The 56,768-nt window shown below is 63.8% G+C and carries 51 protein-coding genes, 1 other RNA gene and 4 pseudogenes (1 of these 56 running past the window's edge); 31 read left to right on the top strand and 25 right to left on the bottom strand.

What is annotated here, in order from left to right:
* From metX to ccmA, 10 genes are all read right to left on the bottom strand, one after another.
* Positions 1-106 carry the 5' end (the start) of a homoserine O-acetyltransferase MetX gene (gene metX / locus XBLMG947_RS14990; protein ID WP_065469443.1) on the bottom strand. 1,091 nt of this gene lie to the left of the window's left edge, so only the first 106 of its 1,197 coding nucleotides appear in the window; the start codon lies at positions 104-106; the stop codon falls past the left edge of the window.
* A gap of 194 nt (positions 107-300) precedes the next feature.
* Complete coding sequence (locus XBLMG947_RS14985; RefSeq protein WP_065469442.1) at positions 301-1,314, bottom strand: tetratricopeptide repeat protein; 1,014 nt, start codon at positions 1,312-1,314, stop codon at positions 301-303.
* Positions 1,314-1,748, bottom strand: a complete 435-nt coding sequence (locus tag XBLMG947_RS14980) for a cytochrome c-type biogenesis protein (RefSeq protein ID WP_065469441.1) — start codon at positions 1,746-1,748, stop codon at positions 1,314-1,316. The genes XBLMG947_RS14985 and XBLMG947_RS14980 overlap by 1 nt, the downstream gene beginning before the upstream one ends.
* A complete protein-coding gene (locus tag XBLMG947_RS14975) occupies positions 1,745-2,347 on the bottom strand; it encodes a DsbE family thiol:disulfide interchange protein (protein WP_065469440.1) in 603 nt (200 codons plus the stop codon). The genes XBLMG947_RS14980 and XBLMG947_RS14975 overlap by 4 nt, the downstream gene beginning before the upstream one ends.
* Complete coding sequence (locus tag XBLMG947_RS14970) at positions 2,340-4,277, bottom strand: heme lyase CcmF/NrfE family subunit (protein WP_065469469.1); 1,938 nt, start codon at positions 4,275-4,277, stop codon at positions 2,340-2,342. The genes XBLMG947_RS14975 and XBLMG947_RS14970 overlap by 8 nt, the downstream gene beginning before the upstream one ends.
* Before the next feature lie 171 nt (positions 4,278-4,448).
* The gene (gene ccmE, locus XBLMG947_RS14965) at positions 4,449-4,919 is read right to left on the bottom strand and encodes a cytochrome c maturation protein CcmE (RefSeq protein ID WP_065469439.1); all 471 of its coding nucleotides are present in this window, start codon (positions 4,917-4,919) and stop codon (positions 4,449-4,451) included.
* Positions 4,916-5,086 (bottom strand): heme exporter protein CcmD, encoded by a 171-nt coding sequence (locus tag XBLMG947_RS14960; RefSeq protein ID WP_008573809.1) that lies wholly within the window; start codon positions 5,084-5,086, stop codon positions 4,916-4,918. Before XBLMG947_RS14960 ends, ccmE begins: the two co-directional genes overlap by 4 nt.
* Positions 5,083-5,835 carry a heme ABC transporter permease CcmC gene (gene ccmC / locus XBLMG947_RS14955; RefSeq protein ID WP_065469438.1) on the bottom strand — a complete coding sequence of 251 codons (753 nt, stop codon included), beginning with the start codon at positions 5,833-5,835 and terminating at the stop codon, positions 5,083-5,085. Before ccmC ends, XBLMG947_RS14960 begins: the two co-directional genes overlap by 4 nt.
* Positions 5,836-5,929: 94 nt before the next feature.
* Entirely contained in the window at positions 5,930-6,625 is a 696-nt protein-coding gene (ccmB, locus tag XBLMG947_RS14950; protein ID WP_065469437.1) for a heme exporter protein CcmB, read from the bottom strand.
* The gene (ccmA, locus tag XBLMG947_RS14945) at positions 6,622-7,266 is read right to left on the bottom strand and encodes a heme ABC exporter ATP-binding protein CcmA (RefSeq protein WP_065469436.1); all 645 of its coding nucleotides are present in this window, start codon (positions 7,264-7,266) and stop codon (positions 6,622-6,624) included. The genes ccmB and ccmA overlap by 4 nt, the downstream gene beginning before the upstream one ends.
* Positions 7,267-7,492: 226 nt before the next feature.
* Here ccmA and XBLMG947_RS14940 point away from each other — a divergent pair, with 226 nt between their 5' ends.
* Both XBLMG947_RS14940 and XBLMG947_RS14935 read left to right on the top strand, forming a co-directional pair.
* Positions 7,493-8,641, top strand: coding sequence for a pyridoxal phosphate-dependent aminotransferase (locus XBLMG947_RS14940; RefSeq protein WP_065469435.1), 1,149 nt, complete (start codon positions 7,493-7,495; stop codon positions 8,639-8,641).
* Between the two features lie 133 nt (positions 8,642-8,774).
* A complete protein-coding gene (locus tag XBLMG947_RS14935) occupies positions 8,775-9,575 on the top strand; it encodes an amidohydrolase (RefSeq protein ID WP_065469434.1) in 801 nt (266 codons plus the stop codon).
* A gap of 182 nt (positions 9,576-9,757) precedes the next feature.
* Here the strand turns inward: XBLMG947_RS14935 and XBLMG947_RS14930 are convergent, their stop codons facing one another.
* Complete coding sequence (locus tag XBLMG947_RS14930; RefSeq protein ID WP_280643406.1) at positions 9,758-10,528, bottom strand: glutaminyl-peptide cyclotransferase; 771 nt, start codon at positions 10,526-10,528, stop codon at positions 9,758-9,760.
* A gap of 163 nt (positions 10,529-10,691) precedes the next feature.
* Here XBLMG947_RS14930 and XBLMG947_RS14925 point away from each other — a divergent pair, with 163 nt between their 5' ends.
* Entirely contained in the window at positions 10,692-11,129 is a 438-nt protein-coding gene (locus XBLMG947_RS14925; protein ID WP_065469432.1) for a hypothetical protein, read from the top strand.
* A 208-nt stretch (positions 11,130-11,337) separates the two neighbouring features.
* Here XBLMG947_RS14925 and XBLMG947_RS14920 read toward each other — a convergent pair whose 3' ends face one another.
* From XBLMG947_RS14920 to XBLMG947_RS14910, 3 genes are read right to left on the bottom strand one after another with little or no spacing between them, the layout of a single operon-like run.
* Positions 11,338-12,972, bottom strand: coding sequence for a pseudouridine synthase (locus XBLMG947_RS14920; RefSeq protein WP_065469431.1), 1,635 nt, complete (start codon positions 12,970-12,972; stop codon positions 11,338-11,340).
* Entirely contained in the window at positions 12,965-14,188 is a 1,224-nt protein-coding gene (scpB, locus tag XBLMG947_RS14915; protein WP_083993140.1) for an SMC-Scp complex subunit ScpB, read from the bottom strand. Before scpB ends, XBLMG947_RS14920 begins: the two co-directional genes overlap by 8 nt.
* Positions 14,166-15,071, bottom strand: a complete 906-nt coding sequence (locus XBLMG947_RS14910) for a segregation and condensation protein A (RefSeq protein WP_065469429.1) — start codon at positions 15,069-15,071, stop codon at positions 14,166-14,168. Before XBLMG947_RS14910 ends, scpB begins: the two co-directional genes overlap by 23 nt.
* A 351-nt stretch (positions 15,072-15,422) precedes the next feature.
* Here XBLMG947_RS14910 and XBLMG947_RS14905 point away from each other — a divergent pair, with 351 nt between their 5' ends.
* Positions 15,423-15,722 (top strand): YciI family protein, encoded by a 300-nt coding sequence (locus tag XBLMG947_RS14905; RefSeq protein WP_029217272.1) that lies wholly within the window; start codon positions 15,423-15,425, stop codon positions 15,720-15,722.
* A complete protein-coding gene (locus tag XBLMG947_RS14900; protein WP_065469428.1) occupies positions 15,719-15,988 on the top strand; it encodes a BolA family protein in 270 nt (89 codons plus the stop codon). The genes XBLMG947_RS14905 and XBLMG947_RS14900 overlap by 4 nt, the downstream gene beginning before the upstream one ends.
* A gap of 401 nt (positions 15,989-16,389) precedes the next feature.
* Here the strand turns inward: XBLMG947_RS14900 and XBLMG947_RS23965 are convergent, their stop codons facing one another.
* Entirely contained in the window at positions 16,390-17,319 is a 930-nt protein-coding gene (locus tag XBLMG947_RS23965; RefSeq protein WP_258077771.1) for a YopT-type cysteine protease domain-containing protein, read from the bottom strand.
* Between the two features lie 647 nt (positions 17,320-17,966).
* Here XBLMG947_RS23965 and XBLMG947_RS14890 point away from each other — a divergent pair.
* The 8 genes and pseudogenes from XBLMG947_RS14890 to XBLMG947_RS23230 form a co-directional block, all read left to right on the top strand.
* Complete coding sequence (locus tag XBLMG947_RS14890) at positions 17,967-18,989, top strand: LacI family DNA-binding transcriptional regulator (protein WP_065469426.1); 1,023 nt, start codon at positions 17,967-17,969, stop codon at positions 18,987-18,989.
* Between the two features lie 136 nt (positions 18,990-19,125).
* A complete protein-coding gene (locus XBLMG947_RS14885) occupies positions 19,126-22,104 on the top strand; it encodes a TonB-dependent receptor (protein ID WP_065469425.1) in 2,979 nt (992 codons plus the stop codon).
* Between the two features lie 103 nt (positions 22,105-22,207).
* Positions 22,208-23,845 (top strand): glucoamylase family protein, encoded by a 1,638-nt coding sequence (locus XBLMG947_RS14880; RefSeq protein WP_065469424.1) that lies wholly within the window; start codon positions 22,208-22,210, stop codon positions 23,843-23,845.
* Positions 23,846-23,848: 3 nt separating this feature from the next.
* Positions 23,849-25,219, top strand: coding sequence for a sugar ABC transporter substrate-binding protein (locus XBLMG947_RS14875; RefSeq protein ID WP_065469423.1), 1,371 nt, complete (start codon positions 23,849-23,851; stop codon positions 25,217-25,219).
* On the top strand, positions 25,216-26,100 hold the full coding sequence (locus tag XBLMG947_RS14870) for a carbohydrate ABC transporter permease (protein ID WP_083993138.1): 885 nt from the start codon (positions 25,216-25,218) through the stop codon (positions 26,098-26,100). Before XBLMG947_RS14875 ends, XBLMG947_RS14870 begins: the two co-directional genes overlap by 4 nt.
* Positions 26,097-26,933, top strand: coding sequence for a carbohydrate ABC transporter permease (locus XBLMG947_RS14865; protein ID WP_039412596.1), 837 nt, complete (start codon positions 26,097-26,099; stop codon positions 26,931-26,933). Before XBLMG947_RS14870 ends, XBLMG947_RS14865 begins: the two co-directional genes overlap by 4 nt.
* Positions 26,934-26,959: 26 nt before the next feature.
* Positions 26,960-30,097: a discoidin domain-containing protein gene (locus tag XBLMG947_RS14860; RefSeq protein ID WP_065469421.1), complete on the top strand. Its 3,138-nt coding sequence runs from the start codon at positions 26,960-26,962 to the stop codon at positions 30,095-30,097.
* A gap of 236 nt (positions 30,098-30,333) precedes the next feature.
* Positions 30,334-30,432: pseudogene (locus XBLMG947_RS23230) on the top strand (endonuclease/exonuclease/phosphatase family protein); the annotation flags it as partial.
* Positions 30,433-30,734: 302 nt separating this feature from the next.
* Here the strand turns inward: XBLMG947_RS23230 and XBLMG947_RS14855 are convergent.
* From XBLMG947_RS14855 to ykgO, 7 genes are all read right to left on the bottom strand, one after another.
* Complete coding sequence (locus tag XBLMG947_RS14855; protein ID WP_065469420.1) at positions 30,735-31,967, bottom strand: TraB/GumN family protein; 1,233 nt, start codon at positions 31,965-31,967, stop codon at positions 30,735-30,737.
* Positions 31,948-32,487 (bottom strand): GNAT family N-acetyltransferase, encoded by a 540-nt coding sequence (locus tag XBLMG947_RS14850; RefSeq protein ID WP_065469419.1) that lies wholly within the window; start codon positions 32,485-32,487, stop codon positions 31,948-31,950. Before XBLMG947_RS14850 ends, XBLMG947_RS14855 begins: the two co-directional genes overlap by 20 nt.
* A 4-nt stretch (positions 32,488-32,491) precedes the next feature.
* Positions 32,492-33,376 carry a carbon-nitrogen hydrolase gene (locus XBLMG947_RS14845; RefSeq protein WP_065469418.1) on the bottom strand — a complete coding sequence of 295 codons (885 nt, stop codon included), beginning with the start codon at positions 33,374-33,376 and terminating at the stop codon, positions 32,492-32,494.
* A gap of 131 nt (positions 33,377-33,507) precedes the next feature.
* Positions 33,508-33,583, bottom strand: a non-coding RNA gene (locus tag XBLMG947_RS14840) — sX9 sRNA.
* A 52-nt stretch (positions 33,584-33,635) separates the two neighbouring features.
* The gene (locus XBLMG947_RS14835) at positions 33,636-34,679 is read right to left on the bottom strand and encodes an agmatine deiminase family protein (protein WP_065469417.1); all 1,044 of its coding nucleotides are present in this window, start codon (positions 34,677-34,679) and stop codon (positions 33,636-33,638) included.
* A 235-nt stretch (positions 34,680-34,914) separates the two neighbouring features.
* On the bottom strand, positions 34,915-35,256 hold the full coding sequence (locus XBLMG947_RS14830; RefSeq protein ID WP_065469416.1) for a hypothetical protein: 342 nt from the start codon (positions 35,254-35,256) through the stop codon (positions 34,915-34,917).
* A 238-nt stretch (positions 35,257-35,494) separates the two neighbouring features.
* Entirely contained in the window at positions 35,495-35,620 is a 126-nt protein-coding gene (gene ykgO / locus XBLMG947_RS14825) for a type B 50S ribosomal protein L36 (RefSeq protein WP_005913193.1), read from the bottom strand.
* Positions 35,621-35,792: 172 nt separating this feature from the next.
* Here ykgO and cmk point away from each other — a divergent pair, with 172 nt between their 5' ends.
* The 9 genes and pseudogenes from cmk (at position 35,793) to XBLMG947_RS14780 (ending at position 45,167) form a co-directional block, all read left to right on the top strand.
* On the top strand, positions 35,793-36,476 hold the full coding sequence (gene cmk / locus XBLMG947_RS14820) for a (d)CMP kinase (RefSeq protein ID WP_065469415.1): 684 nt from the start codon (positions 35,793-35,795) through the stop codon (positions 36,474-36,476).
* 183 nt (positions 36,477-36,659) lie between these two features.
* Positions 36,660-38,348, top strand: coding sequence for a 30S ribosomal protein S1 (gene rpsA, locus XBLMG947_RS14815; protein WP_065469414.1), 1,689 nt, complete (start codon positions 36,660-36,662; stop codon positions 38,346-38,348).
* An 88-nt stretch (positions 38,349-38,436) separates the two neighbouring features.
* A complete protein-coding gene (locus tag XBLMG947_RS14810; protein WP_065469413.1) occupies positions 38,437-38,748 on the top strand; it encodes an integration host factor subunit beta in 312 nt (103 codons plus the stop codon).
* A gap of 67 nt (positions 38,749-38,815) precedes the next feature.
* On the top strand, positions 38,816-39,121 hold the full coding sequence (locus tag XBLMG947_RS14805) for a lipopolysaccharide assembly protein LapA domain-containing protein (RefSeq protein ID WP_065469412.1): 306 nt from the start codon (positions 38,816-38,818) through the stop codon (positions 39,119-39,121).
* Between the two features lie 6 nt (positions 39,122-39,127).
* On the top strand, positions 39,128-40,306 hold the full coding sequence (gene lapB / locus XBLMG947_RS14800) for a lipopolysaccharide assembly protein LapB (protein WP_003489647.1): 1,179 nt from the start codon (positions 39,128-39,130) through the stop codon (positions 40,304-40,306).
* Positions 40,306-41,274: an MraY family glycosyltransferase gene (locus XBLMG947_RS14795; protein ID WP_065469411.1), complete on the top strand. Its 969-nt coding sequence runs from the start codon at positions 40,306-40,308 to the stop codon at positions 41,272-41,274. Before lapB ends, XBLMG947_RS14795 begins: the two co-directional genes overlap by 1 nt.
* Positions 41,275-41,286: 12 nt before the next feature.
* Entirely contained in the window at positions 41,287-43,194 is a 1,908-nt protein-coding gene (locus XBLMG947_RS14790; RefSeq protein WP_065469410.1) for a polysaccharide biosynthesis protein, read from the top strand.
* Entirely contained in the window at positions 43,194-44,087 is an 894-nt protein-coding gene (galU, locus tag XBLMG947_RS14785; protein ID WP_065469409.1) for a UTP--glucose-1-phosphate uridylyltransferase GalU, read from the top strand. Before XBLMG947_RS14790 ends, galU begins: the two co-directional genes overlap by 1 nt.
* A pseudogene (locus XBLMG947_RS14780) lies at positions 44,088-45,167 on the top strand (NAD-binding protein).
* Positions 45,168-45,320: 153 nt separating this feature from the next.
* Here XBLMG947_RS14780 and XBLMG947_RS14770 read toward each other — a convergent pair.
* Positions 45,321-45,641, bottom strand: a complete 321-nt coding sequence (locus XBLMG947_RS14770) for a DUF1244 domain-containing protein (protein WP_065469407.1) — start codon at positions 45,639-45,641, stop codon at positions 45,321-45,323.
* A 49-nt stretch (positions 45,642-45,690) separates the two neighbouring features.
* Here XBLMG947_RS14770 and folD point away from each other — a divergent pair, with 49 nt between their 5' ends.
* From folD to XBLMG947_RS14750, 4 genes are all read left to right on the top strand, one after another.
* On the top strand, positions 45,691-46,602 hold the full coding sequence (gene folD / locus XBLMG947_RS14765; RefSeq protein ID WP_065469406.1) for a bifunctional methylenetetrahydrofolate dehydrogenase/methenyltetrahydrofolate cyclohydrolase FolD: 912 nt from the start codon (positions 45,691-45,693) through the stop codon (positions 46,600-46,602).
* A gap of 182 nt (positions 46,603-46,784) precedes the next feature.
* Complete coding sequence (gene guaB, locus XBLMG947_RS14760) at positions 46,785-48,242, top strand: IMP dehydrogenase (RefSeq protein WP_065469467.1); 1,458 nt, start codon at positions 46,785-46,787, stop codon at positions 48,240-48,242.
* 114 nt (positions 48,243-48,356) lie between these two features.
* Positions 48,357-49,922 carry a glutamine-hydrolyzing GMP synthase gene (guaA, locus tag XBLMG947_RS14755; RefSeq protein ID WP_065469405.1) on the top strand — a complete coding sequence of 522 codons (1,566 nt, stop codon included), beginning with the start codon at positions 48,357-48,359 and terminating at the stop codon, positions 49,920-49,922.
* 308 nt (positions 49,923-50,230) lie between these two features.
* On the top strand, positions 50,231-51,433 hold the full coding sequence (locus tag XBLMG947_RS14750) for a tyrosine-type recombinase/integrase (RefSeq protein ID WP_065469403.1): 1,203 nt from the start codon (positions 50,231-50,233) through the stop codon (positions 51,431-51,433).
* 91 nt (positions 51,434-51,524) lie between these two features.
* Here XBLMG947_RS14750 and XBLMG947_RS14745 read toward each other — a convergent pair whose 3' ends face one another.
* Positions 51,525-51,770 (bottom strand): helix-turn-helix transcriptional regulator, encoded by a 246-nt coding sequence (locus tag XBLMG947_RS14745; RefSeq protein ID WP_065469466.1) that lies wholly within the window; start codon positions 51,768-51,770, stop codon positions 51,525-51,527.
* 79 nt (positions 51,771-51,849) lie between these two features.
* Entirely contained in the window at positions 51,850-52,839 is a 990-nt protein-coding gene (locus tag XBLMG947_RS14740; protein ID WP_065469402.1) for a LuxR family transcriptional regulator, read from the bottom strand.
* 82 nt (positions 52,840-52,921) lie between these two features.
* On the opposite strand from XBLMG947_RS14740, the gene XBLMG947_RS14735 reads away from it, so the two are divergent.
* The 5 genes and pseudogenes from XBLMG947_RS14735 to traJ all read left to right on the top strand — a co-directional run bounded on the left by XBLMG947_RS14735 (position 52,922) and on the right by traJ (position 56,472).
* Positions 52,922-53,128 (top strand): plasmid-related protein, encoded by a 207-nt coding sequence (locus tag XBLMG947_RS14735; protein ID WP_065469465.1) that lies wholly within the window; start codon positions 52,922-52,924, stop codon positions 53,126-53,128.
* Positions 53,129-53,131: 3 nt separating this feature from the next.
* Positions 53,132-53,930, top strand: a pseudogene (locus XBLMG947_RS14730) (helicase RepA family protein).
* A pseudogene (gene repC / locus XBLMG947_RS14725) lies at positions 53,869-54,789 on the top strand (replication protein C, IncQ-type). The pseudogenes XBLMG947_RS14730 and repC overlap by 62 nt, the downstream one beginning before the upstream one ends.
* Positions 54,790-55,502: 713 nt before the next feature.
* Positions 55,503-55,781, top strand: a complete 279-nt coding sequence (locus XBLMG947_RS14720; RefSeq protein ID WP_011805735.1) for a TraK family protein — start codon at positions 55,503-55,505, stop codon at positions 55,779-55,781.
* Positions 55,782-56,100: 319 nt separating this feature from the next.
* Entirely contained in the window at positions 56,101-56,472 is a 372-nt protein-coding gene (gene traJ, locus XBLMG947_RS14715; protein ID WP_065469401.1) for a conjugal transfer transcriptional regulator TraJ, read from the top strand.
* Positions 56,473-56,768 lie beyond the last annotated feature (296 nt).

The raw sequence follows: 56,768 nt of genomic DNA, 5'->3' as shown, positions 1-56,768 counted from the left end.
AGGTCTCGTACGCCACACGTGCCTGATGCAACACGCCGCCGCGCTTCATGGGAAAAGGCGAGGGCAGTGCGTGGTACAGCGTGCCGGCGGGGATGAATTCGGTCATGTCGCAATTCTATCTGCCACGGCCTGCGCCCGGCGTGCAGGATCGAACGGGAGAGCCGGTTTGAGTGCTTGCGCTGTGTGATGCCATCCGCCGCATTCTCCGCGCCGTGCAGATCGTGTTGCATTGCACGTGACTTACTGCTAGCTGCTCTTTGTCTGTTGACCACACGCGTAGCAACAAAACGTAACGGGCAATCAGCGGCCGATCACCAGCTCCACCTGCGCGGCGGTAGGCAGTTCGACCATCACCCGAGCGCTCTCGACGTCATCGGCCTGGCGCATTGCGTTGCCGTTGCGTGACAGCCGTGCCAGCACCTGCACCTTGTCCAGCGACGACAGCCTGCGCGTCGGCATCGGGCTGTCGCCGTCGTCCAGCGTGATGGTCAACGGCAGCTCGCTGAGCGCGTGTTTTTCCACTGCGACCGGCATTGGCGTGTCGGCGGCGCGCGCGATCACGAAGACGCTGGTATCGCCAGGCATCCCGGCGCGTTTGGCGAATTCGGCGTCCAGCGTCACGCGCACCTGGATGCGTTTGCCAGTGGCCGCAGCGGCGGCAGGTGCGGCCGATGCCGGGAGTGGCGGCAGCTTGGCTTCCTCTCGCGCGGCATTGATCTGTTCGAGCAGGCCGGGGCGCGTCGTGGCATCGACCACGCGCAGCAGCGGCTCCCAGGTTGCGCTGGCCTTGGCCGCCTCACCGGCTTGGCGCTGCACCACGCCCAGGAACCAGCGCGCGCGTTGATGGTCCGGTTGCACCGCAAGCGCGTGTTCGAGCAGGCGCCCGGCTTCCGCATCGGGGCGGCCGCTGTCGTCGGCAAGCATGCGCGATTGCGCAGCGGCGACCAGCACGTCCGGCTCGTCGGGACGTAGCGCCACGGCACGTGCGAAGGCGTCGCGCGCTTCGGCGAATTTCTGCTGGCTGGACAGGGAGCGCCCCAGCAACACCCAGCCTTCGGCCTGTTCGGGATTGCTCGCCAGCGCCGCGCGCAGTTGCACGATGGCTTCATCCAGCGAGCGTGGCGCGGCCGGGCGATTGGTCGGCTGCTCGATCACGCCTGGCGTGCCGACCAGCCAGTACAACGCCGCACTCGCGGCCAGCAGCAATCCCGCCACACTCGCGGCCAAACCGCGCGCCTCGCGCCACAACGGACGCAGCACCGCGCCGAAGGCCAGCAGCGCAATCACGATCACCGCGATGACGAAGCCGGCCATCACCACTCCTGCTCGTCGGCGGGCAGGGCAGGCGCAGCCACGCTGCGTTTGCGTACCACCAGTACCACCGCACCGGCGCCCAGCAGCAACACCAGCAGCGGGCCGAACCACAACAGCCAGGTGCGCGATTCCACGCGCGGGCGATAGAGCACGAACTCGCCATAGCGTGCGACCAGAAACTGGCGGATTTGCGCATCGCTGCGGCCTTCGTGCATCAGGACCAGCACCTCGCGGCGCAGATCCTGCGCAATCTGCGCGTTGGAGTCGGCCAGCGACTGGTTCTGGCACTGCACGCAACGCAGTTCGGCGGTGAGCGCGTGGAAGCGCGCTTCTTCTTCGGCCGATGCATAGCGCAGCGGCGCCGGGTCGCCGACCGATTGGGCCAGTGCCGGCCAGGGCAACAACAGCAGCAGGAGCAGCCAGGCGCGCGTCATTGTTTGGCGTGCAGGTCCGGTGCGGCAGTGGGCGAACGTTCGATCTTGCTCAGCGCCGGAATCAGCTGGGTGTCGATGATGGATTGGGTGAGCATGCCGCTGTACTTCCAGCGCACCACACCACGTCCGTCGATCAAAAAGGTTTCCGGCGCGGCGGCGATGCCGAAATCGATGGCGGTGCGGCCATCTTTATCGGCGACCACCAGCAGATACGGATTGCCGAGTTGTTCGAGCCAGCGCAGCGCATCATTGCGCTCGTCTTTCCAGTTGTAGCCGATCACGCGCACGCGCTTGGTCAGCGCGAAGCGGCTCAGTACCGGGTGTTCTTCGCGGCAGGCCGGGCACCAACTGCCCCACACGTTGATGATGTACGGCGCGCCGCGCAGTTCGCGCGCATGCACCACGATGCTGGGGTCGTGCAGCAGCGGCAGCGCGAACTCCGGCGCGGGTTTGCCGATCAGTGCGGAGGGCAGGGCATCGCGATCGTCCTGACCGGAGCGCACCACCGCATACACCAGCAGCGCTGCCAGGGCGAGTAGCAGCACGATGGCGCCCACGAGGACGGCAGTGGGCAGGCGGGGCGAACGTGACTCAACCATCTTGGATCTCCGGAGAACGACGAAAACGCCGGTCGGCCGCGGTGACCAGGCCGCCGAGCGCCATCAGCAGCGCTCCCAGCCAGATCCAACGGACGAACGGTTTGAGGTGCACGCGCACCGCCCAGGCCTGATTGCCCAGCGGTTCGCCGAGGGCGACATACAGGTCGCCGAACGGGCCGGGGCGGATCGCCGCCTCGGTCAGCGTCTGGCCGCCACTGGCGTAGCGGCGCTTTTCCGCGTGCAGCACACCGACCGGCGCATCGTCCTTGAACACCTGCAGATTGGCACGGTCGGACACGTAATTGGGCCCGCGCAGCTCTTCCAGCCCATCGAAGTGCAGCGCGTAGCGGCCGATCTGCACCTGCTGTCCGGGCGCCAACGCCACTTCGCGCTGCAGGCTCAATCCCTCCACCAACAAGGCACCTGACAGGAACACCGCAACGCCCAGATGCGCCAGCACCATGCCCAGCATTTCGGGGGTGAATTTGCGTCCCTTGGCCGCGCGCCGCGTCCACAGGAACCGCACGGTGCCCAGCAACACCCAGGCGGCGCCGGCCACACCGAAGGCGGCTTTCAACTGCCCCTGCGGCGCCGCGAACCAAGCCAGCACGCCGGCCGCAAACGCCAGACCTGCCCACGGTGCCAGCATCGCCAACGGCCGTGAGGCCTGTTCGCGCTGCCAGCGGGTGAGCGGGCCGAACGGCAGCAGCGCCACCAGCGGCGCCATCAACACCAGGAACAAGGTGCCGAAATAGGGCGGGCCGACCGACAACTTCCCCAGCCCCAACGCATCGGCCAGCAGCGGATACAAGGTGCCCAGCAACACCATTGCGCAGGCGCAGGTGAGCAGCAGGTTGTTCAACAGCAACAAGGTTTCGCGCGAGCTACCGGCAAATGCGCGGCGCGGATCGTCCGCCAGCGACAGCCGCGGCGCGCGTAGCGCATACAGCAGCAGCGAACCACCGACCACGAGCAGCAAGAACACCAGGATGAACAGCCCGCGCGACGGGTCGGCGGCGAACGAATGCACGCTGGTCAACACGCCCGAGCGCACCAGGAAGGTGCCCAGCAGGGATAGCGCGAAGGCGGCAATCGCCAGCAACAAGGTCCAGCTGGCGAAGCTGCCGCGCTTTTCGGTCACCGCCTGCGAATGCAGCAATGCCGTGCCCACCAGCCACGGCATGAAACTGGCGTTTTCCACCGGGTCCCAGAACCACCAGCCACCCCAGCCCAGCTCGTAATACGCCCACCAGCTACCGAGCGCGATGCCGACGGTGAGCATCGACCAGGCGACGTTGGTCCACGGCCGGGTCCAGCGCAGCCAGCGCGCATCGATGCGGCCTTCCAGTAGCGCAGCGATGGCGAACGCGAACGGCACCGCAAAGCCGACGTAGCCGCAATACAGCATCGGCGGATGCACGATCAGCCCGGGGTCCTGCAGCAGCGGGTTGAGGTCGCCACCTTCCAGCGGCACCGGAAACAGCCGCGCAAACGGGTTGGAGGTGAACAGTAAGAACGCCAGAAAACCGATGCTCACCAGCGCCATGACGCCGAGCACGCGCGCGATGACATGCGCGGGCAGCTGCCGCGACCAGATCGCCACCGCGCCGGTCCACAACGCCAGCACCAGCGTCCACAGCAGCAGCGAGCCTTCGTGCGCGCCCCACACCGCCGAATAACGATACATCACCGGCAGCAGGCTGTTGGAATTTTCGGCGACGTAGCGCACCGAAAAATCCTGCACCAGGAAGGCGTGCGTCAACACCGCAAAGGCCGATGCGATCAACGCCAGCTGCACCAAGGCCGCCGGTCGCGCCACGGCCATCCAGCTGCCGCGCCCGCGCTGTGCACCGGCCAGTGGCACCACGGCCTGCACCAGCGCAACCAGCAGGGCCAGCACCAGCAGGAATGTCCCCAGTTCAGGAAGCATCGGGTCGGCGCGTTGACGAGCATGCAGTGGCGCCAGCATGGCGGGGGTATTGCACAGGCCCGATCCCTGCAGCGTTTGCAGGGGCCTGCCCAGGCACAGCGACGTCGTCAGCCGCATACACAACGCGCAAGCCAACGCCCTGCAGCAATGCCGATGTCCTGATGCACGTCATCAATGCAACTCTCCCGCCTGGTCCGCTGCGGCCGGCACATCGTGCTTGCGATGCGCGCTGCCCATCTTGTCGGCGACTTCCATCGGCATATAGGTTTCGTCGTGCTTGGCCAGCACATCTTCGGCGACGAACACGCCGTGCTGCATGCGGCCGGTGGCGACCACCGCCTGACCTTCGCGGAACAGGTCCGGCAGGATGCGGTCGTAACGCACCGGCAATTGCGCATCGCCGTCGGTGACGCGGAATTGCGCTTCCAGCGAACCGGACGCGCGTTTGAACGAGCCTTTTTCGACCATGCCGCCAAGCCGAAAACGCGAATGCTCGCCGGCATCGCCACGCAGCACTTCGGAGGGCGTGTACAGGTAGGCCACATTGCGCTGCAAGGCCATCGCCACCAGCGTGGTTGCCAGCCCGCCGGCCAGCACCAACACCAGCACCAGCCACAAGCGGCGGCGACGTTGCGGGTTCACCGGATCAGCTCCGCATCGCTGGGCACCGCACGCTTGCGCTCACGCAGGCGGCGCGCCTGGGCAGTTTTCAACGCGCGACGCACCTGCCAGCGGCCGGCGATCAGGTCCCAGAGCAGCACCAGCACGAACACCGCATAGGCGGCAATGACATAGGGCAGGTAGCTCATGCTGCACCCTCCGGCGCATCGCGCACGATCCAGGCCTTGCCGGCCTCGCGGCGAAGATTGTCGGCACGCGCGCGGGTCAGCAGCGAACCGGCAAACCAGAACTTGGTGCCGATCACCATCAACCACAGCGGCAGCAGCATGCTCGCATCGATCGTGGAGGGGCCGAGCAGGCGGATGCTCTGGCCTTGATGCAGCGAATTCCACCACACCACCGAATACCGGATCACCGGCAGCAGCGCCACCCCGACGATCGCCAACAACGCCGCCGCACGGGCAGCCTGACGACGATCGTCGATGGCGTGATACAAGCCGATCACGCCCAGATACAGGAACAACAGAATCAATTCGGTGGTCAGGCGCGGGTCCCAATCCCACCAGGCGCCCCACATCGGCTTGCCCCAGATGCTGCCGGTCAGCAGCGTGATCACGGTGAATGCCGCGCCGATCGGCGCACACGCCATTGCCAGGATCTCGCAGACCTTGATGCGCCAGATCAGCGCGATGGCTGCATACAGCGCCATCAGCCCGAACACGAACAGGCTCATCCACGCGCTGGGCACGTGGATATACAGAATGCGAAAGCTGTCGCCTTGTTGGTAATCCGCCGGTACCGCAAACAAGGCCTGCCAGATGCCCACACCCAGCAGCAACGCGGCCAGCGCGTAGCACCACGGCGCCCAGCGCGCAGTAAAACGGTCGAAGATCGGGGGCGAGGCGAGTTGGTGGAACCAGCGGACGACGACGTTCATGCGATGGCAGTAGCCTTTGGAAGGGCATGGGCTCTCGAAACAGCAACAACGCGTTGTGCAGGGTGTGCTATCGACAATGCATCGACTGCAACGCTCAACTCAACGAAATGCGGATCGCGGCCGCCGCAGCCAGCGGTGCCAGGACCACGCCGATCACCAATCCGGCGCCCAACAACAACAACGCACCCACCGCATCCTGTCCTTGTCCGCTGGCCGCGACGCTGCCGGCACCGAACACCAGCACTGGCACGTACAGCGGCAACGCCAGCAACGCCACGAGAATACCAGAGCGTTTCATCGTTACCGTCAGCGCTGCAACCACGGCGCCGAGCAGACTCAGGAGCGGTGTGCCCAGTGCCAACGATGCCAGCAGCACCGGCAATTGGTCATGCGGCAGGTGCAGCAACTCGCCCAGCAGCGGTGTGACTGCAATCAGTGGCAATGCACTGGTCGCCCAATGCAGTAGTACGCGCACCGCGATCAGCCAGGCCAGTGGGACTGGCGCCAGCAGCCATTGTTCCATCGAACCGTCTTCGACATCGCTGCGGAACAAGGTGTCCAGCGACAGCAGCCCGGCCAGCAACACCGACAACCACAGCACTGCCGGTGCGGCCTGTGCCAGCAGGTCCGGGCGTTCGCCCAAACCCAGCGCGAACAACACCACGATCAACAACGCGAACAGGGCGGGCTGCAAGGCATCGCTGCGACGGCGCCACAGCAGTTGCAGGTCGCGCCCCAGCAACGCGCGGGCCGCTTGCCAAAGCGAGGCTTGCGGCGAATGGGCGCTCATGCCGCGGACTCCAGGGTGAGCATGCGGGTGCGCACCGGTGGCGCGGCATAGGCGCCGTGGGTGGTCACCAGGGCCGCGCCACCGCCGCGCAAATGCGCGGAGATCATCCGATTGACCAGGGTGATGCCGTCCAGGTCCAGATTGGCGTAGGGCTCATCCAGCAACCACAGCGGCGCTGGCGACAGCCATAGCCGGGCCAGCCCCAGCCGCTTGCGTTGGCCAGCCGACAACTGCCGCACCAGCGCATCTTCGTAACCGGCCAGGCCGACGATCGCCAGCGCGCTGCCGGGCATCTGCTTGGCGCGGCGGCCATGCAGCCCGCACAGAAAATGCAGGTTCTCCAGCGTGCTGAGGTCGGCTTTCAGACCGGGCAGGTGGCCGAGATAGGCCATGAAGCGGCTGCGGTCGCCACGCCTGGCGGTCTTGCCATCGATCTGGATCTGCCCGCGCTCCACATGCAACAGGCCGGCCAGTACGCGCAGCAGCGTGGTCTTGCCGGCGCCATTGTCGCCTTGCACCAGCAACGCCTCGCCGGCATCGACGTGGAAATCCAGCGGGCCGAATACCGGCTCCTCGTTGCGGCTGAAGGCCAGGGCGTGCGCCGCCAGCAGCGGCGGTGCGGTGTGCAGCGGTTCGATCATCGGTGCAGCAGGCTCCCGTCGCAGGACGGCATGGGGAAGGGCCGGGCCAGGGCGCAAGCCGGACCGGGCGCGCATTGTAGCGACGATGGTGGCACGCCGGGGACGTGTGCGGCAGCGTTGCGGGCGTCGCGATGGGTCGGGGAACGCCGTTTTGCAGCGTCCGGGCGCAACCGCCTGGCGGCTTTGCGTACACTCGCGGTCCCCGTTTCTTGTCCGGACAGGCACCATGCCCCTCACGACCAAGCTGCCCAAGGTGGGCACCACCATCTTCACCGTCATGTCGCAGCTGGCGGCCGAGCACGGCGCGGTCAATCTGGGCCAGGGCTTTCCCGATTTCGCGGTACCGCAGCGGCTGGTCGATGAACTGACCAAGGCCATGGCGGCCGGCCACAACCAGTACCCGCCAATGACCGGCGTGGCGGCGTTGCGCCAGGCCATCGCGGGCAAGGCGCAGCGTTGCTACAGCGCGCAGGTCGATGCCGACACCGAAATCACCGTCACCAGCGGTGCCACCGAGGCCATCTTCAACGCCATCCACGCGGTCGTGCGGGCCGGCGAAGAGGTCATCGTGCTGGACCCGGCTTACGACTGCTACGAGCCGGCGATCGATCTGGCCGGTGCGCGTGCCGTGCACGTGGCGCTGGACCCGCAGACCTTCGCGGTCGACTGGGCTGCGCTGCGCGCCGCAATCACGCCCAAGACGCGCCTGTTGATGATCAATTCGCCGCACAACCCCTCCGGCGCGATGCTCTCGGCCGCCGACATGCAGACGCTGACCGAGCTGCTGCGCGGCACCGAGATCTTTTTGCTCTCCGACGAGGTCTACGAACACATCGTCTTCGACGGCCACCGGCATGAATCGGTGCTGCGCTGGCCGGAGCTGCGCGAACGCGCGTTCGTGATTTCCAGCTTCGGCAAGACCTATCACTGCACCGGCTGGAAGATCGGCTACGCCATCGCACCGCCGGCGCTCACCGCCGAATTCCGCAAGATGCACCAGTACAACACCTTCACCAGCTTCGGCCCGGCTCAGCACGCCTTTGCCGCGATGATCCGTGACGAGCCCGAGCACGACGAGCAACTGGGCGCGTTCTACCAAGCCAAGCGCGACCGCTTCCGCGAACAGCTGCTGACCACGCGCCTGACATCGCTACCGGTGCCCGGCGGTTATTTTCAGCTGGTGGACTATTCGGCGATCAGCGATCTTCCCGACACAGAATTCGTGAAGTGGCTGACGATCGAGAAGGGCGTGGCCGCGATCCCGTTGTCGCCGTTCTACGAACATGCGCCAGCTGGTCAGCGCCTGGCGCGGCTGTGCTTCGCCAAGAACGATGCGACATTGGATGCGGCGATCGAGCGCTTGCAGAAGCTCTGACCAGCCGGGATTCGGGAGTCGGGATTGGCACCGGCGGCGAGCCGCTTGTCGCTTTGAATGCACACGAAACCCATAGCACCAGGCCACCCGAAACCCGCTGTTTCGAATCCCAAATCCCAAATCCCCGCCTACTATGAACGACCTGCGCATCTCCCTGATCCAAGGCGACACCCGCTGGCATGACCCGGCCGGTAACCGCGACTACTACGGCGCGCTGCTGGAGCCATTGGCCGGGCAGACCGATCTGGTGATCCTGCCGGAGACCTTCACCAGCGGGTTTTCCAACGATGCCATCGACAAGGCCGAAGGCATGGACGGGCCGACCGTGGAGTGGGTGCGTGCACAAGCCGCACGTCTGGGCGCGGCGGTCACCGGCAGCGTGCAGGTGCGCACTGATGCCGGGGTGTTCAACCGCCTGCTGTGGGCCACGCCGGACGGGACACTGCAGTCTTACGACAAGCGCCACCTGTTCCGCTTCGGCAATGAGCACCTGCGCTATGCGGCGGGGCGCGAGCGGCTGACGGTGGAATGGAAGGGCTGGCGGATCAATCCGCAGGTTTGCTACGACCTGCGCTTTCCGGTGTTCTGCCGCAACCGCTTCGATGTCGAGCGGCCCGGCCAGCTGGATTTCGATCTGCAATTGTTCGTGGCCAACTGGCCGTCCGCCCGCGCCTATGCGTGGAAGACGCTGCTGCGCGCCCGCGCGATCGAAAACCTGTGTTTTGTGGCGGCGGTCAACCGCATTGGCGTGGACGGCAATCAACTGCATTACGCCGGCGACAGCGCGGTGATCGATTTCCTCGGCCAACCGCAGGTGGAAATCCGCGAACGCGAGCAGGTGGTCACCACCACGATCAGCGCAAGCGCACTGGCCGAACACCGCGCGCGTTTCCCCGCGATGCTGGATGCCGATCAGTTCGAGATCAGGGATTAGCGATTCGGGATTGGTGCAAGCCACTGCCGCTCGGCTATTAGTGCGCCCGCTATTGCCAATCCCCAATCCCGGCTGCTGGTTGAGATCACGGATGCGTGATTCGACATTGGTGCAAACCCCTGCAACTCAGATGCCAACGCGCCCGCTGTTACCAATCCTCAATGCCGAATCCCCAATCCCGGCTACTCGGCCAGCTTGATCTCGTAAATCTTCGGCCAGCGCTTGCCGGTGACGAACAAGCGATCGTGCTCGGCGTCGTAGGCGATGCCGTTGAGGACATCGTTGCTGGGATCGGTCAGCGTGTCGGCATCGGGAACCAGCGCCTTCAAGTCGATCCAGGCGATCACCTTTCCGCTGGCCGGGTCGATCCGTGCGATGCGTGTGGTCAGCCAGACGTTCGCCAGCAACGCGCCCTTGACCCATTCCAGTTCGTTGAGGCTGTCCAGCGGCTTGCCGCGGGCGGTGACGGTGATGCTGCCGATCTGCTTCAGGCTCTGCGGATCCAGTCGGCGGATGCTGGCGGTGCCGTTGCTCATGTAGAGCTGGTGGTCGTCGCTGGTCAGTGCCCAGCCCTCGCCGGAGTAGGTGAACTGCGTGCGCGGCGCCAGCGTGGCCAGGTCGTAGACGAAGCCGCGCTGGTTGCGCCAGGTCAGCTGGATCAGGCGGTCCTTCCAGGCCACGATGCCTTCGCCATAGAACGGCGGCGGCATGTTGGTCTGCTGCAGGACCTTGCCGGTGTCCAGATCGACCTTGCGCACACTGGACTGGCCCAGCTCGCCGGTGCTCTCGTACAGGTGCCCGTTGAGATAGAACAGGCCTTCGGTAAAGGCCGCGGTGTCGTGCGGATACGTCCTGACGACGGTGTAGCCCTGGCTGGGAATCGTCTCGCCGCAGTGGGCGAGGGAGGGAAGCAGCAGGGCGCTGACGAGCAGGCTGTAGACGGTGCGTGGCATGCCGCGATCATCCCACGTCGCGGCTCCAGGTGGCAGCGCTGCTGCCATGTCGAAGCCAGGTAAGACTTCGCTGAACAGACGCATGCGCCGCGCTGACGCCTTGTCGCGGCTGCCACATCGGCGCTGCTAGTCTCCCGCCACGTCCACCACTGGCACTGCTCACATGATCAAGTCACTTTCGTTGTTCGCGCTGCTGGGCGCCGCCACGCTGGCTCCGCAAGCGCAGGCCGCCGGCAACATCGATTGCAAGCTCTCGTTCAACCTGTCCGGCTGGTCGGTATTCTACAAGACCGCCAGCGGCACCGGCACCATCAAGTGCGACAACGGTGCGGTCATCCCGGTCAAGATCTCCAGCAAAGGCGGCGGCCTGACGGTCGGCAAGTCCAAGATCGTCGGCGGTCGCGGTACCTTCTCAGGCGCCTATAGCCTCAACGATCTGTTCGGCACCTACGCCGCGGCCGAAGCGCATGCCGGCGTGGTGAAGTCCAGCACCGCCCAGGTGGTCACCAAGGGCGATATCTCGCTCGCCCTGGCAGGCACGGGCGAAGGCGTGGATCTGGGCGTTGCGTTCGGCAACTTCGTGATCGAACGGCGTAAGTAAGCGTGTGATCGGGCAGCAGCGCTCAGTTATCGAGCGCTGCTGCCGGCAATCAGCTGGTCACGGCGGAAGTGTCCAGGGTCCGCGCGTAACGGCTTGTCGCACGTTGCCAGCACCGGCACTTTTCAGAGTTCGAAGCTCTGCTGCTCGCACGGAGTCACAACAAAAAACGGCCCTTCGCAGGGCCGTTTTTTAATGCGCGTGTCGCAACTCAGCGACCGCGGTTGCCGCCACCTGGGGGGCGACGATTGCCGCCGCCTGGCGGACGACCGCCCGGGCCGCGCGGTGCGCCACCTAGCCCACCCGGACCACGTGCGCCGCCACCGGGGCCCCCGGGGCCACGGTTGGCAGACGCCGGGCCGCGATTACCGCCCGGACCCGGACGCCCACCACTCGGACGTGCGGCGCCGTAGGGGCTGAACCCCGGGTTGGCGTGGTCGGACGGGAAGCTCGGTGCGTTACCCGGATGACCGTAGGGGTGCTTGCGCTGTCCCTGGCCTTGGCCCTGCGCTTGGCCCTGACCACCTGCGCCGCCGCGTCCCTGGCCTTGTCCCTGGCCGCCAGCACCCGGACGCGCGCCGCCCGGGCCCTTCTTCGCATACGGACGCGCCTGGCCGGTACCTGGACCGCTCGGGCCGGCATTGCGGTGGCCGCTGGGGCCGGTGCTCACGCCATCGGGCACATACCAGCTACGGAACGCGGCCGGGTTGCCGTCCGGCAACGAACGGTCGCCCTTGGCCGGACCACGCTGCTTGAACGGGCGCTGCTGCGACTGCTTCGCCGCCGCTTCGCCGCTGACGGTCAGGCCGCCCTTGAAACCGCCGGGCTTGCCGCGACCGCCGCGGCCGCGATCTTCGCGCAGGTTGTCGAAACGACGCAGCTCGCGGCCTTCATCGGCGCCGGAGGTCTGCCCATTGACGTAGGCATTGCTGCGGTTGCCATCGCGCGAGACGTGCACGGTGGACTTGGCGGCGCGGCGCTGGCCGATCACCGGCTGCAGCGTCAGTGCCGACGGCGCGCCTTCTTCCAGCTTGAGTTCGGCGCGCAGGGCGTCGACCTTGTCCTGCGCCACTTCCACCGACTGCCCGCGCAGCAGTTCGCGCGGCAGCGAGATCTTGCCGTAGCGGCTGCGCTTGAGGCGGCTGACCTGGCAGCCCTGCGATTCCCACAGGCGGCGCACTTCGCGGTTGCGGCCTTCCTTGACCACCACGCGGAACCAGTCGTGCGAATCGGTGCCGCCGATACGTTCGATCTCATCGAACTTGGCGCCGCCGTCTTCCAGCAGCACACCGCGCGACAGGCGCTCGATGATGACGTCGGAGACCTTTTCTTCGCCCTCCGGGGCGCGCACGCGCACCACGTATTCGCGTTCGACCTCGTAGGAGGGGTGCATCATCGCGTTGGCCAGCTCGCCGTCGGTGGTGAGCAGCAACAGGCCGGTGGTGTTGATGTCCAGCCGGCCGATCGCGATCCAGCGCGAGCCCTTCAATGCCGGCAGCGACTCGAATACGGTCGGGCGACCTTCGGGATCTTCGCGCGTGGTCACTTCGCCTTCGGGCTTGTTGTAGATCAGCACGCGCGAAGGTTCGGTCAGCGCGCTGGCCACGAAGCTACGGCCATCCAGCTCGATCTTGTCGCCGCTGCGCACCGACATGCCGGTCTGCGCGACGGCGCCATTGACCTTGATCAGGCCATCGGCAATGCGCTGTTCCAGCGCGCGGCGCGAACCCAGGCCGGCCTGGGCCAGCACCTTGTGCAGGCGCTCTTCCAGCTTCGGCGCTTCGGGCGCGCTGTCGCGCTTGAGGGAAAGCTTGTTCAACGACAGCTTGCGGGGGGTGTCACTCATATGTCTGGCTCCGGCCGACGCGTTGCGGGTCGGCCTCTGGGTCGGAATCGGCTTCGTCAACAGCCACGGTCGTCGTCGCGACGGCGTTGTCTTCGTCTTCGTTCACTGCATCCGCGCGCGTGCCCGGCGCGGTGTCGGGGTCGCCCTCGCGGGCGCTGTCTGGGTCCTGCATCTGTTGCGTGTGCTGCGCCGAGGAAGCCTCGGGGTGGTGCGGTGCGTCGTCGCTTAGCGTATGGGCGGTGTCTTCTGCCGCGCCGGCGTCGGGTGCTGCGGTATCGGTGTCTGCATCGTGGTGCGATGCGTGGTCGTCGTCGCTGCTGCTGTCGATGCCGACATCGCCATCGACATCTGGATCGGGAGCGAGGTCTTCATCTGTTTCGATCGAAACATGCGCATCGGCGGCAACGTCTGCGTCGTCTTCGTTGTTGTCCGGCGCATCAATACGTCCGTCAGCGCCGGTCCCAACATCTGCGTCGCACGCAGCGTCAGTCGTATCCGATGCATCGGCAGCGACACCGGCATCGGTGCTGCCGTCAGCCGCTTCGGAGGCGTCCGCACCGTCCTGGCCCTGCGCCGCATCCAGCGCCGCCGAGGCCGGCACTGCGCCATCGAGCTGACCATCGCGGTCCAGCGGCAGCTGCGGTTCCAGCTCGGCGATGTCCTTCAACTCAGACAATGGCGGCAGCTCGTCCAATCGCTTGAGCCCGAAATAATCCAGGAAGCCCTTGGTGGTGCCGAACAGGGCCGGCTTGCCGGGCACGTCGCGGTGACCCACCACGCGGATCCACTCGCGTTCTTCCAGGGCCTGGATGATGTTGCTGCTGACCGCCACCCCGCGCACCTGTTCGATCTCGCCACGGGTGATCGGCTGGCGGTAGGCGATCAGCGCCAGGGTCTCCAGCGTGGCGCGGGTGTACTTGGTGCGGCGTTCGGTCCACAGCCGGGCGACCCAGCCATGCACATCGGTCTTGACCTGGAAGCGGAAGCCGGAGGCCACCTCGACCAGCTCCACGCCGCGCTCGGCGCAGGCCTCGCGCAGCAGTTCCAGTGCGCGCTCCACGCTGCCGGGCGGTGCCGGCTCTTCTTCCGGAAACAGCCCCTGCAGCTGCGCCAGCGTCAGCGGCTGGCTGCTGGCCAACAGGGCGGCTTCGATGATGCGGGTGATCAGCGCTTGATCCATTCGGTGATCGGCTTCAGATAGGTTCGTTGGCAGCATCGCTGTCATCGAATTCGCTGGAGAATTGCAGCGGCGCATTGGTGTTGCCCAACGCCAGCGACTTCACGTAGATCGGCGCCAGCGGCGCTTCCTGCACGATATCCAGCAACTGCTCCTTGGCCAATTCGAGCAGCGCCAGGAAGGTGACCAACACGCCGAGCTTGCCTTCTTCGGCCGTGAACAGCGATTCGAAACGGTAGAACTTGCCGTCGTCCAGGCGGCTGAGCACATCGCCCATGCGCTGGCGCACGCTCAGCGCTTCGCGCTTGATCGCATGGCCGGTGAACAGCTCGGCGCGCTTGAGCACGTCGTACAGCGCCATCAGCATTTCTTTCAATTCCACCGGCGGCGGTAGCTTGACCGCGGCGCGCTCGGGCAGATGCGCCTGCACCGGCGCGCTGTCGCGGCCCATGCGGGGCAGGGTGTCCAGGTCTTCGGCGGCCTGCTTGAAGCGCTCGTATTCCTGCAGACGGCGTACCAGTTCGGCGCGCGGGTCGTCCTCTTCGCCTTCCTGGCTCGCCGGGCGCGGCAACAGCATGCGCGATTTGATCTCGGCCAGAATCGCGGCCATCACCAGATATTCGGCCGCCAGTTCGAAGCGCAGCTCCTGCATCACATTGATGTAGTCCACGTACTGCCGGGTGATCTCGGCGACGGGGATATCCAGGATGTCCAGGTTCTGACGGCGGATCAGATACAGCAATAAGTCCAGCGGACCTTCGAACGCATCCAGAATCACTTCCAGCGCATCTGGGGGGATATACAGATCCTGCGGGATCTGCAGTACCGGTTGCCCATGCACCACCGCCAGCGGCATTTCCTGCTGCTGTGGCGTCGCGCTTGTGGCTGGCGGAGTCGCGACGTGCGCGAGTTCGGAATTCATCAGGTCGACATCGGGTCTTACGGTCGCCGGCCGCGGTCTGAGCCGCGCCTGCAGGGCTTTGCCTTGAGTTATTGCGATCAATGTCGTGCCTGCGCCGGCACGATCCCACAAATTCACATGAAACGTGCGCCGCGTGGCATGCGGCGACGGAACAGCGAGGAGGTCGTCTACGCGGGCCGGGGGTGGGCAGCGAATCGGTCGTCGAGAAGAGCGTTGAGCCTGGGCCGACGGGCCGCTGCGTCCGGTTGCGTGTGCAGTGGTGCCAAGGGTAATGCGTACGCGGGGGCGGTGTCCAGCGCCGGGCCGGCTAGAATCCCTGCGGTGATCTTCAAGTCCTGGGTGAGGTGGCGTGTGTGGTACGTAATCGAAGGGTATGACGGCGCCGACGCATTGGCCGCGCGGCAGCAGGCGCGACCGGCGCATCTTGCGCGCCTGCAGGCGCTGGCGGCGGCCGGTCGGCTGCTGGTGGCGGGGCCATGCCCGGCCATCGATGCCGAAGATCCGGGTCCGGCCGGTTTCAGTGGCAGCGTGGTGATTGCCGAATTCGACGCACTCGAAGACGCGCGGGCCTGGGCCGATGCCGATCCGTACGTGGACGCGGGCGTGTATGTGCGCACCGAGGTCCGGCCGTTCCGGCGGGTGCTGCCATGAACCGGGTCGAGCGGATCCGCATGGCGCTGCAGGCGGCGCTGGCGCCCACCGAACTGGAGGTGGTGGACGACAGCCATCGGCATGCCGGCCACGCCGGCGCGCGCGACGGGCGTGGGCATTTCAATGTGCGGGTGGTCAGTGCCATGTTTGCCGGCAAGCCGCTGCTGGCGCGCCATCGGGCGGTCTACGCGGCGGTGGGCGAGATGATGCAGACCGACATCCACGCCTTGTCGATCGAGGCGATTGCGCCGGGTGAGGCGAGCTAGCTGTGATCTCTCGGCAGGTTGTTCATCTGGCCGAAGCCTGGCAGGCAGGCCGGCGGGCTTCTATGCCGGCGGCTGCGATGACCTGCGGGCGCGAACCAAGGCCCCGAAACCCAAGGTCACCCTCATGTGGTTCCGGGGTCGCCTCCACGTCAATCAGGGGAGCCCCACGGCCGTGTCACAGCCGCCGTTTCGAATGACGCAAGATCGAGCCGGGTGTTCATTCGAGGTCAGATCGCCCAACCTACCTGGCAACGTGCTGTCCCCGTCCGAGTACAAGCTCGCCAAGGCTGCGTGCCTGAATGCCGTACTGCAGTTGGCCGAGAGCAAGCTGGACCCAATCGACGACCGCTCGACAGAGCGCACATGGATCGCGTCACCCACGCTCTGTCGTGCAGCACGGCTCACTGCACACGCTGAATAGTCATGCTCTCCAATTGCAGATGGCCATTCAGTCCACTGTCGTATCTGGCCATCAGAGCCTCGAACATCGAACGTAACCCCGCTGAAGTGGTGGAGAACTCTCCATAGTTCGGATCGAAGAGGCTGACAGTTCCGTGGGAACTGGAGGCAGTGATGGCGTGCCTGACATGCTTTCCGCGGTTGGCTTCAAAGCACAAGCTGATCAAATGGGCGCGACCATTGCACGCAATTTCTCGTAATGCCGTCGATAGCTCTTCCCTCCTGTATATCGGGGCGTCACCTATAGGCTGCAGACCTTGATCTCGCAAAAGGGTTCTGCGCGCCGAGATTCGAGCTGCTTCCCGCTGTTCCCGCCCCCCGTCCACCGGCGCTACGGTATCTTCGTATTGTTGCTGGAGGACCAACGCATCGCCCGGGTCCAGTTGATCCATTCGGACATTCGCATGCGACTGGTCACGCAATTGCAGCCATTGGATTGCAAAACCCATACAGGATTGACTGGCGTTCGCATTATTCAACCGTGCAACTCTGTAGTTGAATACTGCGTCGATATCCGCGTCAGAGGAATCATCATCCCCGTCGGAGGACTCATCTGAACTACTCAGCGGCTTCGACGATGCACAGCCGCGGTCTACGGATTGTCTATTAAATGGTCCTGGCCGATGAAGACCAACCTCCAGCCTGACCCTCGCTCTGCCACGTTCAAGATGCGTGAAGGGTGGAGACGCCGACTGCGGTTCAGCAGACTTCCTCGCGCGAGCAGACCTGGGCGACAGTGATGCCAGCGCACCGTCTGACGCATGGGCGTTTGAGGACTGCGTTTCGCCTGTTGTCCTGGTATTGCGATCTGTTCCTTCCAGTGCGTGGTTCTGGACTGGGCTGGGGAAGGCGCTGGATAATTTTCCTAACATTCACTTACTCTCTTATGAGTATTTAGTACGACCATCATGATGTTTTCATCATTCGCGCTGGACGCCCAAATCCCTGCGCAATGGTCGCCGCGATGTTGAAGGCGGCGTCTGCTCTGTGGCGTGGGCTGCTAATGTCCAGGCGATCCTGCCGCGCTCGGTTTCGAAGCGCATAGATCCACGTTGATCTCCTGCAGTGACTCTGGAAGCAAGTTTGGCAGCGAGCTCTCCGAATCGTGTTGGCTCACCGAAGTCCTGGCTGGGACGACGAAGGGTTGACGCGGAGGACGACCGAGCCTTCCCCGGCAAACGACTGATCATTGGCTTGCCGGTGTTGCACCGGCGGAGGCTCCGTTTTTTCAGTGTTCGCCGCTGCCGCACGGTGGATGGAGCTGTGAAGGAGGCGGCGTGTTCGGTGCCAGGGACCAAGCACTGCCGGTGGTTTGGCGCGTCGCGTCGCGCGATTGTTGTCTGTGGAACTTTGGGCACAGTTTTGCTGCGTCGCAGCACACCGTTTCACGTATTCATCACCTGTAGATGGTTGATCTGTAAGCGTTTTCACAGATGTGAAGACAGGGGTTTACGCCTGCTTATGAAAACGCTTACAGTCCGCGCCAGTTTTGGGAAGTCGGTCGCGGAGGGCGTCACGAATGGCCAAGGGTGCGGTCACCATCAAAGATGTCGCTCGAGAAGCACAGGTCTCCGTGGCCACCGTGTCGCGCGCGCTCAACGGGCACGACAACGTTGCCGGACCGGTGCGTCAGCAGGTGCTGGAAGTGGCCAAGCGGCTGCGGTACAGCCCGCATGCAGCCGCGCGCAGCCTGAGCAGCCGGCGCTCGCAGACCCTCGGTGTGGTGCTGCCGGATCTGTATGGCGAATTCTTCTCCGAATTGATTCGCGGCATCGATGGCGCGGTGCGGGCGGCTGGGCAGCACTTGCTGGTGTCCAGTTATCACGGCGACCCCGAAGCCCAGGGCAGGGCGCTGCGCTCGATGCGCGGGCGCGTCGATGGCTTGCTGGTGCTGTCGCCCTATGCCGAGCAGCCGGGGTTCCTCACCGACAATCTGCCGCAGTCGCTGCCGACGTTGCTGATCAATGCGCATCTGCCCGGTGCCGGTTATCCGGTGCTGAGCATCGACGACCACGCCGGTGCCATGGCAATGAGCGAGCATCTGCTGCGTGCCGGGCACCGCCGCATCGCCTTCGTCGGCGGCCCCGCGCTCAATTTCGATGCGCGCGAACGCCTGCGCGGCTTCCGTGATGCGCTCGCTGCGTTTGGCGCGCAGGCGCAGGGTGTCGAGTACCCGGGCGACTTCGACGAAGCCTCCGGCCACCGCGCCGGGCTGGCGATGCTGGCGGCCGGCGCGCTGCCGGATGCGGTGTTCGCCGCCAACGACATGACCGCGCTGGGTTGCCTGTACGCATTCGCCCAAGCGGATGTGTCGGTGCCCGGCGACGTGGCGCTGGCCGGGTTCGACGACATTCCGCTGGCCCGGTTTGTCCATCCGGCGCTGACCACCATGCGCGTGAGCATCGCGCGGCTGGGCGAGCAGGCGATGACCCGGCTGATGCATCTGGCCGAAACGCCTGACCGCGACGACGGCATCCGTCAATTGCTCTCGCCCGAGCTGGTGATCCGCGCCTCCTGTGGTGCCGGCGGACCTGGCCCCTGACTTCTGCGGCCCTGCGTTTTCAGGCTGCCGACCCTTTTGCGGACGTTCTGTTCGCTCCCGCTGCCCGTGCAGCGGCTGTTCCTGCACCACTGTAATGCCACAACAACAATCTGTACCGATCCCTGGAGGGACGACCATGCGCCACCACCACTCCCATTTCGCCCGTCCGGCGCGCAAGCTGCTCAGCTGCGCGCTCGCCAGCTGCCTGATGCTCGGCGCCGCACCGGTCTTCGCACAAAGCACCGGTGCGACCATTCGCGGACAGGTCACCGTCGACGCCGCACCCGCCGCCCAGGCGCAGGTTACCGCCACCAATCTGGCCACCGGCCTGACCCGCACCGTGCAGGTCAGCAATGGCGGCTATTCGGTGGGCGGTTTGCCGCCGGGTTCGTATCGCATCGACGTCACCGCCAACGGTCAGACCAGCTCGCAGAACGTCACCGTCCAGGTCGGCCAGACGGCCACCCTGAATCTGGGCGTCGGCGGCGAAGCGGCCACGGCCGCGGGTGGTAACGCCACCACGCTGGACGCGGTGCAGGTCAAGGCGCCGCCGGTGCTGGTCGAGACGCGCACCTCCGAGAACGCCACCTACATTTCCAACGTGCAGATCCAGAACCTGCCGCGTGCCACGCGCAACTTCCTGGAACTGGCCGACACCGTGCCGAACGTGCAATTCACCCGCGAGGCCAACGGCACCACCAAGGTGCGATCGGGCGCCACATCGGCCGAAGGCACCAACGTCTACATCGATGGCGTCAGCCAGAAGAACTATGTGCTGACCGGCGGCGTCAGCGGCCAGGATTCCAGCCGCGGCAACCCGTTCCCGCAATCGGCGATCGGCGAATACAAGGTCATCACTTCCAACTACAAGGCCGAGTTCGACCAGGTCAGCGGCGCGGCCATCGTGGCCTCGTCCAAGTCCGGTACCAACGATTTCCACGGCAGCTTCTTCTGGGACACCAGCAACGACAGCTGGCGCGAAGAGAGCCCGCTGGAGAAGAAAGCCGGCGTGCGCGACGACTTCGAAGAAACCCAGTACGGCGCCACCTTCAGCGGCCCCATCCTCAAGGACAAGGCGCACTTCTTCATTGCCTATGAAGCCAAGGAATACACCACGCCGAACGTGGTGATCCCCGGCTCGATCTATTCCGACCGAGTCGACCAGCTGCCGGCGCAGCTGCAGCCGTTGGTGGTGACCTCCAGCACGCCGTTCAAGGAAGACCTGTACTTCGGCAAGATCGACTGGACCATCGGCGACAACAACCTGTTCGAACTGACCGGCAAGTACCGCAAGGAAGACGAGCTCAACGACGTCGGCCAGACCTCGACCTACGAGCACGGCAGCATCAACGGCCAGGAAGAAAAGCGCGCCAACCTGCGCTGGCAGTACAGCGGCGCCAACTTCCTCAACGAAGCCAACCTGAGCTACGAAAGCGCGTTCTGGAACCAGGCGCCGATCAATAACGGCAACGGCTACATCCTCAGCTACGCGCCGGTGCGCGGGAACGAGACCGACATCCTGGCGGCCGGCGCCGGCAGCAGCTTCCAGCGCAAGGGCCAAGAGGGCTGGACTTTCCAGGACGACCTCACCTTGAACAGCCTGGAATGGCATGGCGCGCATACCGTCAAGATGGGTGTGAAGTTCAAGAGCATCGATCTGGATTCGACCCAGTTCAATCCGGCCAACCCGCAGTACTACTACAACATCCTCACCGACGTGCAAACGCCGTACCGCGTGCGCTTCGGTGCGCCACTGGTGGAAGGTGGCGGCTCGGTGGTGTCCAAGAACAAGCAGTACGGCATTTACCTGCAGGACGACTGGGAGGTCAACGAGCACTGGACCCTGAATCTGGGCGTGCGCTACGACTACGAAGAAACCCCGGCGTTCCTGGATTTCGTCACCCCGTCGGATGTGGCCGGCGCGTTGCAAAACTGGCCGAACCTGCGCAACGCCAACTACACCATCAACGACTTCATCAGCACCGGCAACAACCGCAAGGCGTTCAAGAATGCCTGGCAGCCGCGTCTGGGCGCCTCGTACGACCTGTTCGGCGACCAGGCCCACGTGATCTACGGTGGTGCCGGCCGTGCGTACGACCGCAACATCTTCGATTACCTGGCACTGGAGCAGCTCAACAACTCCTTCAATTCGTATAGCTATTACTTCACCAGCCCCAACAACGGTGCTTGCCTGGGCGACCCATGCACGCCGTGGAATCCGGCCTATAACAGCCAGGAAGGGCTGAACACATTGACCGCCAACAGCACCGGCGGTGGCGGACGGGAGGTCTACCTGATCGACAACAACCTCAAGACCCCGTATTCCGACCAATTCAGCATCGGCATGCGCAACATGGTGCCGTTGTGGGGCCAGGACTGGTTTACCGACGTGACCCTGAGCCGCATCGAGAGCCATGACGGCTTTGCCTTCGTGCGCGGCAACCGCCTGCCGGACGGCTCGTTCTTCCAGCCGGGCACCACCTCCGGCGCGCCGACCGACGGCCCGGATGGCTATAGCGCCATCGTGCTGGGCACCAACGGTGTGGAGACGCGTAACAACCAGCTCGCCTTGCAGGTGGAAAAGCCCTTCGACGAAGAATCCGGCTGGGGCCTGACCGTGGCCTACACCTATTCCGATGCCAAGGAGAACCGCCAGTTCGGCGAGCACTATGCGCTGGACCGCGAACGCATCCAGGACTACGGCTGGCGTGAGGCCGGCGGCATCCCGAAGAACCGCCTGGTGGTCACCGGCATCTACGAGTTGCCGTATGAGATCAAACTGTCCGGCAAGCTGTCGCTGGCTAGCCAGACCGCGCGTTACGGCCAGAATTGTCTGGCCGGCAACGATCAGTGCGACATCATCCAGTTCAAGCCGGATGGCACGCTGGGCTACAAGGAATTCAGCATTGCCGCCAATAAAGAGTGGGATACCGGGGCAGGCGTCAAATTCAACGTGCGTGCGGATATCCTTAACGTGTTCAACTGGGTCAATTACGCCACCTTCAACGGCGATACCGGAACATTGCAGGACTTGAACACGGCTTACGGCACACCGACCGGTGTGCTTGCGTCGCCGATGCGCACCTTCCGTCTGGCCTTCGGTCTGAACTGGTGAGGTGCGCGACCGCCCTGGCTGCAACGCCAGGGCGGTCGAACTCGGCGCCTGGATAGGGTAGGTTTGCGTGCGAGATGTAATCGATTACACAGGTGGGGGGCGGATGGACAGGGGCAACACGTCGCGATGGTTGACGATTCCACTCTTGCTGGGCGCGCTGGTAGTGGCGTCGTGCAAGCAAGCCGAGGAACCCAAGGTGGCCGAAAAGAAGGCGCCGGTGAAAGTCATCCTGGTCGAGGCGCAACTGCCGCCCAAGCCGGTCAAGCCGCCGCTGCCGCCGCTGTTTTCGGACATCGAACGCCGGACCTTCCAATTTTTCTGGGACACCACCAACGAACTCAACGGATTGGCGCCTGACCGGTTTCCGTCGCGCCCGTTCGCCAGCATCGCCTCGGTGGGGTTTGCGCTGACCGCGTATCCGATCGGGATCGAAAACGGTTGGATCAGCCGCAATCAGGCGATCGACCGCACCCTGACCACACTGAAATTCTTTCGCGACGCGCCGATGGGGCCGCAGCGGACCGGTCGGGCCGGGTACAAGGGCTTCTACTACCACTTTCTGGACATGCAGCAGGGCAACCGCTACGACAGCTGGGTTGAGCTGTCGAGCGTGGACACTGCATTGCTGATGATGGGCGTGCTGTTCACCCAGTCGTACTACGACGGTGACGACCCGCGCGAAAAGGAGATCCGCCAGATCGCCGACGCGCTGTACAAGCGCGTTGACTGGCGCTGGCTGCAAGAACGTGCGCCGCTGATCTCGATGGGCTGGTTCCCCGAAAGCGGCTGCATCAATCACGACTGGATGGGCTACAACGAGGCGATGATGCTGTACATCCTCGCCTTGGGCTCGCCCACCCATGGCGTGGATCCGGACGCGTGGACCAGCTGGACGCGCACCTATAACAACGATTGGGGCGTGTACCAGGGGCAGGAATACCTCTCGTTCGGCCCGCTGTTCGGCCACCAATACAGCCATGTCTGGATCGACTTCCGCGATATCCAGGACCAGTACATGCGCGAGCGCGGCATCGATTACTTCCTCAACAGCCGCCGCGCCACGCTGGCGCAGCGCGACTACGCCATCGACAACCCGATGAAGTGGAAGGACTACGGCGAAAACGTCTGGGGCCTGACCGCCGGCGACGGCCCGCAGAACACCAGCCAGGAATACCGCGGCGAGCAGCGCCAGTTCCGCCACTACTCCTCGCGCGGCGCCGGCCTGCGCGAGAACTTCGACGACGGCACCATCGCGCCGACCGCAGCCATCTCCTCGATCGTGTTCGCCCCGGAAGTGGTGATCCCGGCCACCGAAGAAATGCACAAGCGCTACGGCGACTTCCTGTATTCCAGCTATGGCTTCCTGGATTCGTTCAACCCCAGCTTCAACTACGACATCCCGCTCAAGACCGGGCGCATGGTGCCGGACCGTGGCTGGGTCGCCAGCGACTACATCGCCATCGATCAGGGTCCGATCCTGGCGATGATCGCCAATTACCAGAACGAATTCGTCTGGAATGTGATGAAGAAGAATCCTTACATCCGCGCCGGTCTGGAACGCGCCGGCTTCACCGGCGGCTGGCTCACCCCAGAAGGCGAGCCGCAGCCGGCGCCGCAAAAAGACGAGCAGAAGGCTGCGGCGCGCGCGCTGGGCATGGCCGAGTCGCGTGCCGCCGCCGCCCAGGCCCAGCAAGACCCCTCGCAGCGCCAAAACTCCACGCAACGCCCCAAACCCGAGTAATCCGTGCGCCTTTTGAAACTGTTGATGTTGGCCGCCGCCCTGTGCGCAGGTGTGGCGGGATGCGAACGCTCCGATCCGGGCAAGACCACCGTGCGCTTCTGGGCGATGGGCAAGGAGGCCGAAGTGGTCTCCGAACTGGTGGCCGACTTCGAAAAGCAGAACCCCACCATCCATGTGGATGTGCAGAACATCCCGATGACCGCGGCACACGAAAAACTGCTGACCGCGTTCGCTGCCGATGGCCTGCCGGACGTGTGCCAGCTCGGTAACACCTGGTTGCCGGAGTTCGCGCTGCTGGACACGCTTGAGCCGATGCAACCGTATGTGGCGCACTCGACCATCGTCGATCCCAAGGACTACTTCCCCGGCGTGTGGGACACCAATCTGGTCGACGGCACGCTGTACGGGGTGCCGTGGTACGTCGACACGCGCCTGCTGTTCTATCGCAAGGACTTGCTGCGCGAGGCCGGCTACAGCGAAATGCCCAAGACCTGGGCCGAGATGGAACAGGTGATGGCGGCGATCAAGCGCAAGGTCGGCCCCGACCGTTACGCCATCCTGATGCCGCTCAACGAATTCGAACAGCAGCTGTCGTTCGCGCTGCAGCAGGACGACCGGCTGCTGCGCGACCATGACAACTACGGCAATTTCCGTGGCGCCGGTTTTCGTAAGGCGCTGGGTTTCTACGACAACATCTATCAGAAAGGCTGGGCGCCCAAGGTCTCCGAGACCCAGGTCTCCAACGTCTGGTACGAATTCTTCAACGGCTATTACGCGTTTTATCTGTCCGGCCCGTGGAACGTGCGCGAGTTCAAACTGCGCCAGCCGCCGGGCATGGAGGGCAAGTGGGGTACGGCGCCGTTGCCGGGACCCAATGGCTTGGGAGCCGGTATCGCCGGCGGCTCCAGCCTGGTGATCTTCAAGTCCTCGCAGCACAAGGACGCCAGCTGGAAGCTGATCGAATACCTGTCCGAGCCCACGGTGCAGGCGCGCTTCCACGCCATCATCGGCGACCTGCCGCCGCGTCGCAGCACCTGGAAGCTGCCGTCGCTGGCCAACGACGAACTGGCGCACGCGTTCGGCGATCAGCTGGAGCGGGTCAAGGCCACGCCCAAGGTGCTGGAGTGGGAGCGCATCGTGCAGGAAATGCGTCTGGTGACCGAGCGCGTGGTGCGCGGTGGCCAAGCGCACGAAGCCGCCGTGCAGGAACTGGATCAACGCGTGGACGAAATTTTGGCCAAGCGGCGCTGGATCTTCGAGCAGGAGGGGGGGGATGTTGGCCCGGCCGGTGAAACGTCCACGCCGGCAGCAGCGCCGGCTGCTGTGCAGGCCACTCCCCACGCTGCCGCAGCGAGCCAGGGAGCCGCACGATGATGAAGCGTAATTCCGTCGCCGGCTGGGTCTTCGCCGCGCCGTCGATCATGGTGCTGGGCATGTTCTTCGGCGTGCCGGTGTTCGCCGCGCTGGTGCTCAGCGTCACCGACTTCGATCTGTACGCGCTGGCCGACAGCAGCCACCTGCGCTTCGTCGGCCTGGGTAACTACATTGACCTGCTGCAGACGCCGCTGTTCTGGAAGTCGCTGTGGAATACCACCTACTTCGTGTTGTTGGGCGTGCCGATGTCGATCGGCGTGTCGCTCGGTGCGGCCCTGCTGCTCAATGCCAAGGCCTCGCGCTTCAAGGCGCTGTTCCGCACCGCCTTGTTCGCGCCGGTGGTGACCACGCTGGTGGCGGTAGCGGTGATCTGGCGCTATCTGTTCCACATCAAGTACGGCCTGGTGAACTTCGGCCTGGGCCAATTGGGGATTGCCCCGATCGACTGGCTGGGCGACCCGCGCTGGGCCATGCCCACCATCATGCTGTTCGCGGTGTGGAAGAACTTCGGCTACAACATGGTGATCTTCCTGGCCGGCTTGCAGGCGATCCCGCAGGACCTGTACGAAGCCGCGCGCATCGACGGCGCCTCGCGCTGGAAGCAGTTCCTGCACATCACCTTGCCGATGCTTGGGCCGGTGCTGATGGTGGTCGGGGTGATCACCATCTCCGGCTATTTCCAGCTGTTCGCCGAACCCTACGTGATGACCCGCGGCGACCCACTGCAGAGCACCGTCAGCGTGCTGTATTTCATGTTCGAAGAAGGCTTCAAGTGGTGGAACCTCGGCCGCGCGTCGGCGGTGGCTTTCCTGTTGTTCCTGATCATCCTGGCGGTGACCACCGTGATGCTGCGCTTTGGCCGCAAGAAGGACCTGATATGAGTCGTGATGTCGGCGAATCGCGCTGGAATGCCGTGCTGATCAACGGCGGCTTGCTGGTGCTGGCCTTGATCAGCCTGGCGCCGTTGCTGTGGATGCTGTCGGTGTCGTTCATGCCCACCGGCGAGGCCAGCCGGTTTCCCCCACCGATGCTGCCGTCGGCATTCACCACGGCCAACTACCACGAGCTGTTCGCGCGCACCGGCATGGCGCGCAACTTCGCCAACAGTTTGCTGGTGTCCGGACTGATCACGCTCGGTTCGTTGCTGATCAACACCATGGCCGGTTATGCGTTCGCCAAGCTGCAGTTCGTCGGCCGCGAGCGCATCTTCAAGATCCTGATGGCGGCATTGGTGATTCCGGCGCAGGTGGCGATGCTGCCGCTGTTCCTGCTGATGAAGCAGCTGCATCTGGTCAACAACATCGGCGGGGTGGTGGTGCCGGCGTTGGCCACGGTGTTTGGCATCTTTCTGGTGCGTCAGTACGCGCGCAGCATTCCCGATGAGTTGATCGAGGCCGCACGCATCGACGGCGCCAGCGAGATGCGGATCTTCTTCCAGATCGTGTTGCCCATGCTCAAGCCGGTGCTGGTCACCCTGACCATCTTCACCTTCATGGGCTCGTGGAACGATTTCATGTGGCCGCTGATCGTGCTGACCGACCAGGAGCAATACACCTTGCCGGTGGCGCTGGCGGCGCTGTCGCGCGAGCACATCATGGACGTGGAATTGATGATGGCTGGCGCAGTGGTGACGGTCATTCCGGTGCTGCTATTGTTCCTGGCGCTGCAGCGTTACTACATCCAAGGTCTTCTGCTGGGGAGTGTGAAGGGGTGAAGCCTGTGTTCCTGCGACTGTGTGCCATGGCCGCGTTCGTCACGTCTGCGGGCGCGGCGCAGGCGCAGGAGCGTGTGCTTGACGGCTTCAACGACATCGGCGCCTGGCGCCTGGTGGTGTCCAATCAGGTCAGTGGTTCGCTGCGCCCGGTAGCCACCACCTCCGGCGGACATGCGCTGTGCCTGGACTACAACTTCAACGGCGTGTCCGGCTATGTAGGCATCCGCCGTAGCTTGCCCATCGAGTACCCGGACAATTACCGGCTCGGCTTTGTGGTGCGCGGCGAGTCGCCGTCCAACGATCTGCAGCTCAAGCTGATCGATGCCAGCGGCGACAACGTGTGGTGGGTCAACCGGCCGGGCTTCAACTTCCCGAAGAACTGGACCACGTTCACCTACCGCAAGCGCAACATCGAAAAAGCCTGGGGCCCGGGTCAGGACAAGCAACTGCGCAGCAGCGCGGATGTGGAGTTCACCATCTACAACAAGGTCGGTGGCAAGGGCTCGGTGTGCTTCGACCGGCTGACGCTCACGCCGCTGCCGTCAGAAGACACCTCGCCGCTGCAGACCAAGGCCATCACCGACACCGCGCCTGCGCTGGAACAGCGGTTGGCCGACGGCAAGCCTGACACGTTCTGGCTCAGCGGCGCGGTCAAGCAACAAACGGTCACGCTGGATCTGGGCAAGGTGCGCGAATTCGGCGGCGCCGTGGTGCAGTGGGTGCCGGGTCTGCAGGCTTCGCAATATGCGGTGCGCTCTTCCAGCGACGGACGCAGCTGGCGCGATCTGCGCACCGTCACCGCCGGAGCCGGCGGCACCGATTGGCTGGCCTTGCCCGATACCGAAGCACGCTATCTGCGCTTCGATCTCAAGGACGGCCCGAACTGGCGCTACGGCATCAAGGAAGTACAACTGCAGCCACTGGCATTCGCCGCAACGCCGAATGACTTCATCAAGTCGCTGGCCGCGCAGCTGCCGCGTGGCAGCTACCCGCGCGGCTTCTCCGGCGAGCAGCCGTACTGGACCATCCTGGGGTTGGACGGTGGCACGGAACAGGGCCTGATCGGCGAAGACGGTGCGGTGGAAGTGGGCAAGGGCGGTTTCAGCATCGAGCCGTTCGTGGTCACCGGTGGCAAGGTGCTGCACTGGTCTGACGTCAGCAGCGAGCAAAGCCTGCAGGACGACTACCTGCCGATTCCCAGTGTCGACTGGCATCACGATCTGATGAACCTGCGCGTCACCGCCTTCGTGCAAGGCACCCCGGAGCAGGCGCAACTGGTTGCGCGCTACCAGCTGCAAAACACCGGCAAGGACGCGCGCGAGTTCACCCTGGCCCTGGCGGTGCGTCCGTTCCAGGTCAATCCGCCGTCGCAGTTCCTCAACACCCGGGGCGGCGTCAGCCGGATCGAACAGCTCACCGTGGATGGCGCCCAGGTCAGCGTCAACGGCAAGCCGCGCGTGTTCGCCGTGCAGCGACCGGATGCCGGCTTCGCCAGTGCCTTCGACAGCGGCATGGATGTCGGCCATCTCACTGCGGCCACGCCGCCGACGGTCACCCAGGTCAAGGACGAAACCGGCCTGGCGTCGGGCGTGCTGCTGTATCGCTGGAAGCTGGAACCGGGCCAACGGCGCGAGGTGGCGCTGGTGATTCCGCAGACCGGCACCGCGCAGTTGCCTGCCGGCTTCGATGCGGAGACCGCGCAGCAACAGGTGGCGCAGCAATGGCGCGGCAAGCTCGACCGCGTGCGCATCAGCGTGCCGGCCGAAGGCAAGCCGGTGGTCGATACCTTGCGCACGGCGCTGGCGCACATGCTGATCTCGCGCATCGGGCCGCGTCTGCAGCCGGGCACCCGTTCGTACTCGCGTAGCTGGATCCGCGACGGCGCAATGATCTCCGAAGGGCTGTTGCGGCTCGGCCGCGAAGACGCGGTGCGTGACTACGTGGACTGGTTCGCGCCGTACCAATTCGCCGACGGCATGGTGCCATGCTGCGTGGACGACCGCGGCAGCGACCCGGTGCCGGAAAACGACAGCCATGGCGAGTTGATCTACAACATCGCCGAGTACTACCGCTACACCGGCGACAAGCCCTTCCTGGAGCAGATGTGGCCGCACGTCACCGGCGCGTTCGACTACATGGAAAAACTGCGCGCCAGCGAGCGCACCGAAGACAACTTCATGCGCAATCCGGCCTTCTACGGAATGATGCCGGTGTCGATCAGCCACGAAGGTTATTCGGCCAAGCCGGTGCATTCGTACTGGGACGACTTCTGGGCGCTGCGCGGCTACAAGGACGCGGCGATGCTGGCCGGTGCGCTGGACAAGCCAGACGACGTGGCACGCTTCAGCACTGCGCGCGATGAATTCAGTGGCGACCTGGTCGCTTCGTTGGGCGCGTCCGTGCGCCAGCACAGCCTGGAGTTCCTGCCGGGTTCTGCGGAACTGGGCGACTTCGATGCGACCTCGACCACCATTGCGCTGACCCCGGGCGGCGAGCAGCAACATCTGCCGCAGGATCTGCTGCGCAACACCTTCGAGCGCTACTGGAAAGAGTTCTCCGACCGCCGCGACGGCAAGCGCGAATGGAAGGACTACACGCCCTACGAATGGCGCAACGTGGCAGCCTTCGTGCGCCTGGGGTGGCGCGACCGCGCCTGGGACGCCACTGCGTTCTTCTTCAAGGACCGCGCGCCACAACCCTGGAATCAGTGGGCCGAGGTGGTCTCGCGCACGCCGCGCACGCCGTTCTTCGTTGGTGACCTGCCGCATGCCTGGGTCGCCTCGGACTTCGTGCGCTCGGTGCTGGACATGTTCGCCTACGGCCGCGAATCCGATGCCAGCCTGGTCATCGCCGCCGGTACGCCAACGCGCTGGTTCGAAGGCAAGGGGATTGGCATTGCCGAACTGCGTACACCTTACGGGCGCCTCAACTACACCTTGCAACGCACCGATAAGCAGTTGCTGCTGCAGTTGCAGCCCGGGCTGATCCTGCCGCCGGGCGGCGTGGTGCTGCCGTGGCCCTATCAAGGTTCGCCGGGCAAGACCACGATCAATGGCGAATCGGCCGAATGGCAGAACGGCGAGTTACGTATTCAGCAGCTGCCGGCCAACGTGCAGATCGATGTGCCAAGCGCGGTGCGGCGGGCCGAGCGCGCCAAGCAATGAGTCAGGCGTGGCAGCTGACCCGGGCAGCGCCAGCACGGCGATGTAGCGAATGCCCGGTCGTGTCGCTTGCGCTGCTGCTGTCCCCCACTGGGCGGGCGGCAGGCCACGCAGGGCATCCAGCCTACGTACGTTGCCCAGGGGGTAAACCGATCAAGCCGCACAGACCGCGAAGTCATCGAGCGCAGCGTCGCGCGAGCTGACTAACCTGCACCACGACCGCGAAGACTGGCCGGCACGACGCGCCTGCGCGCATCGACCGTGTGTTCTTTCAACAGAACCGCCTGCTAGCCCGTAAAGCCGGCATCCTGTTCGACACATCTTATGCCGAAGGCCGCTAGGCATCGGATCACTATGGCGTGTGGGTACTCCTACAACTCGCGCCGGATCAGCTCGCCGCGCCACAGGCGAGTGATTGGATCGCAGGCTTTCCCCTGCCCACGAATCACGGTCTTTCCGCAGACGCCATGCTGACCATGGCTCGCCTGAGCAAGTCTGACGGGATGATTGCTCGGCGCAAGTAAGACATGACCGTGTAGGTCGCGCTCAGACACGTACAAGCGTTACCGATGGTGCAGACCGGGCCCCAAGGTGCTCCTACAAGAAATCAGCGCGTCAAACTGCGTTGATCGCCCAGCAGTCAACCATGCAGGCGGTTGAAGATCTGCACCCCGGCCAGCCACACCCCGGCCATGCTGCCGAAATTGGTCAGCAGAAATGTCAGCACCACGCGCGAGACGCGGTTGCGGTACCAGCCGCGCAGCGTCTGCGCATCGTCGCGCAGCGACAGGAAATCGCCGTACGCCGGCTTGCGCATATGCACTTCGACCAGCGCCGCGAAGGCACCGGTCGGCACGCTCAGCCGGAACGGTTTGAACGGCGCCACGACCGCAGCGGTGAGAATGCTCAACGGATGGCTGCCTGCCAGTAAGCAGCCCAGCGCCGCCATCCCGCCGGTGTACATCGCCCACTGCAGCAGCAGGTCGGCACCCATGCTCAGGCCACCGCGCCAGAACCCGATGCCGATGCCGGTGATGATGACCGCCAGGATGCCCAGCGTGATCCATGGGATGCGCTTGCGCTGCTGCACGTATTCCAGCGATTCGCGCAGCGGGCCGGGCGCAGCGGTATCCTGTTCCAGATGGCGCGCAAGTCCAGCCAGATGGCCGGCGCCGACCACCGCCAGGATCTCGCGCTGATCTGCGCTGACTTCTTCGCGCAGACGCGTGGCCATGTATTGATCGCGCTCGGCAATCACCGTCTCGTACAACTCCGGGCTCTCGCTGGCGAAATCGCCGAAACTCGCTTCGAGCATGTCGCCTTGCTTGAGCTTTTCGATTTCCTCTTCGCCCACCTCATCGGCAGCGAACAGGCCGCCAAGCAATCCGCCAGCCAGTTTCATCTTGCCGAAGAAGCCCAACCGCCCGGATGCACGCTTGAAGGTCAGGCCGACTTCTCGATCGATCAGGTGCACTGGCAGGCCCTGCGCGCGTGCCAGGTTCACCGCTTCCTTCAACTCTGCACCCGGCTCGATGCCGAGTTGCTTGGCCAGGCGACGCTGATACGCCGCCAGGGCCAGGTTCGCCGCGAACAAGGCCACGCGTCCCTTGCGGATCACCTGCACCAGATCCAGGCGGGCGAGGGCGTCGGGGTCGCTGAGCGCCTGCAGGCGCTGCGCATCCAGCTCCACTGCCACCGCGTCGTAACGCCCGCTGCCGATCGCGCGTTGTACGGCGGCCACACTGGCCAGCGACACATGCGCGGTGCCAAGCAAGGTATAACGCACGCCGTCGCGTTCGACGATGCGGTGCGGCTGGCCGGACAACGCATCGTCCAGAACGTGGGTGGTCTGCTCAGTCATGTGGGTGTTCATCACAAGGAGGGGCGGTGTCGCTGGAGCCGAGCGCGCGTTGCATCTGCACGCCGTCCAACCAGCGACCGTGTTTGCGGCCGATTCCGCTGAAGACTCCGACCGTGCGAAATCCAAAACGTTCATGCAATTTTCGCGATGCAAGATTGCCCGCATCGCCAATCACCGCAATCATCTGCCGGAATCCGCGCTGCTCACACAGCGCGATCAGCTCGCCGAGCAGGGCGTTGCCGATGCCGCGGCCTTGCATCGCCGCTGCAAGGTAAATCGAGTTCTCTACCGTCCAGCGATAGCCTGCGCGCGCGCGAAATGCGCTGGCATAGGCATAGCCTGCGACCACGCCATCGAGCTCGGCGACCAGATACGGGTAGCCCGCATCCACGATCGCGCTTACCCGCGCGCGCATCTCTTCGAGCGATGGTGCGCTGTATTCGTAGGTGTTCACCCCGGCGATCTGCTCCGCATAAATCGCGGTGATCGCCGGAATGTCCGCAGCACGGACTGCACGCAGCTCGACGGGCATGCGGTCAGTCGATATAGCGCTTGAGCAGATCGCCGTACGCATCGATACGACGGTCGCGCAGGAATGGCCAGATGCGGCGCACGTGCTCGCTGCGCTGCAGGTCGACATCGCAGATCAACACGGTCGGGTCCTGACCTGCTTCGGCAATGAACTCGCCTTGCGGCCCCAGCACATGGCTGTTGCCCCAAAACTGGATGCCCGATGCGCCCAGCGGCGAGGGCTCATGGCCAACACGGTTGCACGACAGCACCGGCACCCCGTTGGCCACCGCATGGCCGCGATGGCTGAGGATCCAGGCATCGCGCTGGCGCTCCTGCTCGGGCTGCTGGTCGTCCGGATCCCAACCGATCGCGGTGGGGTAGAGCAGCAGCTCCGCACCGGCCAGCGCCATCAGGCGCGCCGCCTCGGGATACCACTGATCCCAGCACACCAGCACGCCCAGGCGACCGACCGAGGTATCGATCGGCGTAAAGCCCAGATCGCCCGGAGTGAAATAGAACTTCTCGTAGAAGCCCGGGTCGTCGGGGATATGCATCTTGCGGTACTTGCCGAGCAGGCGGCCATCCTTTTCGAACACCACCGCCGTGTTGTGATACATGCCGGCCGCGCGGCGCTCGAACAGCGAGGCGACCAGTACCACGCCGTGCTGCTTGGCCAGGGCGCTCAGACGTTCGGTGCTGGGGCCGGGAATCGGCTCGGCCAGATCGAATTCGTCCACCGATTCGTGCTGGCAGAAATACGCGCCGTTGTGCAGTTCCTGCAGCAGCACCAGCTTGGCGCCCTGCGCGGCGGCCTCGGCCACACGCGATGCGATGACGGCCAGATTGGCCTCGGCGTCGCCGTGGTTGCGCTCCTGGATCAGCGCGACGGGAAGGAGATGACGGGTCATGGCAGCATCCAACTGAGTGACGCACTAAGGTAGCGCGCCATGGCGTAACACCGGCCTGCCGGCCGGAACAGGAGCCCGCGCGCGACATATGCGGCCGCGACGCAGGCAAGGTTTGGAGCTACTCCTGCAGCGGCTAACAACACATAGCGAGCAGTCGTCAGGTGGGCGTGGACGGCGCGCAGGAACCGGAGTGTACGAGTGCTACATGCCGATTCCGAGCACTGGCCGCGCCCGCCTGGCGGTGAGCGCAGTCGTTTTGTTAGCTGCTCCAGGCGGCGAGCAGGCCTGCCGGCAATTGCATGGTCAGGCAATGCAGGCTGCCGTTCTGCCAGATCAGCGCACGGCACGGCACCGGCACGATCTCGTGCTGCGGGAACGCCTGTGCGAGCACCGCCTGTGCGGTCGCGTCGGCGGGGTCGCCGTAGGCCGGCATCAGCACCGCACCGTTGACGATCAGGAAATTGGCATACGACGCGGCCAGCCGGCGGCCATCGTCCAGAATGGGGTCAGCCCATGGCAGCACGAACAGGCGATACGGCTGCCCGTCGGCCTTGCGCAGCGCAGCCAGTTCGGCGCCCATCGCCTGCAGTTCGGTGTAGTGCGAATCGCTGGCCACATCGCAGCCTTGGTAGACGATCGCATCCGGGCCGGCAAAGCGCGCCAGCGTATCGATATGCGCGTCGGTATCGTCGCCTTCCAGGTAGCCGTGATCCAGCCACAGCACGCGCTCCTGCGCCAGCCACGTCGCCAGATCGCGGCTGAGCGATTCGCGCGTGCGCTGCGGGTGACGCTCATGCAGGCACTTCCACGTGGTCAGCAGCGTGCCGGCGCCATCGGTTTCGATCGCACCGCCTTCCAGGGCGAAGTCGATGGTCTCTACCTGCGCCGGCACGAACACGTGCGCCGCATCCAACGAGCTCACCAGTTGATCGTCCAGGCTGGCTTCGAACTTGCCGCCCCAGCCGGTGAAACGGAAATCCATCAACCGGAAGCCGGCTTCCTGGCGCAACGTGATCGGGCCGGAATCGCGTAGCCAGGTGTCGTTGTACGCGGCGATCACGAAACGCACGCGTGTCATGTCCACCCGCGCCGAACGCAGCCGTGCTTCGGCATAGATCTGCAGGTCGTCGTCGGCCACGCAGATCACCACTGGCTCGAAGCGGGAGATCGCCGTGACCAGCGCGATGTAGGTCTCTTCCACGTCGGCCAGACGCTCGGCCCAATCGGTGCCGGCATGCGGCCAGGCGAGCAACACGGCGGATTGCGGTTCCCACTCGGCGGGAAAGCGAAGACGGTCAGTCATGCCAGGCAAATACTCATCTTGGTGTGCGGGCTATCGCTCGCACGTTCATCGATATCCCGCACGCGAATGCGGGCTCTTGCGATCCTGGCGCGCATCCGCACGCCGGGGCTTGGTACAGCGTCGCAGCAACGCATGTCCGGCTGCTGACGGACGCAGCACATGTCGCGATGCGAACTGTGACGGCCGGAGTGCAGCGAACGGCGCCAGCACGTCCGGCCGAGTTGTCATCGACGCATTACCGGATCGGCGGCTTGGGCCCGATCTCGTTGGCATCGGCCTTATTGGCCACCACGTCGATCACCTTGCTCTTTTCGAAGTACACGGTGAAGGCCGGATACACCCAGCGATGGATCGTCGGCCACTGGCGCTTCTGGCCGCCGCGCGGGGCGAGTTTTTCCTGCGGCGTGCCATAACGGCCTTCGACCTGACTCATGCTCTCGCCGCGCAAGGGCAGGGCAGCGGCAGGCTTCTGCTGTACACGGTCGACCAGCAGCGTATCGGCCGAAGCGACGGCACTGATCCCCATCAGCGCGATTGTCAGCAAGATCGGCGGCATCACAAACAAACGGTTGCGCATGTCATCTACTCCCCAGTGGACAAGATTTCAGATGGTGATTACAGCAAAAAACCGGGACGGACGCCGCTGCGATGCGACTGGTCGGGCAGCACCGCGATTGTGCGGGCCGTGCTTGCGTGCCTGGCCAGCGCCTAGCCGTGTCGGCGGCAGAGTCATGTCGCAATAACCGGCGCGAAGCAGCGGCCAAGAAAAAACCGCCCGGAGGCGGCTTTCTCGGGTCTTGCACGCGCCGAAGGCGTTAGCGCTGACGTGCCTTGAAACGCGGGTTCGACTTGCAGATCACGAAGACCTTGCCACGGCGGCGGACCACCTTGCAGTCGCGGTGACGGGTCTTCGCAGACTTCAGGGAGGACAGGACTTTCATGGCACACCTCGGCGTAAACGGTTGGATTCGATGGAAGAGTGCCCGCAATCGATGGTGCACCCGGAATTAAGCCGGCGATTCTAACCGGCTTTTTGTCGTGCTTTCAAGTGGTTGCAGCGCGATCGCCATGAGCGGCGCTACACTACCGCCTGATGACCTCCCGGAAACCTGAATGACCGACCTGTCGCCCGTCCTCACCATCGATGGCCCTTCCGGCGCCGGCAAGGGGACCGTGAGCCGGATCGTGGCCGCCCGGCTGGGCTGGCACTACCTCGATTCGGGTGCGCTGTATCGCGCCGTCGGTGTTGCAGCGAGCTGGGCCGATCTGGACGTCTCCGACGCTGCGGCGTTGGTGCGCTGCACTTTCGACACCAAGGTGGAGTTCGACGACGCTGGCGAGGCAGGGCTGCGGGTGCTGGTCAACGGGGTCGATGCCACCAGCGAACTGCGTCTGGAAACCACGGGCGCACTGGCCTCGGCCATTGCCGCCATTCCCGAGGTGCGCAGCGCCCTGAAGGAGCGCCAACGCGCATTCAGGCGAGCGCCCGGGCTGGTCGCCGACGGTCGCGACATGGGCACGGTGATCTTCCCCAATGCCGCATTCAAGGTTTTCCTGACCGCCAGCGCCGAAGAACGTGCGGGCCGTCGCCATAAACAGTTGATGGAAAAGGGTGTTTCGGTTATCTTTGACGACCTGCTGCGCGAGATCATGGCCCGAGATGCCAGAGATGCGCAGCGGGTGGTGGCGCCATTGCGGCCGGCCGAAGACGCCGTGCTGATCGATACCAGCGGAATAGGGATCGAGGATGTCGTCCAGCGTGTGGTCGGGTTGCTCGCAGATCAGACGCCGTCGTAAGCGTTCCGCAAGCGGGCCTGTCCCGCCGACCGTAAGGCGTTCCAAAGCTCCGTCGCGCATCCTGCGTGGCGGTTCTACTACTTCCCAACCGACTCGCTGTTCGGAGTCGACCAACAGGCTGGGCGGTCCGTCTCTGTCGCACCCCGACGATCGGCGCCCGTGTGTTCAACTGAGTAAATTCAAATGACAGAATCTTTTGCAGAACTGTTCGAAGCCAGTCAAGCCAATCTGGCTAAGCTGAAGCCGGGCTCGATCGTCACCGGTACCGTCGTGGAAGTCCGCGGCGATGTGGTGGTGATCAACGCTGGCCTGAAGTCCGAAGGCATCGTGCCGATCGAGCAGTTCCGTAACGACGCTGGCGAGATCGATGTGGGCGTGGGCGACCAGGTCAAGGTTGCGCTGGACTCCATCGAAAACGGCTTCGGCGAGACCGTGTTGTCGCGCGAGAAGGCCAAGCGCGCGATGGTATGGGACGAGCTGGAAGAAGCGTTGGAAAAGAACGAAACCATCACCGGCCGCATCAGCGGCAAGGTCAAGGGTGGTTTCACCGTGGACATCAAGGATGTCCGCGCGTTCCTGCCTGGTTCGCTGGTGGATGTGCGCCCGGTGCGCGACCCGGCTTACCTGGAAGGCAAGGAGCTTGAGTTCAAGCTGATCAAGCTCGATCGCAAGCGCAACAATGTCGTGGTGTCGCGTCGTGCAGTGGTTGAGAGCGAGCACTCGGAAGAGCGCGAGCAGCTGATGGACAAGCTGCAGGAAGGCGCGATCCTGAAGGGTGTCGTCAAGAACCTGACCGATTACGGCGCATTCGTGGACCTGGGCGGTATCGACGGCCTGCTGCACATCACCGACATGGCCTGGAAGCGCGTGCGCCATCCGTCCGAAGTTGTCAACGTCGGCGACGAGCTGGACGTGCGCGTGCTGAAGTTCGATCGCGAGCGTAACCGCGTCAGCCTCGGCCTGAAGCAGCTGGGCGAAGATCCGTGGGACAACATTGCCCGTCGTTACCCGGCCAACAGCCGCGTGTTCGGCAAGGTCTCCAACGTCACCGATTACGGCGCATTCGTCGAGATCGAGCCGGGCGTCGAAGGTCTGGTACACGTCTCCGAGATGGATTGGACCAACAAGAACGTCAACCCGTCCAAGGTTGTGCAGGTTGGTGACGAAGTCGAAGTGATGGTGCTGGATGTGGACGAGGAGCGTCGCCGCATCTCGTTGGGCATGAAGCAGGTTGCCGCCAATCCGTGGGAAACCTTCGCTGCGACCCACAAGAAGAACGACAAGGTGTCCGGTCAGATCAAGTCGATCACCGACTTCGGCATCTTCATCGGTCTGGACGGCGGCATCGACGGTCTGGTGCACCTGTCCGACATCAGCTGGAACACCACCGGCGAAGATGTCGTGCGCAACTACAAGAAGGGCGACACGCTCGAAGCCGTCGTGCTGGCAGTGGACCCGGAACGCGAGCGCATCAGCCTGGGCGTCAAGCAGCTGGAGCAGGACCCGTTCGGTCAGTACATGGCGTCCAACCCGAAGGGTTCGAAGGTCGAAGGCGTGGTGCGTGAAGTCGATGCCAAGGGCGCCACGATCGACCTGGCCGATGGCATCGAAGGCTACGTCGCTGCACGCGACATCGCCAACGAGCGCGTCGACGATGCGACCCAGCACCTGAAGGTCGGCGACAAGATCGAAGCCAAGTTCGTGGGCATGGACCGTAAGGGCCGCACCCTGCAGCTGTCGATCAAGGCCAAGGACGATGCCGAAATGCGCGAAACGCTGGAGGATTACCAGTCTTCCGCCGCAGCGTCGGGCGGCATGACTCAGCTGGGCGCGCTGCTGCGTGCACAGTTGAACAACAACAAGTCCGAGTAAGCGCGTAGCGCTCGCAAGAGCGTGATGGATCGGCCCGGGCTTGCCCGGGCCGATTCCGATGTGTCAGTCGAAAAAAGCAAGTCTTCCCATGACCAAGTCCGAATTGATTGAAATCCTGGCGCGACGCCAAGCGCATCTGAAGGCGGACGACGTGGATCTGGCAGTCAAGTCGCTGCTGGAAATGATGGGGCAGGCGCTCTCCGATGGTGATCGGATCGAAATCCGTGGGTTCGGCAGTTTCTCGTTGCATTACCGTCCGCCACGTCTGGGGCGTAATCCCAAGACCGGCGAATCGGTCGCGCTGCCGGGCAAGCATGTTCCCCACTTCAAGCCGGGCAAGGAATTGCGTGAGCGCGTCAGCTCCGTGGTCCCTGTCGATATGTCCGATACAACGGACTGAAGTCCGTTCTGGCGCTGTATTTATGTCGTCTCGGTTAAGCTAACCCGCTTCCCGACGGAGTCTCGCCATGAAGGTGCTTCGCTTGCTGGTGATGTTGGCCTTCCTGCTGGTTGGTCTGATCATCGGTGCTGTCAATTCCCAAGACATCACGCTCGATTTCCTGTTCTCCAGTGTGCATACCAGTTCCGGTGTCGCGATCATCGTTGCGCTGCTGGTCGGTGTGTTGATCGGGGCCGGCATGGTGCTGGTCAGTGTGGTTATTCCCCTCTATTCCAAACTGCGCCAGGCCAACAAGGCTGTTGCGGTCAGTCGCGCCGACGCCAGGCCTGTCACGCCTGCCGCCGTCGAGCCGCGCCCCATCGATGGGCTGTAAGGACGTATGGACTTTCTGACCGAGTGGATCTGGTTCTTCCTGTTTGTGCCGCTGGCCGCGCTGGGCGGCTGGATCGTCGGTCGTCGCGGCGGTCAACGCCATGGCGATACTCAGGTCAGTCGGTTATCCAGCACCTATTTCCGTGGTCTGAATTATCTGCTCAACGAGCAGCCGGACAAGGCGATCGAGCTGTTCCTGCATATCGCCGAACTGGACAAGGAAACCTTCGAAACCCAGGTCGCGTTGGGGCATCTGTTCCGTCGCCGCGGTGAAGTCGATCGCGCGATCCGCCTGCATCAGGGCCTGGTGCAGCGTGGCGACCTGACCGATCAGCAGCGCGTCCAGGCCTTGCTGGCACTTGGCGAGGACTATATGAAGTCCGGCCTGCTGGACCGCGCCGAAACGGTGTTCACCGAATTGGCGCAACTGGACCAGCGTGCACCGCAAGCGCTGCGCCACTTGATCGGCATCTATCAGGCCGAGCGCGATTGGGAAAAGGCGATCGACAACGCCACCCGCTATGAAGAAGTGACCGGCGAGCCGATGGGCAAGCTGATCTCGCAATTCGAGTGCGAGCTGGCCGACCGCTATCGCGGCCTGGGCAAGACCGACGATGCGCTGCAGGCGATTGCACGTGCCTATCAGGCCGATGGCACCTCGGTGCGGGCCGGGATTCTGGAAGGCCGCATCGAAGCCGAGCGCGGACACGACGAAGCGGCGGTGCGCGCGTTCGAACGCGCAGCCCGGCATGATCCTGAATACCTGCCGGAGATCATTCCCGCGTTGATGGCGGCATATCGGCGGGTCGGCGATATCGCGGGTGCGCGCAACTTCCTCTCGGAGATGACCGAGCACTATCGCGGCATTGCACCGGTGCTGGCACTGACCCAGTTGATGGAAGCCCAGGATGGCGTGGCGCCTGCGCTGGCCTATCTTGGCCGCCAGCTCAAGGATCGCCCGTCGGTGCGTGGTGAGTCGGCATTGATCGATCTCACCCTGGCCGAGGGAAGCGACCCGGTCGGGACGTTGCAGGACCTCAAGCACATCACTGACCAGTTGCTGGTGCGTAATCCAAGCTATCGCTGCACGCGCTGCGGCTTCGGTGCCAAGACGCACCACTGGCAGTGCCCGAGCTGCAAGGAATGGGGTACGGTCAAGCCGCTATTGAATTACGCGGTGGTCTGATGGTGTGGCTGTGGTGCGTGCTGCACCTGCTGGTCGCAGCACTGGGGACCTGGGTGTTGCGGCGCTACGCCTTGCATCGCCGCCTGCTCGATCACCCAGGTGAACGGCGTAGCCACGCGATGGCCACGCCGCGCGGCGGTGGCATGGCGATTGTTGCGGCGATCCTGCTGGGCTGCGTCGCGGCAAGCGTGCTGTGGCCGACGGTGCGTTTGGCAATTGGCTGGTTCGCAGCAGGCTTGGTCGCAGTGGCTGGCGTGGGCTGGTGGGACGACCATCGGCCGCTCTCGGCCAGGCTGCGCTTTGCGATCCATCTGGCTGCATCTGCGGCGTTGGGCGGACTGGTTTGCCATTACACCGGGAATGTGTGGGATGGGGTGCTGGCTGCCGCCGCGTCCGTTGTGTTGATCAATGTCTGGAATTTCATGGACGGCATCAACGGGCTCGCCAGCAGCCAGGCGGCATTGGCGGCCCTGGCATTCGCACTGGTGGCGCCGCCTGCGTGGTCCTGGGCGGGGCTGGCCGTTGCGGCAGCGTGCCTGGGCTTCGTCCCGTTCAATTTTCCGCGCGCGCGCATCTTCATGGGCGATGGTGGCAGCGGTGCGCTTGGCTATGTGCTGGCGGCGTTGCTGGCACTGAACGTGGCCAGCGGGCAGGTGAGTTGGTGGATCAGCTGGCTGCCGCTGACGGCGTTTCTTGTAGACGCCGGCTTCACGCTGCTTGCTCGCATGCTCGGCCGGCAACGTTGGTGGGAACCGCACGCCCAGCATGTCTACCAACGGCTGGCACGCCGGCTTGAGACACACGTTCCGGTAACCGGCGTTTATTTCGCTTTCAGCGTCGCTACCGTCTGCTTGTATGCGTTAATCCGTCATGATGCATTTTGGCAGCAAGTGTCCGGAGCTATTGTATGGGGCATCGGTGCCACTGCGATCTGGCATTTTCTGCGCGATGGACTGCGCAATTCCTGAATAATGACTTTTATGATTTCCTGGCGTGACCGTTTGACCAAGGCCCTGCCGCAGCTCGCGGTTGTGGTACACGACCTGCTGATGGTGTGGGTGTGCTGGCAGCTGCTGCACGCCGGCCGCTACTCCATGCTGCGCGAGGCGCCGGATCTGCCGCTGTGGGACTGGCGCACTGCGGTGGTTTTGGTGGCGCAGGGGTTGGTGTTCTGGAAGATGGGGTTGTACCGCGGGCTGTGGCGCTTCGCCTCGGTGCCGGACCTGTGGAACATCTTCAAGTCGAGTTTCCTCGGCTTGGTCGCGATCGTGCTGGCGCTGTCGTACGACCGTCTGGACGGCGTGCCGCTGTCGGTATTGGTGGTCTATCCCTTCGCCTTGTCCGCGCTGCTGGGAACGCCGCGGCTGTTGTATCGCGCCTGGAAGGATTACCAGATCGCGCACTCCGGCGATGCCGCGCAGCGGGTGCTGATTCTGGGTGCCGGCCGTGCCGCCGAAGGCCTGGTGCGCGATCTGCGTCGCACCGGCGCCTTTGTGCCGGTCGGCTATCTGGATGACGCCAACAATCTGCATGGCGCCAAGATCCAGGGCCTCAATGTGTTGGGCAATCTGGACCAGGCCGCGGCGATTGCCAAGGAGACTGCCGCCAAGTTGCTGGTGATCGCGATCCCGTCGCTGGATGCCTCCGGCATGCAGCGCGTGGTGGCGATCTGCGAAAGCACCGGTGTACCGTTCCGCATGGTGCCCAAGCTGATCAACGTGCTGGAAGGGCGCTCGTTGCCGGGCGAGTTGAAGGAGGTCGCGATCGAGGACCTGCTCAACCGCAAGCCGGTCACCCCTGATTGGCGCTTGATCCGCGACTGGCTGACCAACAAGACCGTGATGGTGACCGGCGCCGGCGGCTCGATCGGCTCGGAAGTCTGCCGCCAGTGCGCCCGTCACGGAGCGCGCCGGATCGTGCTGCTGGAAATCGACGAATTGGCGCTTCTGACCATCGACTCGGATCTGCGCCGCTTGTTCCCGGATATCGAAGTTGTGCGTGTGCTCGGCGATTGCGGCGACCCTGCAGTGGTGGCCCATGCATTGAACACCGCCACCCCGGATGCGGTGTTTCATGCGGCCGCCTACAAGCAGGTCCCGTTGCTGGAAGAGCAGTTGCGCGAAGCGGTGCGCAACAATGTGCTGGCGACCGAGAACGTGGCGCGCGCCTGTCAGCGTGCACGCATCGAAACCTTCGTCTTCATTTCCACCGACAAGGCGGTCGAGCCGGTCAATGTGCTGGGCGCGAGCAAGCGCTATGCGGAGATGATCTGCCAGAGCCTGGATGCGCGCGATGCGCCGACGCGCTTCATCACCGTGCGCTTCGGCAACGTGCTGGATTCGGCCGGCAGCGTGGTGCCGTTGTTCCGGGAGCAGATCCGCCAGGGCGGCCCGGTCACGGTGACGCATCCGGACGTGACGCGTTACTTCATGACCATCCCCGAAGCCTGCCAGCTGGTGATCCAGGCGGCGGCCTCCGCATCGCACGGTGCGATCTATACGCTGGACATGGGCGAGCCTGTGCCGATCCGCTTGCTGGCCGAACAGATGATCCGTCTTGCCGGCAAGCAGCCAGGCAAGGACGTGGCGATTCTCTACACCGGCCTGCGTCCGGGCGAGAAGTTGCACGAGACCCTGTTCTATTCCGACGAAGACTATCGCCCCACCGCGCACCCCAAGATTCTGGAAGCCGGCGTGCGCGAGTTCTCGCATGAGCAGGTGCTGCAACTGGTGACGCGTCTGCGCGAAGCGGTTAACCGTTATGACATCAAGGCGATGGAGACTGTCTTGGGCAGTCTGATGCCGGATTTCGCGGCTGCTCGACGGAAAGTCGACGCGCGATCTGATACGGTCGTTCCATTCCCCGCACGTGAGGTCAGAAGACTTTAATGAGCCAGCGTATTCGCAAGGCCGTATTCCCCGTCGCAGGTCTTGGGACCCGCTTTCTTCCGGCAACCAAGACAGTGCCGAAAGAAATGCTGCCAATCATCGACAAGCCATTGATCCAGTACGCCGTCGACGAAGCCATCCAGGCCGGTTGCGATACGCTGATCTTCGTCACCAACCGCTACAAGCACTCCATTGCCGATTATTTCGACAAGGCCTATGAGCTGGAGCAAAAGCTTGAGCGTGCAGGCAAGTTGGAGCAGCTGGAGTTGGTGCGCAACGCATTGCCGCCCGGCATTCGCGCCATTTTTGTGACACAGGCAGAAGCGCTCGGCTTGGGCCATGCCGTGTTGTGTGCCAAGGCCGTGGTCGGCGACGAACCGTTCGCGGTGTTGCTGCCGGATGATCTGATGTGGAACCGCGGCGATGCTGCGCTGACCCAAATGGCTGACGTTGCAGAAGCGTCAGGTGGCAGTGTCATTGCCGTGGAAGACGTGCCGCATGAAAAGACGGCCAGCTACGGCATTGTGTCCACCGACGCATTCGATGGCCGCAAGGGCCGCATCAATGCGATCGTCGAGAAACCCAAGCCGGAAGTTGCGCCGAGCAACCTGGCCGTGGTCGGTCGCTATGTACTCAGCCCGAAGATTTTCGAACTGCTGGAGTCCACCGGCGAAGGTGCGGGCGGCGAGATCCAGCTCACCGATGCGATCGCCGAGCTGCTGAAGAAGGAACATGTCGATGCATTCCGCTTCGAAGGCCGCCGTTTCGATTGCGGCGCGCATATCGGCCTGATCGAAGCGACTGTGCATTTCGCGCTCGAGCACGAAAAGCATGGCGGACCGGCGAAGGAAATCCTGCGCAACGCATTGGCCCAGGCTGACGCGCGCGGCTGATTGCTGCCTGATTGCTGTTTCCACGAACGACGCCAGCTAGCGTCGTTCGTCTTTCTGTTGTGGCTGTTCTTTCTGTGTGTCGGCATGCGCCTTGACTTGCGCGTGGTCTCGGCCGATTGGCGCTTGATCTTGATGAGCGTGCTGGCGTTGATGGTTGGCAAGGGCGTTTGCATCCATGCGATGGCGCGGCTGATGCGCAGCGACCATCGGCAGGCGCTGGATCGTGGCGCGCTTATTGCGCAGGGCGGCGAATTCGCATTCGTGCTGTTTGCCGCTGCCTCGGCGTCCGGCATCATCGATGTGCAGGTCGCTGCCAGCCTGACAGCGATCGTGGTGTTGTCGATGGCGCTAACGCCGTTGTTCATGCTGCTGCAGTGGCGGCTGACGCCGGCCGCGGCGATCTCATTGGATGGCGTGGAAGAAGCCAGCGACCAGGCCGGTAGCGTGTTGATCATCGGCTTCGGGCGCGTTGGGCAGGTGGTCGGTCAATCACTGCTGGCGCGCGATGTGGATGTGACCATCATCGACAACGACATCGAGATGATTCAAGGCGCCGAAGAGTTCGGCTTCAAGATCTACTGCGGCGACGGCACTCGGCTGGACGTATTGCACACCTCCGGCGCGCACAGTGCACGCGCGATCGCGGTATGCGTCGACAACCACGAGGCGTTCAATCGCATCGTCGAACTGGCAACGCGCGAGTTTCCGCATGCCAAGCGGCTGGTGCGTTCGTCCGGCCGCCAGCATTCGCTGCAGTTGGTTGCTGCGGGAGTGGATTGCTAGGTCCGCGAGACCTTCGAGTCGGCGGTGATCTTCGGCAGGCTGGCGCTGGTAGAGCTGGGGGTGGACGAGGATGAAGCCGGCATCATTTCGCGCGAGATCCGCGGGCGCGATGCCGAATGTTTCGAATTGGAAATCGCTACCGGCGAAGCACGCGCCTGCGCCGAGCTGATGTACGGAAATATCGCGCCAACCACGCCCCGGCCCACGCCGTTCACGCGGCCGCGTCGCGGGAGCCGCATGCTCAATCCCGATGCTGTGCCGCACGCCGAACAAGCAGAGATGGCGACCCGCGGCTGAAACCAATGAACGGCACGCCTGCGCAGTTGTCAGGCGGGGCGCATATGCTCGGCATCGCCATGTCTGCCCTGTACACGCCGACACCTGCACGCCGTCCACGTCGCCCGACGAGCGCGCGCGAGATATTGATAGACGTCTTGAGTGATGCCTGGCTTAGCCATGCTTGCGCTGGGCTGCAGCGAAGGCTTCCAGTTGCTCGTGCGTTGCGTCTTTCTGATGCTGTTGCTTCCACTCGGCAAATGGCATGCCGTAGACCGCTTCGCGCGCCTGCTCCTTGCTCATCGGCTGCCCCTGCGCTTCGGCCGCTTCGCGGTACCAATCGCCCAGGCAGTTGCGGCAGAAACCGGCGAGTATCATCAGGTCGATGTTCTGCACATCGGTGCGGTCCTGGTTGAGATGCTGCAGCAGGCGGCGAAATGCTGCCGCTTCGATGGAAGTGGTGCTTGAATCGGTGCGTGAGGTGGTGTCGGTCATGGCGGAATCGGGGACAATAGACGGCCTTCGACTCTACACCTGACGCCTCATGACCGCTTCCGCGCCAGCTGCCTCCGCTTCGGCCCGCCTTCTCGATGGTCGCCGCATTGCCGAGGAATTGCTCGACGGATTGAAGCTGCGGGTGGATGCGCGGCTGGCGGCGGGTAAGGCCCGCCCCGGCTTGGCGGTGGTGCTGGTCGGTGGCGATCCGGCCTCGTCGGTGTATGTGCGCAACAAGCGGCGCGCGGCCGAGAAGGTCGGCATCGAAGCCTTCGATTACGACCTGCCGCAGGGCACCAGCGAAGCCGAACTTGCGGCGCTGATCGATCAGCTCAATACCGACCCCAAGATCCACGGCATCCTGATCCAGCTGCCGCTGCCGGGCATTCCCGATGCCAATCGGCTGATCCAGCGCATCGATCCGCGCAAGGACGTGGACGGTTTCCATCCACAAAATGTCGGGCATCTGGCCTTGCGCGAATTCGGGCTGCGCCCGTGCACGCCACGCGGCATCGTGACCTTGCTCGCGCATACGGACCAACCGGTGCGTGGCCGCAACGCCACCATCGTGGGGGTGAGCAATCACGTCGGTCGGCCGATGGGGCTGGAGCTGCTGATCGCCGGTTGCACGGTGACCAGTTGCCATAAATTCACCCCGCCCGAGGTGCTGGAAGCCAGCGTGCGCAATGCCGACATTCTGGTGGTGGCGGTGGGCCGCCCGGGGCTGATTCCCGGCGAATGGGTCAAGCTGGGTGCGGTGGTGATCGATGTCGGCATCAACCGGCTCGATGACGGCCGGCTGGTGGGCGACGTCGGTTTCGATGCAGCAGTGCAGCGCGCGGCGTGGATCACCCCGGTACCAGGTGGGGTAGGGCCGATGACGGTCGCCACGCTGATGCAGAACACCATCGAGGCCGCTGATGCGGCCGGGATTCAGAATTCGGGAATCGGGATTCGTTAAAGGCGACGGCGAAGCGCATGCATCGCTCTATCCGGATTGCATCCGGGATCGGCTGACCATCGTCATCCTGACAGACAAGCGAACTGTGGGGCGGTGCAAGGCGGCGCCTTTAGCGAATCCCGACTCCCCAATCCCGGCCCTAATGCGTTAAAATGCCGCGCTTCCCCAACTCGGGTCCGCCGATGCTCCGCATCCAGGCTGAAGCTCTTACCTACGACGACGTTTCGCTCGTCCCCGCTCATTCGATCGTCCTGCCCAAGGACGTCACCCTGGAAACCCGGCTGACGCGCGACCTGCGCCTGAAGCTGCCGATTCTTTCGGCTGCAATGGATACAGTGACCGAACACCGCCTTGCGGTGGCCATGGCTCAGCTGGGCGGCATCGGCATCATCCACAAGAACCTGACCCCGACGCAGCAGGCTGGCGAAGTGGCGCGGGTCAAGAAGTTCGAATCCGGCGTGATTACCGAGCCGTTCACCGTCAGCCCGGACACGACCATCGGCGAAGTGCTGGCGCTGACGCGCGCGCGCAACATCTCCGGCGTGCCGGTGGTGGATGGCAGCGAACTGGTCGGTATCGTCACCAGCCGCGACATGCGCTTCGAAAAGAAGCTCGACGATCCGGTCCGTCACATCATGACCAAGAAGGACCGCCTGATCACCGTGCGCGAAGGCGCCAGCGATGAGGAAGTGCTTGAGTTGCTGCATCGCAACCGCATCGAAAAGGTCTTGGTGGTCAACGACAGTTTCGAGCTGCGTGGCCTGATCACGGTCAAGGACATCCAGAAGAAGACCGACAACCCCAATGCCGCCAAGGACAGCGCCAAGCGCTTGCTGGTGGGTGCGGCGGTGGGTGTGGGCGGCGATACCGAACAGCGTATCGAACTGCTGGCCGCAGCTGGCGTGGACGTGGTGATTGTCGATACCGCGCATGGCCATTCGCAGGGCGTGATCGATCGCGTGGCGTGGGTCAAGAAGACCTATCCGCAGTTGCAGGTGATCGGCGGCAACATCGTCACCGGCGATGCAGCGCTGGCACTGATGGATGCCGGTGCCGATGCGGTCAAGGTCGGCGTGGGCCCGGGTTCGATCTGCACCACGCGCGTGGTTGCCGGCGTGGGCGTGCCGCAGATCACCGCGGTGGACATGGTGGCCGAAGCGCTGCAGGACCGCATTCCGTTGATCGCCGACGGCGGCATCCGCTATTCCGGCGACATCGGCAAGGCGCTGGTGGCCGGTGCCTCGACGGTGATGGTCGGTGGTCTGCTGGCCGGTACCGAAGAAGCGCCCGGTGAAGTCGAACTCTTCCAGGGCCGCAGCTACAAGAGCTACCGCGGCATGGGCAGCCTGGGTGCGATGGAGAAGGGGTCCAAGGACCGCTATTTCCAGGATGCCTCCGATGCCGACAAGCTGGTTCCCGAAGGGATCGAAGGGCGCGTGCCGTATCGCGGCCCGGTCGGCGGCATCATCCATCAGCTCATCGGAGGCCTGCGCGCGACCATGGGCTATGTGGGCTGCGCCACGATCGAAGACATGCGCACCAAGCCGAAGTTCGTCAAGATCACCGGCGCCGGCCAGCGCGAAAGCCACGTCCACGACGTGCAGATCACCAAAGAGCCGCCGAACTATCGCGCCGGATGATGGGGAATCGCGAATCGGGAATCGTGAGAGCCCGCCGCTTCCTCGTCCGATAGCGGCTGGTGCCGCGTTTGCTGTTGCGATTCCCCAATCCCGATTCTCGATTCCCGGCTCTCAATGACCAACATCCATACCGACAAGATCCTCATCCTCGATTTCGGCGCGCAGTACACGCAGTTGATCGCGCGGCGCATTCGCGAAATCGGTGTGTACTGCGAGATCTGGGCCTGGGATCACGATCCGTCCGAGATTGCGGGGTTTGGCGCCAAAGGCATCATCCTGTCTGGTGGGCCCGAATCGACCACCTTGCCGGGTGCGCCGGTCGCGCCCCAGGAAGTGTTCGATAGTGGCTTGCCGGTATTCGGTATCTGCTACGGCATGCAAACGCTTGCCGCGCAGTTGGGCGGTGCGACCGAAGCCGCGGATCAGCGTGAATTCGGCCATGCCGAAGTGGACGTGGTGGCCGCCGATGCGTTGTTCTCCGGCCTGACCGATCACGCCGGCGCGTCGCGCTTGAACGTGTGGATGAGCCACGGCGACCACGTGTCGCAGGTGCCACCGGGCTTCACCATTACTGCCGTGACCGACCGCATTCCGGTCGCTGCCATGGCCAACGAAGCCAAGCGTTGGTACGGCGTGCAGTTCCACCCGGAAGTGACGCATACGCTGCAGGGCCAGACCTTGCTGCGCCGTTTCGTAGTCGATGTCTGCGGCTGTCAGACGTTGTGGACGGCAGCCAACATCATCGACGACCAGATTGCGCGCGTACGCGCGCAGGTGGGCGATGACGAAGTGATCCTGGGCCTGTCCGGTGGCGTCGATTCGTCGGTGGTTGCGGCGCTGTTGCACAAGGCGATCGGCGACAAGCTGACCTGCGTGTTCGTCGACACCGGCTTGCTGCGCTGGCAGGAAGGCGACCAGGTGATGGCGATGTTTGCCGAGCACATGGGCGTCAAGGTGATTCGCGTCAACGCGGCTGATCGCTATTTCGCCAAGCTCGAAGGCGTCAGCGACCCCGAAGCCAAGCGCAAGATCATCGGCAACCTGTTCGTGGATATCTTCGACGAAGAATCCACCAAGCTGGCCAACGCCAAGTGGCTGGCACAGGGTACGATCTACCCGGACGTGATCGAGTCGGCCGGCAGCAAGACCGGCAAGGCGCACGTGATCAAGAGCCACCACAACGTCGGTGGCCTGCCGGAACACATGAAGCTGGGCCTGGTCGAGCCGCTGCGCGAATTGTTCAAGGATGAAGTGCGGCGCCTCGGTGTCGAACTCGGCCTGCCACGTAGCATGGTCTATCGCCATCCGTTCCCGGGCCCTGGCCTGGGCGTGCGCATCCTGGGCGAAGTGAAGCGCGAATACGCCGAGTTGCTGGCCAAGGCCGATGCGATCTTCATCGACGAACTGCGCAAGGCCGATCTGTACGACACCACCAGCCAGGCCTTCGCCGTGTTCCTGCCGGTGAAGTCAGTGGGCGTGGTCGGCGATGCACGCGCCTACGAATGGGTGATCGCACTGCGCGCGGTGGAAACCATCGACTTCATGACCGCGCACTGGGCGCATCTGCCATACGACTTCCTCGGCACGGTCAGCAATCGCATCATCAACGAACTACGCGGCGTCTCACGGGTGGTCTACGACATTTCCGGCAAGCCACCGGCGACGATCGAGTGGGAGTGATTCGGCGTCTGGCACTAGCTGGCACCTAGTGGCACGAAAACACACCTAAGCCCTCGTCAATGCGGGCTTTTTTGTGATTTAGTTCGGCACCGCCTGGCAACATTTGGCATCGCCAAGCACCGTTTCTTCATGGCATGATGGATGGCATTGAATGCTTCTATGCCCATGAGAAGTCGCTGATACCATGCAACTACGTTGCAGATGTTCATGGTATTGAAGTGGCGTAACGCAATGATTTTGTTGTTTTTTTACACCAGGATAGGCCGATTTTCGGATCATGGTATTTGAGCTGAATCAGGGCGAGAACCATGCTGACCGATACCAAGCTGCGCAACCTTAAGCCGAAGGACAAGCTCTACAAGGTGAATGACCGTGACGGCCTCTATGTAGCCGTCACGGCCGCCGGAGCGATCTCGTTCCGCTACAACTACTCGATCCACGGTAGGCAGGAGACCATCACCTTCGGCCGCTACGGTGTCGGCGGCATAACCCCGGCGGAAGCCCGCGAGCGGTTGGGCGAGGCCAAGAAGATGGTCGCGGCCGGGAAGTCACCCGCCAAGGAGAAGGCGCGGGATAAGGCCCGCGTCAAGGACGCAGAGACATTCGGGGCCTGGGCGGAAAAGTGGCTGCGCGGCTACCAGATGGCCGACTCCACCCGCGACATGCGCCGCTCAGTCTACGAGCGCGACTTGAAGCCGAAATTCGGCAATCAGAAGCTGGTGGAGATTACCCACGAGGACTTGCGGGCACTGACCGATGCCATCGTGGAGCGCGGCGCGCCGGCAACGGCAGTGCATGTCCGCGAAGTGGTGATGCAGGTCTATCGCTGGGCCATCGAGCGTGGTCAGAAGGTCGAGAACCCGGCGGAGCTGGTGCGTCCAACGTCCATCGCCAAATTCGAGCCGCGCGACCGTGCGCTGACGCCCGACGAGATCGGCCTGATGTACCAATACATGGAGCGCATTGGCACAGCGCCATCCATTCGGGCGGCGGCCAAGCTGCTGCTGTTGACGATGGTGCGCAAGAGCGAGCTGACCAACGCGACCTGGAGCGAGGTCAATTTCAGCGACGCGCTTTGGACGATCCCGAAGGAGCGGATGAAGCGGCGCAATCCGCATCTGGTGTTCCTATCCCGGCAGGCGCTGGACATCTTCATTGCCCTGAAAACCTTCGCCGGGGGATCGGACTACGTGCTTCCGTCGCGGTATGACTCTGACTTACCCATGAGCTGCGCCACGCTCAACCAGGTGCTGACGCTGACGTATCGGCTGGCGCAGAAGGAAGGGAAGTCGCTCGCCAAGTTCGTGCCGCATGACTTGCGGCGCACGGCCAGCACGTTGTTGCACGAGGCTGGCTACAACACGGACTGGATCGAGAAGTGCCTGGCGCACGAACAGCGGGGCGTCAGGGCCGTCTACAACAAGGCCGAGTACCGCGAGCAGCGCACGGCGATGTTGCAGGACTGGGCGGACATGATCGACGAATGGACGCTGAGACGGCCGAAGACGTGAGTCAGAGGAGGGCGGGTTCAGCAGCGCCGCCCGAGCATCGAGGTGTGGCTTCGCGCGTCATTGGCACTTGAGGGGCGCGGCGTTTTAGCGGCTAAAAAGTGGCGGCTGCGACCGACTGGGTGAAGCCTGGCCGCATCGCCTGAGTGCCCGACGACTTCCGCGCCTCGATCCATTCCTCGACCTCGGCCAAGTCCCAGGCAACGTTTCGGCTGGTGAGTGCGATCCGGCGCGGAAACTCCCCGCGCTGCTCAATGTTGAAGATCGTGCGCTCAGACAGCGGGATCATTGCCAGTAGCTTCTTCCGATTGATGAGCGTCTTGCTTGTCGTTGCCTGCATCCCCTGGCCCCTTTCAGTCACTTGCGAACATGTGCCTGATGGTGCCTGGCAATGCGGATTGTTTCGTCCTATTAGTTGGTCAATTAGGTTGACGCCGTGAGCGCGGCTTTGTACTCAAGCGGAACATCGCGGGGATCGCCGCCAGCGCCTTCGATACCGCTTGGCGCTCGATGCCGAGCTTTCGCGCAATCTCCGACTGATTGAGTCCAGACCGCTGAAGCATCAGCATCTGCTTTTTGCGATCCGATAGCTTCGAGTCCACCATCAGCCGTGCTTGATTGCGCAGCTCTGCCTTGTCCGCCGGCTGTAAGGTCTGGCCTGCGACATAGTGGAAGAAGTAGCTGTCAACCAGTTGATCGCCCGATTTCACTTGGGCAGTGGCCGGCTTCGCGCATTGCTGGTTGAGTCTCGCCAGTTCGAGGTCGAATTGCGCGAGGGATCGCCTTGCTTGTCTGTAGACAGGGTTCCATGCGCCGCTCGGCAATTTAGGCCGGTGATCCAGGCAATACAGGCTGCTTAGTCGAAGCTTTTCCTCTGGATCGTCCGCCTTCGGATCATCGCTCCCGCCGGCGAATGAGGTCAGCTCGGCGAGTGATCCGCAGAACCGGCAGAACCCCTGGAGGCGTTCGCCATTCAGTCGGGTGTCGCGCACCTTTGACTTCGTCGGCCGTTTGCAGGCGCAGTCCCATACAAGCCCGATCAACGATTCGAGTGTTGCAACAAACCGCCGATCTCTTGGCGTCTGCCTATCCTCCGTTTTGATGAACTGGCGCAGCAACTGCCGCTGCATGCGAACCATCGCATCAAGTCCAACCAATCGAATGATTCCGCTGAAGCTCACCCCTGTTCCTGCTCCAGGGATATGGCCCAAGTAGCGTTGTGGCAGCGTCGCCGTGTACGCAGCCACGGCGGGGTCAATGAGTTCCTGTAACAGCCCAACGATGGGGTAGCGCCGCGAGGAGGCGGAATACGGCCGCCAGCGATCCTCAAACTGCCCGATGGCTTCCGAGACAGTGGGATTGCAGCCTTCCCAGATGACAATGGTTAGATCATTCTTCATGTCAACCATTTTGGACAACTAATAAGATGTAGGTAACCCCCAATAACGCCTAACCTTCGTAGCAATTCAGTTGATAACGGAGGTTTACGCAATGACGATAGAAGACACGCTACTGCAACGCTTCGGCCCGCTGCTGAGCATGGCACAGCTCGCCTCCGTCCTGGATCGATCACCGGATGGCCTGCGGGTCAGCTTGCGCACGACGAGCGAATGGGCGGGGCAAATCAACAAGTACTTTGGAACCTCGCAGATCGCCGAGGTGCTGAGCGACGAATCCCTGTACGGAACGGGGAACTGAGTCGTGGCGATTGACGTCCTGGCGGCGTTCGAGTGCGAACCGCCGGTGCTGGACTTCATATGGCCGGGCTTCCTCGCGGGAACCGTCGGCGCGCTCGCTCGTGGGCCTGGCCCCCGCAAACACCGGGCGCGTGGTCTATCTGGCCGGGGAAGACCCGCCGCCCGCGCTTGTCCGGCGCATTCACGCCATCGGCCAGCACCTCGGGCATACAGCCCGCCAAGCCATCGCCGAGAACCTCGTGCTTGAGCCGATCATGGGCAAGCGCCTGAACGTCATGGACGAGGCTCACTTGCGCCGCGTCATCGAGTACAGCGCCGGGGCGAGGCTGATTGTGCTGGACACCCTGAGCCGCATCCACGCCCTCGATGAGAACAGCAACGGCAACATGGCCCACCTCGTGGCCGTGCTGGAGCAGGTCGCGGCTACCACGGGCGCATGCGTGCTCTACCTGCACCACTTCAGCAAAGGAAGCGCCCGCGAAGGGCAGACCGACCAGCAGCAGGCCGCGCGTGGCGCGTCCGCGCTGATCGACAACGCCAGGTGGTGCGGTTACGTCGCCCGCATGACTGAGGACGAGGCGAAGCGCCTCAGCGAACGCGCCCATGACCGGCAACCCATTGGCGATGAGCGGCGCGGCTACTTCGTGCGTTTCGGCGTCAGCAAGCAGAACTACGATGCCACGCCGCTTGATCGCTGGTACATGCGGCACGCCGGCGGCGTGCTGGTGCCGGTGGAGCTGCATGAGGCCAGCCGGAATGAGGAAAAGGGACGTGACGGTCGGAGGCGAGGCGATGGCTTTTGACCTCACCCATGCCAGGCACGATCCAATTCACTGCTTGGTCCCCGGCTTGTTCCGCAGTCTCAAGCGCGGCGAACGGAAGAAGCTCAAGCTCGATGTGACGTATCACTACGCCGAAAATGAACTAGCGCGGTTCGTCGGATTCGAGCCTCTTGGTGCTGATGACATGCGACTGCTGCAAGGTCTTGTGGCTCTTGGAGGGCCGAAGGGCATCATCCTGACGCCAGAGCCAACAGCGGACTTGCCGAAGCAACTCCGTCTATTGCTTGAGCCGAAGTTCGACGCGGCAGGGCAAGATGCGCTGGTCGTGAGAGAGAGTATGACCAGCCTGCTAGGCGAAATCGGCTTGACCGATGGCGGCGACAATATCAGGGCGATCAAGGCGAGCTTGCTGCGCATGGCAAACGTGACGGTGGTCGTCACCAAGGGGAGCAGGCAAAGGTCTTTTCACCTGATGAGCTACGCCTTCGACTAGGAGGACGGACGGCTATTCGTCGCGCTGAATCCTCAGATTGCAGAGGCGATTCTTGGGCGTCGCCCGTATACCCGCATCGAGATGGCCGAGGTGCGGGCGCTACAGACTGACCCGGCCCGTCTGATTCACCAGCGGCTATGCGGCTGGATCGATCCGGGCAAAGCCGGGCGTGTGGAACTGGATACCCTTTCCGGTTATGTCTGGCCGGACCAGGCGAACGCCGAGGCCATGAAGAAGCGCCGCCAGAAGGCCCGCAAGGCTCTGGCCGAGCTTGCCACCGTGGGATGGAAGGTCAGCGAGTATGCGGCTGGGAAGTGGGAAATTGGCAGGCCGAAGCCCGTAGTAACGTTCCCCAAGCTCCGTAGCAACGTTCCCCTTCACCCGTAGCAACGTTCCCCGCCTCAAACCGGAAAACAGAGCAACGGCGCGGGCTTGCGGCTAGTCCGCAAATTCCATCCATGATCTTCCAAGATCATCCACTAGGCGCGGCACTTGCCGCCGCCCTTTAGGGCGACGCCAAGTCCTTGCCGATGGTCGGCCTGCGGCCGAGTTGTACGCCAGAAGGGCGGTCAGCTCCGGCCGGTTCTTTTCAGCGGCTAAAACGCTGCGCCCCTCAAGTGTCAATAGGCAGGTGTTGTATGTTGTAGCGCGCTACAACATACAACAGTTCAATTCGATGCCCTGGCCACGTCATGAGATCGGCCTTTCTTTCGCGCGCTACGTCGAGCTGCAGCATCGTCATCTCCGGCGAGGCTGGCCATGTCCGGGCCATGGTCGACCATCGCCACGTCCGACGATGCACCGAGGGCCCCATCGCCAGTTCTGACGATGACGGCGGCCGGCGCTGGAGCTCGCATCGCCACTTCTGACGATGCGATCCTCTCTTTGACACTTGAGGGGCCGAGCGGCGGGGAATCTCCCGGCCTACTCCCCTCTTGGCGTTCAATTTTCCGTGCTGAATGAGCTGCCATCCCTGTTTCGATGGGCGTGTCTGTGTCATCGGCTCCATGTCAACCATTTCGGCCAATTATTGGAATGTTGTGTAGGCCAGCACTCCGTAACCTTCGGAGTAGTTCAGTTGATAACGGAGGTTTACGGACATGGCGACGACAGAAAGCAGCTACCCCGAGGAGCTGGCCGCAAGGCTGGCTCTTCAGCAGAAGACCTCGCAAACAAAGCGCAGGGACTATCTGGCCGCTTTCATGGCGGTGCGCTCGGACGTGAAGGAAGCGATGGAGGCCGGCTACGCGCTCAAGATCATCTGGGAGCACCTGCGCGAGGTCGGGCGCATCCCTTTCCGGTATGAGACGTTCCTGAAGTACGTTCGCCAGCACATTACCAATGCGCGGCCTGGCTCCATGGGGCAGGGTACGAAGTAAGCAAAGTTCCATGCTCAATCGCTGCAAGCGCATGGCTGAAACGCTGTTACCGGCCTCTCGGACCGCGGCAAGCACACGGACGTTGGCAATTTCCGTTGGTTTTCCCGCTGCTGGCGCGCTGTTGCGAAGCAATGGTGCGGTTACAGCGCGAAATTCGATGAGTCATACGAGGCAAAAACAACGCCGTAAGGCGGGCAGGATGTGTGAAGTAGGCCCACCGGCAAGCCGGTTGTCCTTCTTCACTGTCCCTTATTCGCGCGGGGCGCTCAACGGGCATCCTGCTCTGCGAGGCTGCCGGCTACCGCCGGTTGGAGGAAAAATGGGCGACGAGAATCGAATCACCAGGAAGGGCAGCCCACCGATCAAGGTGTACTGCCTTCCAGAAGAACGCGAACTGATTGAGGCGAACGCCAAGATGGCGGGAATCAGCGTGGCGCGCTACCTGCGCGACGTAGGCCAGGGCTACCAGGTCAGGGGTGTCATGGACTACCACTATGTGCGCGAGCTGGTGCGAGTGAATGGCGACCTTGGCCGGCTGGGCGGATTGCTCAAGCTATGGCTGACCGACGATTCGCGCACAGCCCGGTTCGGCGATGCCACGATCCTTGCCCTGCTGGGTCGGATCGAGGCCACCCAGGACGAAATGAGCCGCCTCATGAAGTCGGTGGTGCAGCCGAGGGCCGAACCTTGAGAGTTTTAGCAGCTAAATTACCGTGTGCTGCACGCGACACAAGCCCCTTCCAGGCCGCCGGCCCGGGCGTTATCAACTCTTGGGAGAACGCATAAGGCCAGGGACACCCCGTAAGGGCCGAGAACAGAATCACCGAAGCCCGGGCCTCAGTGCCAAGGGCGATACCGATTAGCTAGTGGCGTGGCTCTTCGATGAAACCTTGCCGTGGGCAAGCGCGAGCTTGGTCAAGGCATTGCCTTTCTTTCATCGAATGGAGATTGCGACCATGAAGCACGTCCGTTTTTTAGCGGCTAAGG

The organism is Xanthomonas bromi, from assembly GCF_900092025.1.
GTDB classification, from domain to species: domain Bacteria; phylum Pseudomonadota; class Gammaproteobacteria; order Xanthomonadales; family Xanthomonadaceae; genus Xanthomonas; species Xanthomonas bromi.
The sequence above is the reverse complement of the archived record's forward strand: the minus strand, read 5'-3'. Positions and strand labels throughout refer to the sequence as shown.

Bases quoted from the DNA above. Each gene is read 5' to 3' on its own strand.
- XBLMG947_RS14985 (WP_065469442.1), bottom strand. From the start codon at position 1,314: ATGGCCGGCTTCGTCATCGCGGTGATCGTGATTGCGCTGCTGGCCTTC.
- XBLMG947_RS14980 (WP_065469441.1), bottom strand. From the start codon at position 1,748: ATGACGCGCGCCTGGCTGCTCCTGCTGCTGTTGTTGCCCTGGCCGGCA.
- XBLMG947_RS14975 (WP_065469440.1), bottom strand. From the start codon at position 2,347: ATGGTTGAGTCACGTTCGCCCCGCCTGCCCACTGCCGTCCTCGTGGGC.
- XBLMG947_RS14970 (WP_065469469.1), bottom strand. From the start codon at position 4,277: ATGCTTCCTGAACTGGGGACATTCCTGCTGGTGCTGGCCCTGCTGGTT.
- XBLMG947_RS14960 (WP_008573809.1), bottom strand. From the start codon at position 5,086: ATGAGCTACCTGCCCTATGTCATTGCCGCCTATGCGGTGTTCGTGCTG.
- ccmC (WP_065469438.1), bottom strand. From the start codon at position 5,835: ATGAACGTCGTCGTCCGCTGGTTCCACCAACTCGCCTCGCCCCCGATC.
- ccmB (WP_065469437.1), bottom strand. From the start codon at position 6,625: ATGAGCGCCCATTCGCCGCAAGCCTCGCTTTGGCAAGCGGCCCGCGCG.
- ccmA (WP_065469436.1), bottom strand. From the start codon at position 7,266: ATGATCGAACCGCTGCACACCGCACCGCCGCTGCTGGCGGCGCACGCC.
- XBLMG947_RS14940 (WP_065469435.1), top strand. From the start codon at position 7,493: ATGCCCCTCACGACCAAGCTGCCCAAGGTGGGCACCACCATCTTCACC.
- XBLMG947_RS14935 (WP_065469434.1), top strand. From the start codon at position 8,775: ATGAACGACCTGCGCATCTCCCTGATCCAAGGCGACACCCGCTGGCAT.
- XBLMG947_RS14930 (WP_280643406.1), bottom strand. From the start codon at position 10,528: ATGCCACGCACCGTCTACAGCCTGCTCGTCAGCGCCCTGCTGCTTCCC.
- XBLMG947_RS14925 (WP_065469432.1), top strand. From the start codon at position 10,692: ATGATCAAGTCACTTTCGTTGTTCGCGCTGCTGGGCGCCGCCACGCTG.
- XBLMG947_RS14920 (WP_065469431.1), bottom strand. From the start codon at position 12,972: ATGAGTGACACCCCCCGCAAGCTGTCGTTGAACAAGCTTTCCCTCAAG.
- scpB (WP_083993140.1), bottom strand. From the start codon at position 14,188: ATGCTGCCAACGAACCTATCTGAAGCCGATCACCGAATGGATCAAGCG.
- XBLMG947_RS14910 (WP_065469429.1), bottom strand. From the start codon at position 15,071: ATGAATTCCGAACTCGCGCACGTCGCGACTCCGCCAGCCACAAGCGCG.
- XBLMG947_RS14900 (WP_065469428.1), top strand. From the start codon at position 15,719: ATGAACCGGGTCGAGCGGATCCGCATGGCGCTGCAGGCGGCGCTGGCG.
- XBLMG947_RS23965 (WP_258077771.1), bottom strand. From the start codon at position 17,319: ATGTTAGGAAAATTATCCAGCGCCTTCCCCAGCCCAGTCCAGAACCAC.
- XBLMG947_RS14890 (WP_065469426.1), top strand. From the start codon at position 17,967: ATGGCCAAGGGTGCGGTCACCATCAAAGATGTCGCTCGAGAAGCACAG.
- XBLMG947_RS14885 (WP_065469425.1), top strand. From the start codon at position 19,126: ATGCGCCACCACCACTCCCATTTCGCCCGTCCGGCGCGCAAGCTGCTC.
- XBLMG947_RS14880 (WP_065469424.1), top strand. From the start codon at position 22,208: ATGGACAGGGGCAACACGTCGCGATGGTTGACGATTCCACTCTTGCTG.
- XBLMG947_RS14870 (WP_083993138.1), top strand. From the start codon at position 25,216: ATGATGAAGCGTAATTCCGTCGCCGGCTGGGTCTTCGCCGCGCCGTCG.
- XBLMG947_RS14865 (WP_039412596.1), top strand. From the start codon at position 26,097: ATGAGTCGTGATGTCGGCGAATCGCGCTGGAATGCCGTGCTGATCAAC.
- XBLMG947_RS14860 (WP_065469421.1), top strand. From the start codon at position 26,960: ATGGCCGCGTTCGTCACGTCTGCGGGCGCGGCGCAGGCGCAGGAGCGT.
- XBLMG947_RS14855 (WP_065469420.1), bottom strand. From the start codon at position 31,967: ATGAACACCCACATGACTGAGCAGACCACCCACGTTCTGGACGATGCG.
- XBLMG947_RS14850 (WP_065469419.1), bottom strand. From the start codon at position 32,487: ATGCCCGTCGAGCTGCGTGCAGTCCGTGCTGCGGACATTCCGGCGATC.
- XBLMG947_RS14845 (WP_065469418.1), bottom strand. From the start codon at position 33,376: ATGACCCGTCATCTCCTTCCCGTCGCGCTGATCCAGGAGCGCAACCAC.
- XBLMG947_RS14835 (WP_065469417.1), bottom strand. From the start codon at position 34,679: ATGACTGACCGTCTTCGCTTTCCCGCCGAGTGGGAACCGCAATCCGCC.
- XBLMG947_RS14830 (WP_065469416.1), bottom strand. From the start codon at position 35,256: ATGCGCAACCGTTTGTTTGTGATGCCGCCGATCTTGCTGACAATCGCG.
- ykgO (WP_005913193.1), bottom strand. From the start codon at position 35,620: ATGAAAGTCCTGTCCTCCCTGAAGTCTGCGAAGACCCGTCACCGCGAC.
- cmk (WP_065469415.1), top strand. From the start codon at position 35,793: ATGACCGACCTGTCGCCCGTCCTCACCATCGATGGCCCTTCCGGCGCC.
- rpsA (WP_065469414.1), top strand. From the start codon at position 36,660: ATGACAGAATCTTTTGCAGAACTGTTCGAAGCCAGTCAAGCCAATCTG.
- XBLMG947_RS14810 (WP_065469413.1), top strand. From the start codon at position 38,437: ATGACCAAGTCCGAATTGATTGAAATCCTGGCGCGACGCCAAGCGCAT.
- XBLMG947_RS14805 (WP_065469412.1), top strand. From the start codon at position 38,816: ATGAAGGTGCTTCGCTTGCTGGTGATGTTGGCCTTCCTGCTGGTTGGT.
- lapB (WP_003489647.1), top strand. From the start codon at position 39,128: ATGGACTTTCTGACCGAGTGGATCTGGTTCTTCCTGTTTGTGCCGCTG.
- XBLMG947_RS14795 (WP_065469411.1), top strand. From the start codon at position 40,306: ATGGTGTGGCTGTGGTGCGTGCTGCACCTGCTGGTCGCAGCACTGGGG.
- XBLMG947_RS14790 (WP_065469410.1), top strand. From the start codon at position 41,287: ATGATTTCCTGGCGTGACCGTTTGACCAAGGCCCTGCCGCAGCTCGCG.
- galU (WP_065469409.1), top strand. From the start codon at position 43,194: ATGAGCCAGCGTATTCGCAAGGCCGTATTCCCCGTCGCAGGTCTTGGG.
- XBLMG947_RS14770 (WP_065469407.1), bottom strand. From the start codon at position 45,641: ATGACCGACACCACCTCACGCACCGATTCAAGCACCACTTCCATCGAA.
- folD (WP_065469406.1), top strand. From the start codon at position 45,691: ATGACCGCTTCCGCGCCAGCTGCCTCCGCTTCGGCCCGCCTTCTCGAT.
- guaB (WP_065469467.1), top strand. From the start codon at position 46,785: ATGCTCCGCATCCAGGCTGAAGCTCTTACCTACGACGACGTTTCGCTC.
- guaA (WP_065469405.1), top strand. From the start codon at position 48,357: ATGACCAACATCCATACCGACAAGATCCTCATCCTCGATTTCGGCGCG.
- XBLMG947_RS14750 (WP_065469403.1), top strand. From the start codon at position 50,231: ATGCTGACCGATACCAAGCTGCGCAACCTTAAGCCGAAGGACAAGCTC.
- XBLMG947_RS14745 (WP_065469466.1), bottom strand. From the start codon at position 51,770: ATGCAGGCAACGACAAGCAAGACGCTCATCAATCGGAAGAAGCTACTG.
- XBLMG947_RS14740 (WP_065469402.1), bottom strand. From the start codon at position 52,839: ATGGTTGACATGAAGAATGATCTAACCATTGTCATCTGGGAAGGCTGC.
- XBLMG947_RS14735 (WP_065469465.1), top strand. From the start codon at position 52,922: ATGACGATAGAAGACACGCTACTGCAACGCTTCGGCCCGCTGCTGAGC.
- XBLMG947_RS14720 (WP_011805735.1), top strand. From the start codon at position 55,503: ATGGCGACGACAGAAAGCAGCTACCCCGAGGAGCTGGCCGCAAGGCTG.
- traJ (WP_065469401.1), top strand. From the start codon at position 56,101: ATGGGCGACGAGAATCGAATCACCAGGAAGGGCAGCCCACCGATCAAG.